Origin of the sequence: Azospirillum sp. BE72 (assembly GCF_031455875.1) — a bacterium.
Taxonomy (GTDB): Bacteria; Pseudomonadota; Alphaproteobacteria; order Azospirillales; family Azospirillaceae; genus Azospirillum.
The window spans coordinates 1-46,215 of the sequence record NZ_JAVDTO010000027.1 but is presented as its reverse complement, the minus strand read 5'-3'; the positions used below and the strand labels follow the sequence as shown (position 1 = coordinate 46,215).

The window sequence follows — 46,215 nt, the reverse complement described above, 5'->3', positions numbered from 1 at the left end:
CCGAAGCCACGACTGACAGGACCGCCTGAAGCGATCTCCTGAAACGTCGATACTGTTACAGTTTCTCTGCTCAAAAGATGCACAGACGATCCTCATTGTGCCGATCCCCATCAGGAACCCAACACCACAAGGCCGCAACGGCTACCAACTGCCGCCGCCTGCGCATCCCTTCTCACAACACGGTATTAACTTGTCAAAGAACCCGCCCGATGCAGAAACCGCAGGCTCCACCGAACCTCTGGGGTTCAGGTGATGAGCGCCGGTTTGTCGGGCTTCCCCATCGCGTGTCGGTCGCTGCCGTTTCGGCGGCGCCGGCGTCGTTCGCGTCGGGAGGCGTCTTATATGCGGCCCACCCCAAACCGCGCAAGCACTTTTTTCAGCCCCATGACGATTTTCTGACCATACGGCGTCAGCGGCGCCATTCGACCGGTCCGCGGCAAATGTTGAAACGTCTGACCTTCTGACCATAGAGTTGTTCGAAACCAGCAGCGAGCGGACATGCCGGTCGAGTTCGAGAGCGTCGTCACCGTCAGCGCGGCCAAGCAGATCGCCGACAGCCTGCGTGCCGCCATCATGGACGGGCGGCTGAAGGTGGACGAGCGGCTGCCGACGGAAGAAGAGTTGGCGCAGCGCTTCAAGGTCTCGCGCCCGACCGTGCGGGAAGCCCTGAAACGTCTGGCGGCCCAGCACCTGATCCGCTCCCGCCGCGGCCCGACCGGCGGAAATTTCGTCGCCAGCCCGGCACCGGAGGACGCGGCGCGGTCGCTGGCCAACGCCACCACCCTGATGGTGGCGGTCGGCGACATCGGGCTGGACGATATGGCGACGGCCCGTTTGGAACTGGAAGGTGTCTGCTGCCGGCTGGCGGCCGCGCGGGACGATGCGGAATTGGGTGCTCCGCTGGCAACGATGCGGAATGAGTTGGCGCGTCAGGGCGAGGCGGCGCTGACCGACGAGGAGTTCTGCGCCTCGGACGTGCGGTTTCACCGCGCGCTGGTGGATGCCGCCGGCAACGCCCTGCTGTCCTACCTGATGCATGCCGTGGTCGAGGCGCTGCAGCCGGTCAGCAACATGGTCATCTATCGGGTGCGCGAGCGCGAGGCCATCGTCGGATTCCACGCCCGCCTGTTGCAAGCCCTGGAGACGCGGGACGCCGAGGCCGCGATGGCGGCGCTCGGCGATCTGGTCGACTACACCCGCGACCGCTACCGCGAAGCGCTGGAAAAGCGGGCCGAGCGCGCCGGCTGAAGAACGATCAGCCGACGCATTCAACCGATGGCGCGCAAGTGGCGGACCGGCCGGCCGGGAGACGCCGCCTCCGCCGCCGCGACGATGCCGTGGGCGTCGATGCCGTGATGGCGGTAGAGATCGGCGACGGTGCCGGTCTGGCCGAAATGCTCCACCCCCAGGGCCCGCGTGCGGTGACCGGCGACGGAGCCGAGCCAGCCCAGCGTCGTCGGATGGCCGTCCACCACGGTAACCAGGGCGCAATGGGGTGGCACCCCTTCCAGCAGCCGCTCGATATGGCCGCGGGCATGGGTCAAGCCGCGCTCACGCGCCCGCTGGGCGGCGCTCCAGCCGGCATTCAGCCGGTCGGCCGAGGTCACCGCCAGCAGGCCGACATCGCGCCGGTCCTCCCCCAGCATGCCGACCGCGGCGATGGCCTCGGGCGCGACGGCGCCGGTGTAGGCGATCACCACCTGGGCGTTCGGCCCCGGCTTGCGCAGCCAATAGGCGCCATCGACGATGTCGCGGGCGAGATCCTCGTCCATCGTCCGGGTCGGCTGTTCCAGCGCGCGGGAGGACAGGCGCAGATAGACCGAGCCGCCGGTCTCGTCGCGCAGCCAGTTGCGCTCGCTGGGTGTCCCCTCCCCGTCCCGCTGCATGTAGTCGAAGGCCCAGCGCATCACCACCGCCAGTTCGTCGGCGAAGGCGGGCTCGAAATAGGCCAAGCCATCCTGCGCCATGCCGACCAGCGGGGTGGCGATGGACTGGTGCGCCCCGCCCTCCGGAGCCAGCGTGACGCCGGACGGGGTCGCCACCAGCATGAAGCGGGCATCCTGGTAGCAGGCGTAGTTGAGCTGGTCGGCGCCGCGCATGATGAAGGGGTCGTAGACGGTGCCGATGGGCAGCAGCCGCTCCCCGAACAGACTGTGCGACAGGCCCAGCGCCGACAGCAGGATGAACAGGTTGGACTCCGCGATGCCCAGTTCCAGATGCTGCCCCTTCGGCGAGAAGTCCCAGCTGTAGGTGGAGGGGATGCGTTCCTTCTTGAACAGGTCGGCCATCTCGCTCTTGGCGAACAGGCCGCGCCGGTTCACCCAGGCGCCGAGATTGGTGGACACGGTGACGTCGGGCGCGGTGGTGACGATGCGTTCGGCCAGCGCCGAGGGCTCGCGCCCGATCTCGTTCAGGATCAGGCCGAAGGCGGCCTGGGTCGACAGGCTCTTCTGCGTCGGGGTCTGCAAGACGGCCGGCACGGTGACGGCCGGCGCCTCGTAGCGGCGGCGGCCCTTCTGTGCGAAGGGGACACGGCGCAGGAAGTCTTCCAGCGCGGTGTCCGGCAGGGAGAGTCCCTCGAAGCGGTCCCATTCATGGCCGGGGCGGACCTTGTTGGCGGTGCGGAAGCCGTCCATCTGCTCGCGCGTCAGCAGGCCGGAATGGTTGTCCTTGTGGCCGGCCAGCGGCAGACCGAAACCCTTGACGGTGTAGGCGATGAAGCAGACCGGCCGGTCATGGCTCCGCGCCTCGGCGAAGGCCTCCAGCAGCGACGGAAGGTCATGGCCGCCGAGATTGCCCATCAGACGGGCCAGTTCCTCGTCGCTGCGGCGCTCGATCAGGCGGGAGACGTCGCCCTGGTCACCGAGATCGTCCATCAGGCGGCGGCGCCACGCGGCACCGCCCTGGTAGGTCAGGGCCGAATAGAGCTGGTTGGGACAGCTGTCGATCCAATGGCGCAGGCGCTCGCCGCCCGGCTCCTTGAACGCCTCCTGCATCAGGGTGCCGTATTTCAGGATCACCACGTCCCAGCCGAAGGCGCGGAAGATGTTCTCCAGCCGCTCCCACAGCCCTTCGCGGATCACCGCATCCAGGCTCTGCCGGTTGTAGTCGACGATCCACCAGGTGTTGCGCAGGCCGTGCTTCCAGCCCTCCTGCAGGGCCTCAAAGATGTTGCCCTCGTCCATCTCGGCATCGCCGACCAGCGAGACCATGCGGCCTTCCGGCAGGCCGGCGGCCCAGCCCTTGGCCTTCAGGTAATCCTGGACCAGCGAGGCGAAGAGGGTCTGCGCCACCCCCAGCCCGACCGAGCCGGTGGAGAAATCGACGTCGTCCACGTCCTTGGTGCGGGACGGATAGGACTGGGCGCCCTTGTAGCCGCGGAAAGTCTCCAGCTTCTCGCGCGTCTGGTTGCCCAGCAGATACTGGATGGCGTGGAAGATCGGGCTGGCATGGGGCTTGACCGCCACCCGGTCCTCCGGCCGCAGGGCCGAGAAGTAGAGCGCCGTCATGATGGTGGACAGCGACGCGCTGGAGGCCTGATGGCCGCCGATCTTCAGCCCGTCCAGGTTGGGGCGGATATGGTTGGCGTTGTGGATGGTCCAGGAGGCGAGCCAGAGGACCTTGCGCTCCAGCTCTGCCAGGCAGGCGAGATCGGCGGAGGACGGCTGGATCGCGGTCATGGGGATGCTCCCGGATGGAGGTTATGATTGGACCAGCCTATCATTTGCGATCCGGCAGATGCTTGCGAAGTGGCGTCGATCAAGGTTCCATTTTAGCATTGGATGCCAATTTAGCGTGGGGAACGGCATTTGATGCCAAAACAATTTCTCGATCGCATAGACCGGAAGATCCTGGCCGCCCTTCAGGAGGATGGCCGCCTGCCCAACACCGAACTTGCGGAGCGGGTCGGCCTGTCGCCCTCGCCCTGCCTCAGACGGGTCAAGGCGCTGGAGGAGGCCGGGGTAATCGCCCGCTACGTGGCGCTGGTCGATCCCGCATCCGTCAACCTCCCGGTCAACATCTTCGTGAATGTCAGCTTGGAACGGCAGGTGGAGGCGCGGCTCGACGGCTTCGAGGCGGCGGTGATGGCGCGGCCGGAGGTGCTGGAATGCTATCTGATGACGGGCGACGCCGATTACCTGCTGCGGGTGGTGGTGCCGGACCTCGCCAGTTACGAGCGGTTCCTGAAGGAGCATCTGACCCGCATCCCCGGCGTCGCCAGCATCCGCTCCAGCTTCGCGCTGAAGCAGGTGCGCTACCGTACCGCGCTGCCGCTGGAGCATCTTGGAGGATAGGCGTCATCCGCCGACGACGGCCGGCTTGCCGCGACGGCCCAGCATCGGCACCAGCAGAGCGGCGAGCAGGCACAGGGCGCCGGCGGTGGCGAAGGCCGGCAGGTAGCTCTGCAGGGCGGTGCGCGACAGGCCGGCGCCGAAGGCCGCCGCGGCGGCGCCCAACTGGTGGCCGGCGAAAATCCAGCCGAAGACGAGATTGGCACGCTCCCGGCCGAAGCGTTCCGCCGTCAGACGAACGGTCGGCGGCACGGTGGCGATCCAGTCCAGCCCATAGAAGACGGCGAAGACGGACAGGCCGTAGAGGGTGAAGTCCGAATAGAGCAGATAGAGCAGCGACAGGCCGCGCAGCCCATAATACCAGAACAGCAGCCAACGGTTGTCATACCGGTCGGAGAGCCAGCCGGACCCGACCGTGCCGATGAAATCGAAGATCCCCATCAGGGCCAGAAGCCCGGCCGCCTGCACCTCCGGCACGCTGAAATCGACGCAGAGCGGGATCAGATGGGTCTGGATCAGGCCGTTGGTGCTGGCGCCGCAGATGAAGAAGGTTGCGAACAGGATCCAGAAGGTCCGGGTCGCCGCCGCATCCCTGAGCGCTCCCAGCGCCGCCGGCAGGATGGCTCCGGGTGCGGCGGGCGGCGGCGTGCCCGCGGTCTCGCCGACGGCGGAGAGGCCGACGTCGGCGGGCCGGTCGCGCATCAGGGCCAGCATCGCCAGGGCGGCCACGGCGATCAGGCCGCACAGCAGCAGGATGGCGGTGCGCCAGCCATGGGCTTCCGTCAGCATCGACAGCAGCGGCATGAAGACCAATTGCCCGGTGGCGGAACTGGCGGTCAGGAGTCCGATCACCAGCCCCCGCCGGGAGACGAACCAGCGCGTGGCGATGGTGGCACCCAGCACCATGGCGGTCAGTCCGGTGCCGAAGCCGACGACGAAGCCCCAGAGCACAATCAGCTGCCAGACATCGCGCATCGCCAGCGAAACGAGGAGCCCGCCGCCCACCAGGGTCAGGGAGGACAACACCATGCGCCGGACGCCGAACCGGTTGATCATCGCAGCGGCGAAGGGTCCCATCAGTCCGAACAGCAGCAGGCGGATCGCCATGGCGGTGGAGATGTCCGCGGTGTCCCAGCCGAATTCCCGCTGAAGCGGCAGGAGGAGGACGCCGGGGGCGCCGACCGCGCCCGCCGACACCAGCATGGACAGGAAGGTGACGGCGACCACGACCCATCCATAATGGATGTCGCGGCGCGCCAGGGCGGCGGCGAGGGGGGCGGACAGCATCGGCCGGTATCTCCGGTAACCGGTTGGGCCTGTGGGCGCTTATCGGGCGGTGACGCCGCCGTCGATGTTGATCGACTGGCCGGTGACGAAGCCGGCGGCGTCGGAACAAAGCCAGAGCACGGCCGCGGCGACTTCTTCCGGACGGCCGACGCGGCCGACGGGATGAAGCGGGCCCAGCGCCGCCTCGACCCGCTCGGCCCCGCCGAAGGAGGTCTGGGTCATCGGCGTCTGGATGATCGCCGGGCAGATGGCGTTGACGCGGATTCCCAGTGCCGCGACTTCGATGGCGGCGGTGCGGGTCAACCCCTCGACGGCCGCCTTGCTTGCCGAATAGGCGGCGTTGCCGGCCATGCCGATCTGGCCCAGCACCGACCCGGTATTGACGATCGCGCCGTGGCCCTGGCGGCGCATGATCGTCAGCTCATGCTTCAGGCAGAGCCAGACACCCTTCACGTTGACGGTCAGGACGCGGTCGAACACCGCCTCCTCCATCTCCGTAACCGGGCCGACCTCATGGATGCCGGCGTTGTTGAAGGCGGCGTCGAGACGGCCATGGTCGCGCTCGATCCTCTCGAACAGGGATGCCACCTGCGCCGCATCGGCGACATCGGCCGCCACGAATTGTCCGATCCCGCCGGCACGGTCGATCAGTTCCACCGTTTCCAGCCCCTCCGCCTCGCGCCGGCCGGTGACGACGACGGTCGCACCCGCTCCACCGAAGGCAAGCGCCGCCGCCCGTCCGATACCGGACGTGCCGCCGGTGACCAGCGCGACCCGCCCGCTCATGTCCGTCGAAATGCTCATGACCCTCTCCTGTCGTTCGGATGGCCGGCGCGGCCAGTGCGGCATCGGCCCCGTTATGATGATGGTCATCATGAATAAGTTTTTTAATGACGTCCATCATGAAAAAGGGTGGCCGAGGCGGAGCGCGGGGAGCAGCAGCCATGCAGAAGCCGAATGATGCGGATGCCGCCGGTCGACCTACATCAGCGCAGGATCAGGCATGACTTTCCGGAAGGCGCGCGACGGCAGCCCGGCCATCGGCGGGCATGTGGTGGCGCCGACACATGCCCTGGCGCATCGGCAGGCATACATAAGGACACCCTTGACCACCGCCGTGCAACGGATCATGAAAGCGCCGTCCGCTCGTTCATGTATACCCATGTATCCGGCGCCGGCAGGTCTTATTCTTTCTTTTGGTTGGGGCGAATGTTGCTTGCGCAGCGCTTGGAAAGCCCAAGACTTGCCATCTCCCGCTGGCATGGGTGCCGCCATACGGATGGCAAGCATTCGTTAACCATAAAGCGCCACACCATGCGAGCGGCCCATCGCCGCGTTCAGCCGACCGCCGGGACCAGCCGATGAACGGGTCCCTCCGGCGCCACCGCGCTGATTCCCTTTGGAAGGCTGACACAGCGTGACTCTGCTGACTGCGCGGGCCGACGGCCCGACCAACGTTTCCCCGGCCGGTCAATCGACGACGTCCGCTTCCCGGCCCGCCATTCCAACGGTGCCGACGCTGAGCGGAACCATCGACCCGTCCCTGCTGCGGGACGAGTTGCTGTCCGACATCCCGCAGGCGACCGCCGCGGCGCATCCGGACCGCACGGCCATCGTCTATGAAGGCCGGCGCGTCAGCTATGCCGAGCTGGAGGCACGCGCCAACCGGGTCGCCCACGGCCTGCGGGCGCGCGGGATCGGCCCCGGCTGCTTCGTCGGGCTGTGGATGGCGCGGTCGCTGGACCTGCATGTGGCGCTGCTGGGCATCCTGAAGGCGGGCGCCGCCTATCTGCCCTTCGATGCCGACGCCCCTGCCGAGCGCGTGGCCGTCAGCTTGGCCGATTGCGCCGCCCCGGCGATCCTGATCGATCTGGTGACCGGCACGAAGGCGGCGACGCTGGCCGACACCGGCGCCGACGTCCAGGTCCTGCGCATCGGCGACGTGCTGGGCGACGACGACCGCCCGCTCGACCTGCGCGCCGACGGGGTGACGCCGGACAGCCCGGCCTACGCCATCTACACCTCGGGCTCGACCGGCAAGCCCAAGGGCATCGTCATCAGCCACCGCAACATCTGCCATTACCTGCGCGCCGCCAACAGCGTCTACGGCATCACCGCCGACGATGTGGCGTTCCAGGGCGCGTCGGTGGCCTTCGACCTGTCGCTGGAGGAGATTTTCGTCCCCTATCTGGCCGGCGCCACCCTGTGGGTCGCCAGCCGGCAGGTGCTGGACGAGGTCGACCGGCTGGCCGACGTGCTGACCGAGTCCGGCGTCACCGTTCTGGATACGGTGCCGACCCTGCTGGCGATGCTGCCGAAGGACGTGCCGTCCCTTCGCATCGTCATCCTGGGCGGCGAGGCCTGCCCGCCGGCGGTCGCCTCGCGCTGGTGCCGTCCGGGGCGGCGCCTGTTCAACAGCTACGGCCCGACCGAGGCGACCGTGGTCGCCACCGTGGCCGAGGTTCTGCCCGATGCCCCCGTCACCATCGGGCGCCCGATCCCCAACTACACCTGCTATGTGGTGGACGAGGCGCTGCAGCCGGTGGCAGCCGGCGCCCAGGGCGAACTGCTGATCGGCGGTCCCGGCGTGGCGCAGGGCTATCTCGGCCGGCCGGAACTGACGGCGGAGAAGTTCATCACCAACCCCTTCCGCGCCGACGGTAACGACCCGCTGCTCTACCGCTCGGGCGACGCGGTCAGTCTGGACGCCGATGGCAACCTGCGCTTCCATGGCCGCATCGACGATCAGGTCAAGATCCGCGGCTTCCGGCTGGAGCTGGGCGAGATCGAGGCGAAGCTGACCGACCTGCCGGGCATCGCTCAGGCCACGGTGGTGTTGCGCACCGACAACGGGCTGGACCGTCTGGTCGCCTTCCTGGTCGCGCAGCCCGGCGCCTCCCTCGACAAGATCGCTCTCCGCGACGCGCTGCGCGCCCAGCTTCCCGCCTACATGGTGCCCGCGCATTACGAACAGGTGGCGGAGCTGCCGCGCCTGACCTCCGGCAAGGCCGACCGCAAGACCCTGCAGGCGATGGCGCTGACCGAGGATGCCGGTTCGGCCGAGCAGGAGGAGCCGCGCAGCCCGACCGAGGCCGCCCTGCTGGAGGCCGCCCGCCGCGTCTTCCCCGGCCAGTCGATCCCGCTGGAGGCCGATTTCTTCCTCGACCTCGGCGGCCATTCGCTGCTGGCGGCGCGCTTCGTCTCGGCGGTGCGCGAGACGGCCGGGCTGGCCAGCCTGACCCTGCAGGACGTTTATGGCGCCCGCACCTTGCGGGCGATGGCCGAACGGCAGGACGCCAAGGCGCCGGCCGGGCGCGGGACCAAGCCGGCCGACCTGTCCTTCGAACCGCCGCCGCTGCGCCGCCGCCTGCTGTGCGGTCTGGCCCAGGCCGCGGCGCTGCCGGTCATCCTGGCGCTGATGACGGTGCAGTGGCTGGGTGTGTTCGTCAGCTACATGCTGCTGTCGGGCGAGGACGCCGGACTGCTGGGCGAGGTCACGACGCTGTTCGGCGTCTATGTCGTCATCAACATCGCCACCGTCGCCATCGCCATCGCGGCGAAATGGCTGATCATCGGCCGGACCAAGCCGGGCCGCTACCCGCTGTGGGGCGTCTATTACTACCGCTGGTGGCTGGCGCAACGCTTCATCGCGCTGGTCCACCTGAAGTGGTTCCAGGGATCGCCGGTGATGCGGCTGCTCCTGCGCGCGCTCGGCGCCCGGATCGGGGCCGACGCGATGATCGGCGAGTTCGAATCCGGCGCCATCGATCTGGTCAGCATCGGCCGCGGCGCCTGCACCGGCGGCAAGGTCAAGCTGGCGAATGCCGAGGTGATCGGCAACGAGCTGGTGATCGGCACCATCGAGATCGGCGACGACGCCTATATCGGCACCTCCTGCGTGATCGGGCATGACGCCGTCGTCGCCCCCGGCACCGAGCTGGCCGACCTGACCGCGCTCGCCGCCGGCACCCGCACCGGCGCCTATGAATCCTGGGACGGCTCGCCCGCCCGCAAGGTGGGCATGGTCGACCGCGCCGCCCTGCCGCAGGCACCGCGCGCCGGCGCCGTCAAACGGGCCGTCCAGGGGCTGGTCTATCTGGTGGCGCTGGTCGGACTGCCGCCGGTGGCGCTGATCCCGATCTTCCCGGCCTTCTACCTGTTCGACCGGCTCGACGCCTGGATGGGCGGGCTGTTCAAGGTCAACTATCTGATCTATGTCCCCGCCATCGCCTGGCCGACCGCCATGTTCCTGGTGGCGATCACCGTCCTGCTGATCGCCGCCGCACGATGGATCGTGCTGCCGAAGGTGGAAGCGGGATCCTATTCGGTCCACAGCTGGTTCTACGTCCGCAAATGGATCGTGGCGCTGGCGACCGAGGTGATGCTGGAAACCCTCAGCTCGCTCTACGCCACCGTCTACATGCGGGCCTGGTACCGCCTGATGGGGGCGAAGATCGGCCGCGACGCCGAGATCTCGACCAACCTCGCCGGACGCTACGATCTGGTGGAGATCGGCGAGAAGTGCTTCATCGCCGACGAGGTGGTGCTGGGCGACGAGGACATCCGCCGCGGCTGGATGCATCTGCAGCCGGTGAAGACCGAGGCCCGCGTGTTCGTCGGCAACGACGCCGTGGTTCCGCCGGGCGCCTCCATCCCCACCGGCACGCTGATCGGCATCAAGTCCAAGCCGCCGGCCAATGCCGAGATGCAGGCCGGCGACACCTGGTTCGGCAGCCCGCCGATCAGGCTGCCGGTGCGCCAGAAGTTCGACAACGTGTCGGCCAACTGGACCTTCGAGCCGTCGCGCGCCCGCCGTCTCGGCCGCGCCGTGTTCGAGGCCTTCAGCCTGTCGATGCCGACGATGCTGTTCATCACCTTCGGCACCTTCGCGGTGGAGTTCTTCGCCCCCGCCATCCTCGACGGGCGCTGGGGCACTTTCCTTTGGCAGTTCCTGGCGGTCAGCGTCGCCATTCCCTCGGCGATGGTGCTGGTGGTGGCGCTGGTGAAATGGCTGCTGATGGGCCGCTACGCCCCCACCATGAAGCCGATGTGGTCCTGGTGGGCCATGCGGACGGAGGCGGTGGCCGTGCTCTACTGGGGTCTGGCCGGCAAGGTGCTGCTCGACCATCTGCGCGGCACGCCGATGTTGCCCTGGGTGCTGCGCATCTTCGGCACGAAGTTCGGCAAGGGCGTCTACATGGACACCACCGACATCACGGAGTTCGACTGCGTGTCGGTCGGCGACCACTGCGCCATCAACGCCCTGTCGGCCCTGCAGACCCATCTGTACGAGGACCGCGTGATGAAGGTCGGCCGGGTGAGCGTCGGGAAGGGCGTCACCATCGGGGCCGGCGCCACCGTGCTGTACGACACCCATGTCGGCGACTTCGCGCGCCTGGGTCCGCTGACCCTGGTGATGAAGGGCGAGGAAATCCCCGCCCATGGCGACTGGGTCGGCGCCCCGGCCGAGCCGGCCGTCCACGGCCATGAGGCGGTCGAAGGGCATGTGAAGGCGGCGGCATAAGCAGCAGGCGGCGGCAACAGGAAGAATAGGCTGGTATTACCATTGCGGTGTACCGGCCTTTTCTTTTGGTTCTCTTGCCGCCGACGACAAACCGCCGCGCACAGTTACTCCCGCCGATGGTTGTCTCCGCGCGGAAGCGGTGTATAAGGGGGGCCGAGCGCGGCCTGCCCCCTTCGCGCGCCCGGCCGGGCGCGGTTTCGCGGAGGCCGTTGGATCGTCACGAAGGAACGCCCCAATGCCCGACGACATCGCCTCAGCCCGCGGCCTGTTTCCGCTCGCCAAGGACGACACGACCTACCGCAAGCTGACCTCGGACCATGTCTCGGTCGTCGAGTTCGACGGCGAGCAGATCCTGAAGGTCGAGCCGGAAGGTCTGCGCCTGCTGGCCGAGGCTGCCTTCTCCGACATCAACCATCTGCTGCGTCCGGGCCATCTGGCCCAACTCGCCAAGATCCTGGACGATCCGGAGGCGTCGGCCAACGACCGCTTCGTGGCGCTCGACCTGCTGAAGAACGCCAACATCGCCGCCGCCGGCACTCTGCCGATGTGCCAGGACACCGGCACCGCCATCATCATGGGCAAGAAGGGCCGCCGCGTCTGGACCAAGGGCGGCGACGAGACCGCCCTGTCGGAAGGTGCCCGCGACGCCTATCTGAAGCGCAACCTGCGCTATAGCCAGCTGGCGCCGATCTCCATGTATGAGGAGAAGAACACCCGCAACAACCTGCCGGCGCAGATCGACATCTATTCCGAGGGCGAGGACTACTACAAGTTCCTGTTCATGGCCAAGGGCGGCGGGTCGGCCAACAAGACCTTCCTGCACCAGGCCACGCCGTCGGTGCTGGCACCCGACCGGCTGCTGAAGTTCCTGGAAGACAAGATCCGCTATCTCGGCACCTCGGCCTGCCCGCCCTACCACCTCGCCATCGTCATCGGCGGCCTGTCGGCGGAGCAGAACCTGAAGACGGTGAAGCTGGCCTCGGCCCGCTATCTCGACAACCTGCCGACCGAGGGTGGCGAGGACGCGCACGCCTTCCGCGATCTGGCGATGGAGGCCGAGGTCCACAAGCTGACCCAGAACATGGGCATCGGCGCCCAGTTCGGCGGCAAGTATTTCTGCCACGACGTCCGCGTCATCCGCCTCCCGCGCCACGGCGCCTCCATGCCGATCGGCATCGGCGTGTCCTGCTCGGCCGACCGTCAAGCGGTGGGCAAGATCACCAAGGACGGCATCTTCCTGGAGCAGTTGGAGACCGATCCGGCCCAGTATCTGCCGGAGATCGGTGACGAGCATCTGTCGGGCGAGGTCGTGAAGATCGACCTGAACCAGCCGATGGAACAGATCCGCGCCACGCTGAGCCAGTATCCGATCCGCACCCGCCTGTCGCTGAACGGCCCGCTGATCGTCGCCCGCGATCTGGCCCACGCCAAGCTGCGCGCCCGCCTGGACGCCGGCGAGCCGCTGCCGGATTACTTCAAGAACCACCCGATCTATTACGCCGGCCCGGCCAAGACGCCGGAAGGCTACGCCTCGGGCTCCTTCGGACCGACGACGGCGGGCCGCATGGACAGCTTCGTCGACCAGTTCCAGGCGGCGGGCGGCTCCATGGTCATGCTGGCCAAGGGCAACCGCAGTCCGGAGGTGACGGCGGCCTGCAAGCAGCATGGCGGCTTCTATCTCGGCTCCATCGGCGGCGCCGCCGCCCGTCTGGCCCAGGATTGCATCAAGAAGGTGGAGTGCGTCGAGTATCCCGAACTCGGCATGGAAGCCATCTGGCGCATCGAGGTGGAGGATTTCCCGGCCTTCATCATCGTCGACGACAAGGGCAACGACTTCTTCAAGGAGTTGAAGCTCGCCTGATCCGGGCTGACAGGACGTGAAGGGGCGCGGCGCCTTGCGAGAGGCCCCGCGCCCTTTTTCCTGCCCGCTTGCCGGACGGCACCCGGGGCGCCTATCTTCAGTGCATCGGGATCGGGGGAGGGCTTTCCAATGGACGGTGTCTATGACCGCCGCGCACCGAAGCGGGACGTCACCCTGTCGCTGGACGAGGACATCCTGCAACGCGCGCAATCCCTCCCCGGCGATCTGTCCGAGCGGGTGGAGAAGCTGCTGGCCGACGAGGTGGCGAAAGCCGACCGTGAACGTCGCCTGGACGCGGTGATCGAAGCCTGGAACCAGTTCGACGAGAAGCATGGTTCCTTTGCCGACCAATATGTCGATGACATTTTATGAGCCAGTTCGACGTCCACAGGAACATCGGGGCTGGTCGCCAGACGACTCCGTTCGTGGTTGTCATTCAATCGCGAAGGTTCGACAGATCACGCAGCCGCGTCATCATCCCCATGGTCGACAAGCGTGCGAACCCTCCCATCGATCCGCAACTGAATCCGTCTTTTGAAATCGATGGACGCTCGGTGGTTCTTCATCCACTACAGACCGTGACGGTCCGCACCGAACGGCTCGGCGAGAAAGTCTGCTCCCTCGCCGACGACAGCGACCGCATCATCGCCGCCATCGACCTCCTGATTTCCCGCGCCTGGGGATGAGTTGCCCGTGACACCCGCCCAAATCCAAGACCGCATCCTGTACCGCGACGGTCTGATGCTGATCCTCGACAAGCCCGCCGGGTTGCCGGTCCATGCCGGCCCCGCCGGCGGGCCGAACCTGGAACGGCATTTCGATGCGCTGCGCTTCGGCTTCCCCAAGCCGCCGTCCCTCGCCCACCGGCTGGACCGCGACACCTCGGGCTGCCTGATCCTCGGCCGCCATGCCAAGGCGCTGCGCAAGATCGGCATCCTGTTCCAGAACGGCAAGGTCGACAAAACCTATTGGGCGGTGGTCGCCGGCACCCCGCCGCAGGAGTCCGGACGGATCGAGCTGCCGCTCGCCAAGGTCTCCAACAAGACCGGCGGCTGGCGCATCGTCGGCTCGCCCGACGGGCAGACCGCGGTGACCGACTATGTCGTGCGCGGACAGGCGGACGGGCTGACTTGGCTGGAGCTGACGCCGCACACCGGCCGCACCCACCAGATCCGCGTCCATTGCGCCTCCATCGGCTGTCCGCTGATCGGCGACCCACAATATGGTGGGCCGGAGGGCAAGCCCCTGCACCTGCACTCCCGCGCCATCTCGCTGCCGCTCTACCCGAAGCGCGATCCGGTGGGCGCGGTGGCGCCGGTCCCGCCGCACATGCGGGCGGCGCTGGAGGCTTGCGGCTTCACCGAGGCTTCATAGCGCCAGCGTCACCGTCGGCCATTGCCGCGATGCGGCAGATGCCCCAATGATGCTGTCCTATGACCGCAATGGGCGTCACGGCCGAGGGGAAATGGGCATGATACCGACCGGCACCACCACGGCCCGCTGGATGACCGTGCGTTATGCGCTGGCGCTGACGCTGATCGCCCTGGGCACGCTCGCCGGCTTCGTCATGACCGAAGGGGTGATCGGCCAGCACGAACGCATGCTGGAGGTCGTCAACGTCTCCGGCCGCCAGCGCATGCTGTCGCAGCGGACGGCCCTTCTGGTCGAGCAGTTGAAGACCGCCGCCGATCCGGCGGTCCGCACCGACCTCGCCCGTCAGTTGGCCGAGACCACGGACATGTTCGAAGCGGCCCACCGCCGGCTGAGCGGCCGGGCCGGACCGGAGGAAGGCCCGCCCATGGGGCCGCCGCCCAACGATCTGTTCCATGGCGGCGCCGATCCGCTGGACCCGCTGGTGACCGGGCACATCGCCGCCCTGCGCCGGGTGATCGCCGCCGCATCCGCCGGCCAGCCTCCCGATCCGGCCGAAGCCGACCGCATCACCTCCCAGGCCCTCGGCCCGCTGCTGGATCGGCTGGAGGAAATGGTCGCCCTCTACCAGGAGGAGGGCGAGGAGGGATTCCAGACCCTGCACCGGCTGGGGCTGGCCGCCCTGCTGATCACCCTGCTGATCCTGGCGGTGGAGGCGCTGGCGATCTTCCGGCCGATGACCCGGCAGGTGCGCCGCCAGTTCACCGAAATCCTGCGCATGGCCGAGACGATCGAGCGGGCCAACGCCACGCTGGAACAGCAGGTGCGCGAGCGCACGGCCGAACTGCACGCCGCCAAGTCCGCGGCCGAGCAGGCCCACCGCGCCAAATCCCGCTTCCTCGCCCATGCCAGCCACGACCTGCAGCAGCCCCTCCAGGCCATCGGCATGTTCACGGGCATGCTGGAACGCCAGCCGCAGAGCGCCAAGGCGGCGGCCCTGCTGACCGACCTGAAGGCGGCGCAGCGGTCGATGCGCGACCTGCTGAACGCGATCCTCGACATCTCGAAGCTGGAATCCGGCGCGGTGACGCCGAGGCTGGCCGACCTGCCGCTCTCCCCGCTGCTCGACCAGCTGGAGGCGGAGTTCGCCGGGCTGGCGGAGGACAAGGGACTGCGGCTGCGCGCCGTCCCGACCAATGCCGTGGTGCGCAGCGACCCGGCGCTGCTGGAGCGCATCGTCCGCAACCTGATCGGCAACGCCATCCGCTACACCGAGACCGGCGGCGTGCTGGTCGGCTGCCGCACCCGCGGCGACCGGCTGTGGATCGAAGTCTACGACACCGGACGCGGCATCGCCGAACCCGACCGCCGGCGCATCTTCGAGGAGTTCGTCCAGCTCGACCGTCCTGACCGCGACCGCAGCGAAGGCATCGGCCTGGGGCTCGCCATCGTCGAACGGCTCGCCCGCCTGCTGGACCATCCGGTGAGCGTGCGCTCGGTGGAAGGACGCGGCACGGTTTTCGCGGTCGGGGTGCCGCTGGCCGGCTGACATTGTAGCTCTGTCAGCAACGATCTGATGTGAACTCCCTAGATTGTTCCCCGCGCCGTCCGGTGCCAAATTCCCCTCCAGACAAGGGCACACACCCCAACGAGCACGGAGGGTTCCATCATGATCACCATTCGCCATCGCGACGAGCGTGGGGTCGCAAACATGGGTTGGCTGAACAGCAACCACAGCTTCTCGTTCGGCCATTACTTCGATCCCGGCCATATGGGCTTCCGCGCCCTGCGGGTCATCAACGAGGACCGCGTGATCCCCGGCGCCGGCTTCCCCACCCATGGGCACGCCAACATGGAGATCGTCTCCTACGTGCTGAACGGCGCGCTGGAGCACAAGGACTCCATCGGCACCGGGTCGGTGATCCGTCCGGGCGAGGTCCAGGTGATGAGCGCCGGCCGCGGCATCCGCCACAGCGAGTACAACGCGTCCGACACAGAGCCGGTGCATTTCCTGCAGATCTGGATCCTGCCGGAAGCCAACAACCTGGCCCCCGGCTACCAGCAGGCGGATTTCCCGGCCGAGCAGAAGCAGGGCAAGCTGAAGCTGGTGGGCTCCCGTGACGGGCGTGACGGCAGCGTCACCATCCACCAGGATGTCGACCTCTACGCCGCGTTGCTGGATGGCGAGGAAAGCGCCACCCTGACCCTGCGCCCCGGCCGCCATGCCTGGGTCCAGGTCGCCCGCGGCCGGGTCCATCTGAACGGCACCCTGCTGAAGGCCGGCGACGGCGCCGCGCTGACGGAGGAGGAGGCGGTGACGCTGGACCGGGCCGACGATGCCGAGGTGCTGGTCTTCGACCTCGCCTGACGCGTCACAGCACCTGCTTGGGCACCGACAGCAGTTCCTTCCTGATGCGGTTCAGGCTGGGGCGGTTGTCGGTGCCGAAGGCGATGGGGCGGCACAGGTGCATGGCGGTCAGCCCGACCCGCGCGGTCAGCAGGCCGTTGATCACCCCCTGCCCCATCCGGGTGGAGATCGCGGCGGCAAGCGAGCCGCCCAGCGCCTCCACCGCCACATGATGGGCGCTCTCGGTCACCCCGGCGACGGCGATGTTGGCGAGCATCCGGCGCAGCAGCCGCAGCGAGCCGACATAGCCGGGCCGGGCGCCGTAGAGCGAGGCGATCTCCCGCACCAGCTTCAGGTTCCGCCACAGCACCACCGCGAAATCCAGCAGCGCCGCCGGGCTCAGCGCGGTGGCGACGGCGGTGTCGCGCGAGGCGAGCAGCACCCGCTGATAGGCGGCACGGTCGAGCGGGGCCAGAACCTCGCGGTCCAGCAGCCGCACCACCTCATGTTCGTCATGGGCATCGGTCACATGGTCGCGCACGCGGGCCAGCGCCGGGGCCAGTTCCCGCCGGTCGGCATAGAGCGCCACCAGCGACCCGGCAAAGCGGTCGGCCCGCCCCCCAGGCGCCTCCACCTCCAGCCGCCCAGCTTCGGCCCGAAGTTCCTCGATCCGCCGCAGGCGGCGCAGCGACAGCAGCTCATTCACCAGCATCGCCACGGCGGCGATGCCCGCGGTCGCGGCCAGCAGCGCCACCAGCACGCCCAGCGCGATGCTGGTGGCGAAGGCGCGGTTCAGCAGGTCGGCGGTGTCGAACCCCAGCGCCACCACCACCAGCGCCGCCAACGCCCCGAACAGCCAGCGACCGAGCCGGCGCGTCGTCCGCACCGGTGCGGCCGGGGCCGGCAGCAGCTCCGCCGGGTCGCCCGATCCGGTCAGCAGCGCCGTCTCCTCCTCTGCCGAGACCGGGGCGGCGCGGTCCAGTTCCAGCTCCATCGGCGGAACCCAGCCCTTCGCGGCCTTGCGGGTGTCGCTGTCGCGCTCCGTCACAGCAGGTAATCCCCCAGCAGGAATTGCAGGGCCTGATCGACGCGGATGTGCGGCAGGCCGCGCGGGTCGCGGCCGAGGTCGTCGGGCGGACGGAAGGCCAGGAAATTGTAGGGCCGGTCGCGGCCGGGCGGAAAGGCCTCTGCATCCTCCGGGATCTCGCCCGGGAACAGCACGGTCGGACGGTCGCGCCCGACAGGCACGCCACGCACGCAGCGCAGCTGCCGGCCCTCATGCTCCGTCACCACGCTGTCGGTGCATTTCAGCGCGGCGATGGCCATTGTCTCGACCTGGGCGCCTTCGAACCGGATGGCGTTGCGGGCGTCGCCGACCAGCCGGTCGAGCAGCGCGCGCAGCTGGGCATGCTGATGGGCGGCGATGTGGTCGGCCTTGGTCGCGGCGAACAGCACCCGGTCGATCTTGGTCCCCAGCAGCCAGTCGAGCCAGCCCGACGAGCCATGGCGGAAAGGCTCCAGGCTCAGTTCCAGCGCCCGCTTCATGTCGGCCATCCCGGCCGGCCCGGCGTTCAGCGCCCCCAGCACGTCGATCAGCACGATCTGCCGGTCGAGCTTGGCGAAATGCTCGGAGAAGAAACGGCGGACCACGTTGGTCTTGTAGGCCTCGTACCGCTCCTCCATCAGCGCCCACAGGCTGCCGCGCCCCCGCGCCCCGCCGGCCTGGGGTGGGGGCAGCGGGCAGAAGGTCAGCAGCGGAGCATCCTTCATGTCGCCCGGCTCGACGAAGCGGCCGGGCTGGATCAGGCTGAGCAGCGTGTCGGCGCGACGGCAGGCATGGAGATAGTCGGTGTAGAGCGCCGCCCCGCGCCGGGCCGTCTCCTCCTCCGCCGATGCCAAGGGATCGATGGTGGCGAGCCAGCCGCGCCAGGACGCGGACAGCTCGTCGCGCGGCGGCCGGGCGGCAAGCTCCAGGGTGAGCGCGCTCCACTCCGCGAAGCTCTGGCGCAGCAGCGGCAGGTCGAGCAGCCATTCGCCGGGATAATCGACGAGGTCGAGGTTCAGCGTCGCCACCGGCTGCACCGCCCGCTTCAGCGCCGAATCCGGGCGATAGCGCAATGAGACGCGCATCTGGCCGATGCCGCGCGTCGGCTCCGGCCAATGGGGATCGGGACCGGTCAGCGCCGCCAGATGGCCTTCGAAGTCGAAACGCGGCACGTCCGGATCGGGCTGCGGCCGCAGCCGCGCCGCCTGGAAGCGCCCGGACGACATGACGTCCAGGAAGGGAAGCCGCCCGGCCTTCAGCAGATTGTCGACGAGCGCGGTGACGAAGACGGTCTTGCCCGCCCGCCGCAGCCCGGTGACGCCGACGCGCACCGTCGATTCCAAAAGAAGCCGGTTGCCGGCAGCGTACAGGCTGTTCAGGTCGGGAATACGCACGGGCGGTCGTTCACGTCTGGCCGAGGACCGGTCCTATATGGGGTGGGCCGCCCAAGATGCGAAGGGGATGCAAAGGGGCCATCCCCCCGGATACGAAAGGGCCGCACCCCCTTCCGGAAGCGCGGCCCTTCGTTGCCGAAGAGTCCCTCACGCACAACCACGAGCGCGGGCCACCTTCGATGCGGTGGGGCGGCCGATGGCGTCGCTGATGAACGCACCGGCGGCGATCAGCTTGTCCAGGTCCACCCCGGTCTCGATGCCGAGGCCGTTCAGCATGTACAGCACATCCTCGCTCGCCACGTTGCCGCTGGCCCCCTTGGCATAGGGGCAGCCGCCCAAGCCCGCGACGGAGCTGTCGACCACCGCCACCCCCATCTGCAACGCCGCCAGAATGTTGGCCAGCGCCTGCCCATAGGTGTCGTGGAAATGGACGGCGATCTTGTCCACCGGCACCCGCTCCGCCACCGCGGCGATCATCAGCTGCGCCTTGGTCGGCGTGCCGGTGCCGATGGTATCGCCCAGCGAGATCTCGTAGCAGCCCATGGCGAACAGCCGCTCCGCAACGTCCGCCACCGCCTTGGGCGCGATCTCCCCCTCATAGGGGCAGCCGAGCACGCAGCTGACATAACCCCGCACCGGCACGCCCGCCGCCTTGGCCTGCTCCATGACGGGAGCGAAGCGGTCCAGGCTCTCGGCGATGGAGCAGTTGATGTTCTTCCGGCTGAAGCTTTCCGACGCCGCGCCGAACACCGCAACCTCGTCGGCCTTGGCCGCAAGCGCGCCCTCCAGCCCCTTCAAGTTGGGGGTGAGGGCGGCATAGCGCACGCCGGGCTTGCGGGCGATGCCGGCCAGCACATCGGCGCTGTCGCCCATCTGCGGCACCCATTTGGGCGAGACGAAGCTGGCCGCCTCCACCACGCTCAACCCGGCGTCGGACAGGCGGTTGACCAACTCCACCTTCACCGCCGTCGGCACCATGGATTTTTCGTTCTGGAGGCCGTCGCGCGGGCCGACCTCCACCATGCGGACGAATTTCGGCAGCAGCATCGGTCAGCCCTCCGCGATGTCGAGAACCAGCAGGTCGACGCCTTCCGACACCTGATCGCCCGCCGCGAAATTCACGGCGCTGACGGTGCCCGCCGCCGGGGCCTTGATGGTGTGCTCCATCTTCATGGCTTCCAGCAGCATCAGCGGTGCGCCGGCTTCCACGCTCTGGCCCGGCTCGACCAGCACGCGGACCACGGTGCCCGGCATCGGCGCGGTCAGGCGGCCGGAGCCGCCCTCCTGCTCCGCCGCGCGGGCGCTGGGATCGTCCAGCGTCAGGCGGGACACCGCGCCGTCGATCAGCACGGTGATGTCGAGCCCCTGCTGCACCACGGTGGCGCGGGTGCGCATGCCGTTCAGCGTCGCGGTCAGCAGGCCATCGGCGAGGCTGACACCGGTGACCGGCATCGGCTTGCCGCCATCCACCGCGACTTCGTAACCGTCAGCGCGGAAATGCAAGGTCACTTCCCGCGCCGTGTCGCCATCCATCAGGCGCAGGTCGTAATGGTTCTCCTCGTTCAGCCGCCAGCCATTGGCGAGCAGCCAGGGCGAATAGCGATCCGACCGGGCGCGCAGCGCCGCCTGGGCCTCCTCCCGGCGCTTCAGCAGCACCGACAGGGACGCGGCGGCCAGCGCCCTGTCCGACACCGGGGCCGGCGGCGGCAGCAGGTCGGCGCGGTGGCGCTCGATGAAGCCGGTGTCGATCTCCACCGCCTTGAAGGCCGGATGGCCGGCGATGGCGCCGAGGAAGGCGACATTGGTGGTGACGCCGACGACCTCGTATTCGGCCAGCGCCACCCGCAGGCGGCGCAGCGCGCTGTCGCGGTCCTCGTCCCAGACGATCAGCTTGGCGATCATCGGGTCGTAATACATCGTCACCGAATCGCCTTCGCGCACACCGGTGTCGACGCGGACATGGTCGTTCTCGGCCGGCGGGCGCAGCCGCACCAGCTTGCCGATGGCCGGCAGGAAGTCGCGCTGCGGGTCCTCGGCGTACAGCCGCGCCTCGAAGGCATGCCCCCGTCGGGTCAGCTGGTCCTGGCGCAGCGGCAGTTCGGCGCCGGCGGCGACGCGCAGCTGCCACTCGACCAGATCGAGCCCGGTGATCTTCTCCGTCACCGGATGTTCCACCTGCAGGCGGGTGTTCATCTCGATGAAATAGAAGCCGCCATCCTCATAGAGGAACTCGACGGTGCCGGCGCCGACATAGTTCACCGCCTTGGCGGCGGCGACCGCGGCCTCGCCCATGCGGCGGCGGAGGTCGTCGGGAAGGTTGGGGGCCGGCGCCTCCTCGATCACCTTCTGGTGGCGGCGCTGCACCGAGCAGTCACGCTCGAACAGATAAACACCGTTGCCGTGGGTGTCGCAGAAGACCTGGATTTCGACATGGCGCGGCCGGCCGAGATATTTCTCCAGCAGCAGGCTGTCGTCGCCGAAGGCGGCCTTGGCCTCGCGCTGGGCGCCGGCCACCGCGTCCGTCAGCTCATTGGCGGCGTGCACCACGCGCATGCCCTTGCCGCCGCCGCCGGCCGACGCCTTGACCAGCACCGGATAGCCGATGCGCCCGGCCTCCGCCGACAGGGTGGCGAAGTCCTGGTCGGTGCCGTGATAGCCCGGCACCAGCGGCACGTCGGCGTTCGCCATCAGCCGCTTGGACTCGGCCTTGGAGCCCATGACGCGGATGGCGTCGATCGGCGGGCCGATGAAGACGACACCGGCCTCCGCGCAGGCCGCGGCGAAGCCGGCATTCTCCGACAGGAAGCCATAGCCGGGATGGATGGCCTGGGCGCCCGTGCGCTTCGCCACGTCGAGGATGACGTCGCCGCGCAGATAGCTTTCGCCGACCGGGGCCGGGCCGATGCAGACGGCCTCGTCGGCCATCTGGACATGCATCGCCTTGGCGTCGGCCTCCGAATGGACGGCGACGGTCTTGATGCCCAGGCGGCGGGCGGTGCGGATGACCCGGCAGGCGATTTCGCCGCGGTTGGCGATCAGGATCTTGTCGAACATGTGGATCAGCTCCGCCAGGACGGGGTGCGTTTGTCGAGGAAGGCGCCGACGCCCTCCTTGCCTTCGGCGCTGGCGCGCTGGCGGGCGATGCGCTCCGCCGTGTCGCGCACCACGTCGTCGGTCAGCGGCCGGCGGGCGACGGCGCGGATCAGCTCCTTGGCGGCGGTGACCGCCGTGGGGGCGCTGTCCATCAGGTTCTTCACCGTCTTCGCCACCGCCTCCTCCAGCCCGTCGGCACTGGTCAGCTCATGCAGCAGGCCGATGCGATGGGCCTCCGTCGCGCTGAACCGCTCGCCGGTCAGGAAATAGCGGCGGCAGGCGCGCTCACCGATGGCGGCGATGACATAGGGGCTGATGGCGGCGGGAATGATGCCCAGCCGCACCTCCGACAGGGCGAAGGTCGCGGTCTCCACCCCGATGGCGATGTCGCAGGCCGAGACGAGGCCCACGCCGCCGCCGAAGGCCGGACCCTGCACCACGGCGACCGTGGGCTTCGGGCATTCGTCCAGCGTGCGCATCATGGTGGCGAGCCCCATGGCGTCGGCCAGATTCTCCTGGTGGGAGTAGCCGGCCATCTTCTTCATCCAGGACAAATCCGCCCCGGCCGAGAAGCTCTTGCCCACCCCGCGCAGCAGGACGACGCGCACCGCCGGATCCTCGCCCACCTGCCGGAAGGCGGCGGTGAGGTCGGCGATGACCTGCTCGTTGAAGGCGTTGTGGACGTCGCCGCGGTTCATGGTGACGGTGGCGACGCCGGTGTCGGCAACCTCGACCAGAATATCGTTCGGCAAAATGTCGCTCATGGTCGCCTCCATCACATCCGGAAGACGCCGAAGGGCGTCTTCGGCACCGGCGCGTTCAGCGAGGCCGACAGGCCGAGGCCCAGCACCATGCGGGTGTCGGCCGGGTCGATGATGCCGTCGTCCCACAGCCGGGCACTGGCGTAATAGGCGTGGCTCTCGCGCTCGAACTGGGCGCGGATCGGCGCCTTCAGCGCCTCGTCGTCCTCGGCAGACCAAGGCTTGCCCTGGGCTTCCATGGCGTCGCGCTTGACCTGGGCCAGCACGCCGGCCGCCTGCTCGCCGCCCATGACGGAGATGCGGGCGTTCGGCCACATCCACATGAAGCGCGGGCTGTAGGCACGGCCGCACATGCCGTAATTGCCGGCGCCATAGCTGCCGCCGATGATGACGGTGAATTTCGGCACCTTGGCGCAGGCGACCGCCGTGACCAGCTTGGCGCCGTCCTTGGCGATGCCGCCGGCCTCGTATTTCCGCCCCACCATGAAGCCGGTGATGTTCTGCAGGAACACCAGCGGGATGCGGCGCTGGCAGCACAGCTCGACGAAATGGGCGCCCTTCAGAGCGGATTCGCTGAACAGGATGCCGTTGTTGGCGATGATGCCGACCGGATAGCCGAAGATATGGGCGAAGCCCGTCACCAGCGTCGTGCCGTAGAGCGGCTTGAACTCGTCGAAGCGCGATCCGTCGACCACCCGCGCGATCACCTCGCGCACGTCGAAGGGCTTGCGGGCGTCGCTGGGGATGACGCCGTAAAGCTCGCGCGGGTCGAAGGCCGGCTCCTCCGGCTCGCGCAGGTCGAGGTCGATGTGCTTGGCGCGGTTCAGGTTCGACACCACGCGGCGCGCCATCGCCAGGGCATGGGCGTCGTTCATCGCGTAATGGTCGGTCACGCCCGACGTGCGGGAATGCACGTCGGCGCCGCCCAGATCCTCCGCCGACACCACCTCGCCGGTCGCGGCCTTCACCAGCGGCGGGCCGCCCAGGAAGATGGTGCCCTGGTTGCGGACGATGATCGCCTCGTCCGACATCGCCGGGACATAGGCGCCGCCGGCGGTGCAGCTTCCCATCACCACGGCGATCTGCGGGATGCCCTCGGCCGACATGTTGGCCTGGTTGTAGAAGATGCGGCCGAAATGGTCGCGGTCGGGGAAGACCTCGTCCTGGTTCGGCAGGTTGGCGCCGCCCGAATCCACCAGATAGATGCAGGGCAGGTTGTTCTGCTGGGCGATCTCCTGCGCCCGCAGGTGCTTCTTGACCGTCAGCGGGTAATAGGTGCCGCCCTTCACCGTCGCGTCATTGGCGACGATCATGCACTCCTGCCCGGCGACGCTGCCGATGCCGGCGATGATGCCGGCCGACGGAATGTCCTCGGCATAGACGCCGTCGGCGGCCAGCTGCGACAGCTCCAGAAACGGCGAGCCGACGTCGAGCAGCTGGCGGATGCGCTCGCGCGGCAGCAGCTTGCCGCGGGCGAGGTGCTTATCGCGGGCCTTGGCGCCGCCGCCCTGCTGGATGGCGGCGACCTTCCGGCGCAGATCGTCGACCAGGGCCTGCATGGCGTCGGCGTTGGCCTGGAACTCGGCGGAGCGCGCGTTCAGGGCGCTCTTCAGGACGGTCATGCCGTCTTCCTCCCGGTTTGGCGGTCTTGGTTATTGGGTGAGAGCGCGGCTGATGACCAACCGCTGGATGTCGCTGGTGCCCTCGTAGATCTGGCAGACCCGGACGTCGCGATAGATGCGCTCCACCGGGAAATCGTTGAGATAGCCATAGCCGCCATGGATCTGGATGGCGTCGGAACAGACCTTCTCCGCGATCTCGGAGGCGAACAGCTTCGCCATCGCCGCCTCCTTCATGCAGGGCACCCCGGCGTCGCGCAGGCTCGCGGCATGCAGCACCATCTGGCGCGCCGCCTCCACCCGGGTCGCCATGTCGGCGAGGCGGAAGGCGATGGCCTGATGCTGGATGATCGGCACGCCCATGCTCTGGCGTTCCTGGGCATAGCGGATGGCATGGTCGAGCGCGGCGCGCGCCATGCCGACCGACTGCGAGGCGATGCCGATGCGCCCGCCCTCAAGGTTCGCCAGCGCCACCCTATAGCCGGCGCCTTCGGCCCCGAGCATCAGGTCGGCGGGAACCCGGCAGTCCTCGAAGACGATCTGGCAGGTGTCGGAGCAGTGCTGGCCCAGCTTCTCCTCCGTCCGTGCCACCTGATAGCCCGGCGTGTCCGTCGGCACGATGAAGGCGCTGAGGCCCTTCTTGCCGGCGGCCGGATCCGTCACCGCGAAGACGATGGCGACATCGGCCTGCGAGCCCGAGGTGATGAACTGCTTGGTGCCGTTCAGCACCCAATGGTCGCCGTCGCGCCGGGCGCGGGTCTTGATCGCCGAGGCGTCGGACCCCGCCTGCGGTTCGGTCAGGCAGAAGGCGCCCAGCATCTCGCCGCGCGCCATCGGCTTGAGGAAACGGTCCTTCTGGGCGTCGGTGCCGAACTTCAGGATCGGCATGCAGCCGACCGAGTTGTGGACGCTCATGATGGTGGACACCGCACCGTCACCGGCGGCGATCTCCTCGATGGCGAGCGCGTAGGCGACATGGTCGGTGGCGGCGCCGCCGAACTCCTCCGGCACCAGCATGCCCATCAGGCCGAGTTCGCCCATCTCGGCCAGCTCGGCCTTGGGGAAAGCGCCGCTGCGGTCGCGCTCGGCGGCGGTCGGGGCGAGCCGGTCCTGCGCGAAGGCGCGGGCCATGTCGCGGACCATGGTCTGTTCTTCGGTCAGGTGCATGGGGCGTTTCCTCGGGCGATGGTTCTTAGTTTGGTGTCGTGCTGTGCCCCCTCCCCATCCCTCCCCCGCCTTCGGCGGGAGAGGGCGTAGGAGCTTTGCGGGAGTACAGCGGAGTTCCCTCTCCCTCGAAGAGGGGGAGGGTTAGGGAGGGGGCAAGCGCCTGCCCTTACACCCGCTCCACCGCAATCGCCGTAGCCTCGCCGCCACCGATGCACAAGCTGGCCACGCCCCGCTTCAGGTCGTACTTCTCCAGCGCCGCCAGCAGCGTCACAAGGATCCGCGCCCCCGACGCGCCGATCGGATGGCCGAGCGCGCAGGCGCCGCCATGGACGTTCACCTTGTCGTGCGGCAGGTCCAGATCGCGCATCGCCGCCATGGTGACGACCGCAAAGGCCTCGTTGATCTCGAACAGGTCGACGTCGCGGGCGGACCAGCCCACCTTGTCGAACAGCTTCTGCATCGCGCCGACCGGGGCGGTGGTGAACAGCGCCGGCTGCTGGGCGTGGTTGGAATGGCCCTTGATCTCGGCGATCACGCGCAGGCCGCGCTTGTCCGCCTCGCTGCGGGTGGTGACGATCAGCGCCGCACCGCCGTCGGAGATCGACGAGGCGTTGGCCGCCGTCACAGTGCCGTCCTTGGCGAAGGCGGGCTTCAGCGTCGGGATCTTCTTCGGATCGCCCTTGCCCGGCTGCTCGTCGGTGTCGACCAGCGTGTCGCCCTTGCGGCCCTTGACCAGCACGGGCGCGATCTCCGCCTTGAAGGAGCCGTCCTCCACCGCCTTGCGGGCGCGGTTCAGGCTTTCGATGGCGTAGTTGTCCTGCGCCTCGCGGGTGAAGTTGTAGCTGCTGGCGCATTCCTCGGCGAAGGTGCCCATCAGGCGACCCTTCTCGTAGGCATCCTCCAGCCCGTCGAAGAACATATGGTCCAGCACCTTGCCGTGACCCATGCGGTAGCCGGCACGGGCGCGGTCCAGCAGGTAGGGGGCGTTCGACATGCTCTCCATGCCGCCGGCCACCACGACCTTGGCCGAGCCGGCCTTGATCACGTCATGGGCGAACATCACCGCCCGCATGCCCGAGCCGCAGACCTTGGAGATGGTGGTGCAGCCGACACCCTTCGGCAACCCGGCGCCCAGCGCCGCCTGACGCGCCGGGGCCTGGCCCAGCCCGGCCGACAGCACGTTGCCCATGAACACCTCGTCCACCGCGTCCGCGGCGAGGCCCGAGCGCTCCAGCGCCGCCTGGATGGCGACGGCGCCCAGCTGCGGGCCGGTCAGGCCCATGAGGTCGCCCTGGAAGCCGCCCATCGGCGTGCGGACGGCGGCGGCGATGACGATGCTGTCGGTCATGGTGGTCGGTCCCTTTCCCTCGATGCTCTCTATGCTTTGCCGAACCGCTTTACGCAGTCTCCCAGCCTTCAGGCCGTTTCTTTGAACAGTTCGCGCCCGATCAGCATGCGGCGAATCTCGCTGGTGCCGGCGCCGATCTCGTAGAGCTTGGCGTCGCGCAGCAGGCGGCCGGTCGGGTACTCATTGATGTAGCCGTTGCCCCCCAAGGTTTGAATGGCCTCCAGCGCCATCCAGGTCGCCTTTTCGGCGGAGAACAGGATGGCGGCGGCGGCGTCCTTGCGGGTGGTCTCGCCACGGTCGCAGGCCTTGCACACGGCGTACACATAGGCCTTGGCGGCGTTCATGATCGTGTACATGTCGGCCAGCTTGCCCTGCATCAGCTGGAACTCGCCGATGGACTGGCCGAACTGCTTGCGGTCGTGGACATAGGGGATCACCACGTCCATGCAGGCCTGCATGATGCCGAGCGGACCGCCCGACAGCACCGCGCGCTCGTAATCCAGACCCGACATCAGCACGTTCACGCCGCGCCCGACGCCGCCCAGGATGTTCTCCTCCGGCACCTCGCAGTCCTCGAACACCAGCTCGCCGGTGTTGGAGCCGCGCATGCCCAGCTTGTCCAGCTTCTGCGCCACCGAGAAGCCCTTGAAGCCCTTCTCCACCAGGAAGGCGGTGATGCCGCGCGGGCCGGCGTTGATGTCGGTCTTGGCGTAGATCACCAGCGTGTCGGCGTCGGGGCCGTTGGTGATCCACATCTTGGTGCCGTTCAGGACGTAGCGGTCGCCCTTCTTCTCCGCCCGCAGCTTCATCGACACCACGTCGGACCCGGCGTTCGGCTCCGACATCGCCAGCGCGCCGATATGCTCGCCGGAGATCAGCTTGGGCAGATAGCGCCGCTTCTGCTCCTCGTTGCCGTTCTTGCGGATCTGGTTGACGCAGAGGTTCGAATGGGCGCCGTAGCTGAGCCCCACCGAGGCCGAGGCGCGCGACACCTCCTCCATCGCCACGACATGCTCCAGATAGCCCATGCCGGCGCCGCCGTATTCCTCCTCGACCGTCACGCCGAGGATGCCGAGGTCGCCCATCTTGCGCCACAGCTCGTTCGGGAACTCGTTGCTGTGGTCGATCTCGGCGGCGCGGGGGGCGATCTCGTTGGCTGCGAAGCTGCGCACCGAATCGCGCAGCATGTCGGCCGACTCGCCCAGGTCGAAATTCAGGCTCGGGTACTGGTTGGACAGCATGGCGTATCGCTCCCCTGGGAAATCATCCGTTCTTTTACCATACGTTACCGTATGGCGAGGCGGGTGGCAAGGGGCAAGCTGAGGCCCGTGAAACCCGCCTTTCCTCAAGGGATTAAGGCGGTCCAGCCGCTGCGGATACGCTGCCGCATCGTGGAAAGAGTCTTAAAAAGGCAGTCATTTCAACGCTGCCATGCGTGCCGTCCGGCTGGGTGCGGCATGGTCGCGCTTTCATATTGCTGCGGTGCGGGGCTAATTTCTGGATACCGTATACCTGAGGACGCTGCGAAGGAGCCTTGTGACGATGATCCGCGTACCGCGCCCGAACATGGACGGCTTCACCATCGCCCTGGTGGCGACCGTCGGTCTGGCGACCGTGCTGCCGGTGCATGGCCAGATCGCCCAGGGGGTGCATTATCTGGCGGAGGCGGCCATCGCGCTGCTGTTCTTCCTGCACGGCGCCCGTCTGCCGCGGGAGGAGGTGGTGGCGGGCATGTCGCACTGGCGCCTGCACCTGCTGATCTTCAGCCTGACCTTCGTCGCCTTCCCGCTGATCGGCTGGGCGGTGGTGGCGACGCTGCCGCACAGCCTGCTGCCGCCGGCCCTGGCGATCGGGGTGCAGTTCCTTTGCCTGCTGCCGTCCACCGTCCAGTCCTCCATCGCCTTCACCTCGATGGCGCGGGGCAACGTCGCGGCGGCGGTGTGCAGTTCCACCCTGTCCAACATCTCCGGCATCCTGATGACGCCACTGCTGGTGGCGCTTTTCCTGAACGTGCAGGGGGGCGCACTGTCGCTCGACACGCTGCAGACCATCGCGGCGCAGCTTCTGCTGCCCTTCGTAGCCGGACAGCTGCTGCGGCGCTGGGTCGGTGCCTGGGCGGCGCGGCACAAGGCGATGCTGAAATTCACCGACCGCGGATCGATCCTGCTGGTGGTCTACATCGCCTTCAGCGAGGCGGTGGTGAACGGCCTGTGGCATCAGGTGCCCCCGGCGGCGCTGGGCATGGTGGTGCTGATCGACTGCGCCATCCTGGCGTTCTTCCTGGTCGGCACGACGCTGCTCAGCCGCCGCCTGGGCTTCTCCCGCGCCGACGAGGCGGTGATCGTCTTCTGCGGATCGAAGAAGTCGCTGGTCAGCGGCGTGCCGATGGCCGGCGTGCTGTTCGCCCCGGCCACCGCCGGCCTGGTTCTGCTGCCGGTGATGGTGTTCCACCAGATCCAGCTGATGGTCGGCGCCGTCCTGGCCCGCCGTTACGCCGAGGAAGAGGAAGCACGCGACGCCCTGCCGGCGACGTCGTAAGAAAGCGCCCTCTCCCGCCCCGGGAGAGGGAGGGGACCCGCCGAAGGCGGGGAGGGTGAGGGGTGATCCGGACATGGATCCCTTGATCCTTGCTTTACCCCTCACCCTTCCCAAGCTTCGCTTGGGCCCCTTCCCTCTCCCGGGGCGGGAGAGGGAACACCCCCTACTCCGCGAACTCTCCCGTAGCCGCCATGATTGCGGTGCGAAGCCGGTCGGCCTTGGCGGGGCCGGCGACCATTTCCAGCAGGCGCAGGGCGTAGAACAGGTTGATCTCCGCCGTCTCCGCGTCGTCCGGGTCGCCGGCGGCCTTGGGATACTGCGCCAGCAGGGCGTGCGCCCGCTCCAGCAGGCCCTTTTCCATCGACGCCATGGCATCTTTCAGCGGCTGGTGCAGGCCGAGCGCGTCGGCCAGTCCCTCGCACCGGCGCAAGGCGCGGGCATGGTCCTCCGCCACGGTCTGGGCGTCGTCGTCCACGGCAACCGGCCGGCCATTGGCGGCGGGAGCCGCCACCGCGGTCAGGATGCCCTGGGGCGCGGTGTCGAGAACGCTGCCGGTCACCATTGTCCGCACCGCCGCCTTCACCGCGTCCAGCCGCTCGCGATAGACCGGCTCGGCCAGGAAATCCATGACGGCGGAGGTGGTGTTGACGCTGGCGACCAGCCGTTCGGCGATGGCGATGGCCTCCTCCGGAGCGATGGCGACGGCAGCTCCGCCGGCCCCGTCGCCCTTGCCATAGACGTTCCCGTCCAGGCGGACGCTCCGCTCCTCCAGGTTGGTGACGACCAGCCCGCTCAGTTGGGCGAAGATCACCGGCTGCTCCCGCCGCGCCTTGCCGAGGTCGATGTCGTTCAGCACGGCCAGCAGGTCGGCCGGGTTCGCCATGCGGGAGGCGGCGACCAGCAGCAGGTGATTGACCAGCGTCGGCGACTGGCGCGCCGCCGCCTGGGCCGCCTGCTCGATGGCCTGGACATGGTGGTCGTCCAGCGCCGGCAGCGGCTTGGGCGCCAGCGCGTCCTTCAGCGCCTCCACCGTCAGGCCGATGTCCAGGAAGGCGGCAACGTCCAGAACCTGCCGCCGCAGCTCCTCGTCGCCGTGCAGCAGCCGCCAGACCAGCTGGCGCGATCCGTCCTGCTCCACCGCCGACCGGATCGCCTGGGCGGCCATCGGCCACAGCCGGCGCCCGATGTTGCGCAGCGCGTTGAGGTTGCCGGGTGCCGTCTCCTGCACCTGCCGGTCGAGCTGGTCGATCAGGGCGGTGTCGCCGCACTCCGTCACCAGCCGCCAGACCGGTTCGATCACCCGCCGCTCGATGCGGCCCAGCGGCACGTCGGCGCCGCTGAAGCTTTCCAGCACATCCTCGAACGGCATGCACAGGACGCGCTTGATCGTCGGCCGGCGGCCCGGCCGCACCTGAACCAGCCGCGGGCGGATGGCGGCGAAGGTCTGGCGCACGTCGGGATGGTCGCGCACCCGCTCCAGCAGGCGGACGACCTCGATGAACTTGTCCTCGGGGATGTCGAACAGCCGGCTCTCCAGCCCCGGCAGGCGGTCGACCTCCCCCGTTCCGTCCGCCTTCTGCGTCATGGCGAGCGCGCTTTCACCGCCTCGATCCGGCGGATGGCGTCCATGTCCATCTGGCCCGTGCGCCAATCCTCCAGCATGCGGACGGAGCGGCGCTGGGCCTGCCTCACCTGCTTGGCATCCTCCACGAAGTCGCGGCTGGATTCCTTCCTCGGCAGCAGCGGCAGGATGCGGAACAGGTCGTTGACGGTCGCGGCCTGCTGGTGGTGGTCCTCGGTCTGCGCCACCTCCCAGGCCCCGGTGATGTGGCTCCAGCCGTCGAGCAGCCACGCCATCCGCGCCGCCTGGGCGCGCACGCGGACGATCTCGCTGTCCCAGTCGCGCATCAGCGGACCGATCGCCTCGATGCGGCGATGGAAGTCGCCCAGAACCTTGTCGCCGATGGCGATGGTGTGCTGCGCCACCTCCGCGCAGAAGGCGGCGACCGGGGCGGCCTCGCTCGGCACCTCGCGCGCCCAGTCGGTCAGGCTGTCGCGGAAGCCCTTCAGGTCGGTCAGCCCGCGCGTCAGCCGGCCGGGCTTGGGCGAGCGCGCCAGTCCGACCGGGGCGGCGACCGCGGCGACGTCGGCCAGCCGGGAATAGAGCAGGGTCGCGTCCATCCGCAGGCTTTCCGCCGCGCGGGTCATCAGCTGGCGGGTCAGCCGCTGCCCTTCGTCGGTGTCGATGCCGGCCTTCAGCATGTCCGGCGATTCCAGCCCGACCGCCTTCAGGATCGACAGGATCAGCAGGTAGTGGGTGAGGGTGCTCTGCTCCTCATCCTCTTCCAGCGCGAGGCGGGCGGCCTGCGCCGCCTTCGGCCCGGCCAGCCCGCGCCGCGCCGCCTTCAGCGTCGCCCGGCGGATCTCATGGGGGGAACAGGCGTCCTCCTTCACGATCAGGTCATGGAGATAGCGGTCGTGCATGGTCATCGACACCATGTCGGGCACCGATTTCCAGGCGACCACATAGATGCCCATGCCCTGCGACAGGCTGGGAATCAGCACCTCCAGCTTGGACCGTTCGCCGCGGCGCACGCGGGTCTGCGACAGCAGCGGCGTGGTGAAGGCCACCGCGGCCCCCCGTTCCTCGAAGGTCGACGGCGCGTACTCGATCGCACCCTTCAACATGATTGCCGTTCCGGATTCGCCTGATCGATCTGTTACGGCCGCGCCGCCCTTCAGGCCAGGACCGGTGCGCGCCATACCCACCCATTACTACATGGTCGCAACACAAGCGGCGGCGAGCAATTTGTACCGATTTGTAGCACGCTGCGACGGCCTGCCGCAGTTGGGAACGAACCGTATGCAAAGCCGAACCTTGACCGCGAACGGTTATCCTTCGCCGAAGCCTTGATGCAGTGCGGCGGAAGACGGGCCGCCCTTCGAAATGGAGTGCGACATCTTTCAAGGGTCAGCAGAAACTTTCGAACAGGCGACGCCCCTTGCGCTTTGCGCGGCGACGCGACAGTTTGGGCGCAGGTTCAGACCGTAACACTTCAGACCGCCGGACTTCAGGCCGCCAATCAGGGGAGAGACAGAGGGTGAGCAACATCGGCATCGTGCTCGGACGGTTCCACCGCAAAGAGGGGGAGGAGATGCTGGACGAGGCGCGCGCGGTCGCCGCCCGCCGGGGTCTCGGCATCGTCGCGGAGGTTTGGGTCCCCGGTTCGATGGAAAAGCCGCTGGCGATCAAGCGCCTGCTGATGCGCGACGACGTGGCCGGCGCGGTGGCGCTGGGCATCATCGAGCGGGGCGAGACCGAGCATGGCAACGTCATGGGCCATGCGGTGATCCGCAGCCTGATCGACCTGCAGCTTCAGTTCATGAAGCCGGTCGGCGTCGGCATCCTCGGGCCGGGCATCAACCCGTCGCAGATCCCGCCGCGCGTCCGCCCCTACGCCGCCGCCGCGGTGAACGCCTGCGCCGACCTGATCGAACAGGGCTGACGCATTTGCGTTTCGGCGGGGCTCCACCGATGCACAACACGCATCGCCCCGCCGAACGGCAGGCCGCCCCCGGTCGTCGGGGCGCCCGCACCTAACGCGACCGCCGCGACGCTCCCAAAGCACTTCCAAGAACGACCAGCCCCAGCCCAAGCAGCGCCAGCAGTGCGCCGGGTGTAGCGATCAGCACCGTCAGGGTGCTCTCCGGCGCGTCCAGCCCCATGAACACCACCGCCAGCAATGCCCACGCCCCGCCGCAGAGCATGGCGAGCCATCCGAGAATACTCACGATCCCTCCCGCGGAGCCTCCGCAAGACAGCATGCCGAGCTCTTCAGCTTAGGGCCGTGCCGCGGTCGAACAAAGTCCGGGCCGGAACCCGAGCCGCGACATTTGCGCCTTTCCTCCGGATGGCGAGGAAGGGCGCAAACCCGGTCAATGCAACCCCAGCAGTTCGCTGAGCGCGTGGCTGAGCTGGCGCGGGGTCACCGGCTTGTGGATGATGCCCAGCCCAAGGGAGGAGGCGTCGCGTTCGCACTCGGGGCCGGTCTCGCCGGTCAGGATCAGGCCCGGAACCGGCGGGCCGCCCGCCTCCTCGAACAGCGCGCGGATGCCGGCGATGGCCTCCGTCCCGAAGCGGCCTTCGCGCAGGCGGTAGTCGGCGACGACCAGATCGGGACGGCGGCCGCTGCGGCGCAGCGCCTCCACCGCCTTTTCGGCGGAACCGGCGACCAGCACCTCATAGCCCCATTCGCGGAAGATCGTCTCCAGCCCCAGCAGCACGATGGCGTCGTCGTCCACCACCACGGCGAAGCGGCCGTGGCCGGTCGTCGTCGCCTCCGCCGGGCCGAGCGGACGCTCGATGGCCCGGCCGAGCGGCAGGGCGATGACGAAGCTGGTCCCCTGCCCCGGCTTCGACTGGACGTCGACGGGATGGTTCAGCAGCTGCGACAGCCGCCGCACGATGGCAAGGCCGAGGCCAAGGCCGCGGTTGCGGTCGCGTTCCGGATTGCCGACCTGATGGAACTCCTCCCAGATGCGTTCCAGATGGTCGGGCGGGATGCCGATGCCGGTGTCGCGCACCTCGATCACCAGGCGGTCGCCGGCCTGCCGGCATTCGATGTCGATCCGGCCGCTCTCGGTATAGCGCAGCGCGTTCTCCACCAGATTGCGCACCATGCGGGTCAGCAGCGTGCGGTCGGTGCGGGCGGAGGCGTTGCAGGACAGGACATGAAGCTCCAGCCCCTTGGCCGCGGCGACCGGCCGGTAGGAGGCGGCGATGTGGTCGAACAGGGGGACCATGGGCACGGTCTCGATGTTCGGCTGCACCACCCCGGCGTCGAGCCGCGACATGTCCAGCAGGCTGTCCAGCAACTCCTTCAGCGCGTCCAGCCCGCGGCCGAGATGCTTCAGCGCGTTGGCCCCCTGGCTGCCCTGCACATGGGGCTTCAGCACGTCGACGAACAGCAGCAGCGCCTGCAGCGGCTGGCGCAGGTCGTGGCTGGCGGCGGCCAGGAACTTGCCCTTGGCGTGGTCGGCCGCCTCCGCCGACTCCTTCGCCTGCATCAGCGCCTGCTGCGCCTGCCGGCGGGCGGTGATGTCGCGGAAATAGACCGAAAGCCCGTCCGGGCTGGGATACATGCTGATCTCGACCCAGTCGCCGAGGATGGGAGACTTGACCTCGACGGTCATCTCCCGCCCTTCGCGCACCGCCTGCTTCTGCGCCTCGAACGCCTCGCTGCCCAGTACCTTGGGGAAGGCGTCCCAGAAGCGCCGGCCCAGCAGGGTGTCGCGCGACCGGCCCCACAGCTGTTCCGCCTTGCGGTTGATGTAGGTGAAGCGCCAGTCGTGATCGACGGCATAGAAGGCGTCGCTGATGCTCTCCAGGATCAAGACCGCCCGCTCGTGCGAGGCGCGCGCCTCCTCCTCCGCGCGCTTGCGCATGGTGATGTCGCGGGAGAAGCAGCCCACCCCCTCCGCCGTCGGCAGGATACGGATTTCCAGCCACAGCGTGGTGTCCTCGCCGTCCAGGCGTTTCTCCATGCTGGTCGGCACCCGCTCCGTCATGGTCTTGCGGCACAGCGCCTCCAGATCGGAGCCGGCGAGCTGGGGCCAGATCTCCCACAGGCGGCGGCCCCGGATCGCCGACAAGGGCTGATGGTCGAGTTGCTCGGCCCGCCGGTTCTGGTAGATCACCCGGTAATCGCGGTCGAGCGCCACCAGCGCCTCGTCGATGCTGTCGAGGATGTCGCTGGCACGCTTGCGCGCGTCGGCGATGGCCTCCTCCATCCGCCGCTCGTCGGAGCGGTCGTGCAGGATCCACAGGAACCCCTCCTCGTCGCCCTGCAGCGGCAGGATGGTCAGCGCCCCCCAGACCGCGGAGCCGTCGCGGCGGCGGAAGGCGCGCTCCTCCTGGATGCGCCCTTCGGCCAGCGCCCGCAGCCTCAGCGCGTCGGGCACTCCGGCCACGGCATCCTCCGGCGGGAAAAGGAAGTCGACCGGCCGGCCCTGCGCCTCCTCCTCCGTCCAGCCCAGGATGCGGACGGAACCGGGATTCCAGCTGGTCACCCTGCCGTCCGGCGCTAAAGTCAGGATGGCGTGGCCGACGGCGCTGTCCAGGATGGCGCGCAGCCGCCTTTCACTGTCTGCATGGGCGGCGCGGCTGTGCTCCAGGGCATCGAAGGCGGTGCGCAGATCCTCGTTGAGCGCGGTAACCGTCAGCAGGTCGTCGCAGCCGGTGCAGGCGGTGGCGAGCGTGGCCCGCAGCCGCGCATTCTCCTGCTCCAGCTCTTCCACCCGCGCCGCCAGCTGCGCATCGGGAGCGGTACCCGGTTGGACAGTCGGCTGAGTGTTCGGGGAAGCGTTCGGTTGGGCATCCGGACCCGCCCCGCCCCCCATCCGGCTGGTCGCGGGCTCATCCGGGAGAGACTGCGGCTTGGTCATAGGCGCTCAAGAAAAACGAAAGTCTCAGTAGACGAGAGTGCGCAAGACCGAAAGCCCCTGTAAACCCTCCAAAGGAAATAGGACTGATGATTGAAGAAGCGATCAATTTTATCTTTATCAATACCGCATATTTGTAATCGCCCTGACCATTGCACGCACGCCGGGATCAGGTACTTTGTCACGCCGCAAAACCAACCCTAGCGTGCGAACCAACGGCGGAGACAGAGGTTGGACTGCGAAGCGGTCGCAGTCGCCCGGTCCCTGGACGGTGACGGACGGCAGGATCGACCGGCCGAGCCCGGCGGCGACGAGGTTCTTGATCGCCTCGACATTGCCGAGTTCCATCGCCGGGCGCGGCTGCACTCCGCCGGCCATGAACCAGCCGTCGATCACCGCCCGCATGGTTCCGCCGCGCTCGTAGAGGATCAGCGCCCCGTCCGCCAGTGCCGCCGGGGCGATGCCGTCCGGCGCCGGCCCATCCCCGATCCGCGGCCCGACGCAAACGAGGTCCTCGCTGCACACCGGTTCGATGGACAGGCCGGCGCGGACGGCCGGCAGCGTGACCAGCGCGAGGTCCAGCGTTCCGGCCTCCACCGCGTCCAGGATGTCGGGCGTGTTGCCGGTGACCACGATGATCTCCAGCCCCGGTTGGGCGGCGCGCAGTGCGGTCAGGATCGGCGGCAGCCGGTAGATGCAGGCGGTGGCGCCGGTGCCGATGCGCACGCGTCCCGCCTGCCCGGCCCGGTGGCGTCCCATGGCGGCGGATGCCGCGTCCACCTCGTCGCGCATGCGGCGGATGAAGGGCAGCAGGTCGCGGCCGGCCGCCGTCGGCAATGCGCGCTTTCCCACCCGCTCCACCAGCCGCACGCCGAAGCGTTCCTCCAGATTGCGGATCTGCATGCTGACGGCCGGCTGGGTCAGGCCGAGCCGGCTTGCCGCCTCGGTGAAGCCGCCATGCTCGACGACGGTGGCGAAGGTGATGAGCTGGTCGAGGTTCAGGCCGCGCATACCCCCAGCTTTCCTTATGATTCGGATCAAATCAATAAATTTGCCTTTTCCACGGCGGTCCGCGACGGTGGGGCCATGACGACCGCAGCCATTCCCTCCTCCGCCCCCTCCTCCACATGGCTCGTGCTGCTGTGCGCCAGCCGCTTCGCCACGTCGCTGTCCTTCATGGTCTATGCCGGCGCGCTCGTGCCGGCGATGCAGGCCTGGGGCATGTCGGCGGGAGAGGCCGGATCGATCCAGACCGCCTTCAACATCGGCTATGCCCTGTCGCTGGTGGGATCCTCCTGGTTCGCCGACAGCCTGGGCGCCAAGCGCGTGTTCCTGTGGGCGAGCTGGGCCACGGCCCTGACCGGCCTCGCCTTCGCCTTCTTCGCCCGCTCGGCGGAAAGCGGCCTGCTGCTGTTCGCGCTGATGGGGCTGACGCAGGGCGGAACCTACGCCCCCTCCATCATGCTGGTGGCGCAGGGCGTGCCGACGGCGCGGCGGGGTGCGGCGGTCGGCTGGCTGCTGGCGGCGGGGTCGCTCGGCTACTTCGCCTCCATTGCACTTGCAGCATGGCTGGCGGAGCGGTTCGGCTACGAGGCCGCCTTCATCGCCTGCGGGATGGGACCGCTGCTGGCGGCGCTGCTCGCCACGCCGGGACTGCGCGGGCGCGTCAATCTGGTCGCCGGCGGCGGCGCACGGCGGCTGCGCGGCGCCTTCCGCTTCCTGGCCGACCGCCGGTCCTTTCTGCTGACCGCCGGCTACACCACCCATTGCTGGGAACTGCTGGGCATGTGGGCCTGGCTTCCCGCCTTCCTCACCGCCAGCCTCAGCGGCTCGGGAGACGGCGGAGCCGGCGTTCGCGGCCTGTGGATCGCCGCGGCCATCCATCTCTCGGGCTTCCTGTCGTCGCTGCTGATGGGCCGGGCGTCGGATCGGCTGGGCCGGCGGGCCGTTCTGGTGGCGATGGGGCTGCTGGGTGCGGCCTGTTCCTTCACCATCGGCTGGATGGACGGGATGCCGCTCGTCCTGGTGCTGGCGGTTGCCGCCCTCTACGGCTTCTCGGCGCTGGGCGATTCCCCCGTCCTGTCCACGGCGATGACGGAATCGGTCGAGCCGGGCAGCCTGGGGGCGGCGCTGGCCGTGCGCTCCATCCTCGGCTTCGGCGCCGGCGGCGCCGCACCGCTGGCGGTCGGGCTGGTGCTGGATCAGGCCGGCGGCATGGGCGGCCCGATGGGAGGCTCTCCCTGGGGCTGGGGTTTCGCGCTTCTCGGCGTCGGCGGCGGGTTGGCGACCGTCTGCGCCCTTCTCCTTCCCGCCGACCGTCCTCACCGGAGTTGAAACATATGCCTGCCATCACCGTGCGGGCGTCCACCGACGCCGACATCCCCGCCATCGCCGCAATCTACGCCCGCCATGTCCTGCACGGCACCGCATCGTTCGAGGAGGTTCCGCCGGACGAGGCCGAAATGGCCCGCCGCCGCGCCGACATCCTGGCCCGCGGCCTGCCCTATCTGGTGGCGGAGTGCGAGGGGCGGCTTGCCGGCTACGCCTATGCCGGGCTCTACCGCACGCGCAGCGCCTACCGCTTCACGCTGGAGAGCTCCGTCTACGTCGCCGACGGCATGGGCCGGCGCGGCATCGGCCGGGCGCTGATGGAGCCGCTGATCGAGATCTGCGAGGCGGCAGGATACCGTCGGATGATCGCGGTGATCGGCGACAGCGCCAACCACGGCTCCATCGGCCTGCATGCCGCCTGCGGCTTCCGTCCGGTCGGGGTGCTGCCGGCGGTCGGCTTCAAGTTCGGCCGCTGGCTGGACAGCGTTCTGATGGAACGCCCGCTGGGCGAGGGGAGCGACGGGCTGCCGGTCGGCTGACCCGGCTCAATCCGCCCCGATCAATCCGCCCCCAGCAGCTCGTCCCGGCGTGGGCTGGGCGCCTTCGCCATCGGCACCGTCCGCGGCAGCTCCACCGCGGGCAGGCGCCAATCGACCGGCGGGGCCGAGCCCGGCGTCGGCCGATGCTGGTCCAGCACCGCCAACAGTGTCAGCAGCGCCAGGGCCAGCGCCGCCGCCAGCAGCCGGCGGTCCACCCCGGCCAGCGGGCCTTTCCCGCCGCCGGGTCCGGTGTCGTCGCGATCCGGCAGGGCCATGCTGCGTCCTCCCCTTCCCATCGGGCCTCTTTCGACAGGCCTCATGTGCCGGGATCAGCTTGAACCATGCGGCCGATCGTCACAACAGGCGCCGCTCACGGAAAACATGCCGCGGTCTCGCGTTGCATCGAGGAGCCCTGCGACGGCCGCTCCACCCAGGCGATCCGCAGGATGTTGGTGTTGCCCGGAACACCGAAGGGCACGCCGGCGGTGATGACGACGCGCTGGCCTTCCTGGGCAAGCCCGCTGGCATGGGCATAGCGGACGGCCTTCTGCACCATCTCGGAGAAGCTGCCGATGTCGCGCGTGTGGAGGCTGTGCACGCCATAGGCAAGCTGCAGCCGGCGCGCCGTGGCCATGCTCGACGTCAGGCAAAGGACCGGCACGTCCGGCCGTTCCCGGCTGGCGCGCAAGGTCGTCGAGCCGGAGGTGGTGTAGGTCACGATCGCCGCCGCATGGATCGTCCTGGCAACCTGGCCGGCCGCCGCGGTGATCGCGTCGGCGGAGGTTTCCTGCAGGCTCGGGTGCTGGGATTCGACGATCTTGCGGTAAAGCGGGTCGGCTTCGACGCGCTGCGCGATGCGGTCCATGATCGACACCGCTTCCACCGGATACTCGCCCGACGCCGTTTCGGCCGACAGCATGACGGCGTCGGCGCCGTCATAGACCGCCGTCGCGACGTCCGACGCCTCGGCCCGCGTCGGCGCAGGGGCGGACACCATCGATTCCAGCATCTGGGTGGCGACGATCACCGGCTTGCCGGCCAGACGGGCCTCGCGCACGATCCGCTTCTGAAGCGCCGGGACATCCTCCGGCGGCAGTTCGACGCCGAGGTCGCCGCGCGCGACCATCACGCCGTCCGACAGTTCGACGATCAGTTCGAGATGCTCGATCGCCTGCGGCTTCTCCATCTTCGACAGCAGCGCGGCACGTCCGCCGATCAGCCGGCGCGCTTCCGCCACGTCCTCCGGCCGCTGCACGAAGCTGAGCGCGACCCAGTCAACGTGCTGCTCCAGCGCGAAGCTCAGATCCAGGCGGTCCTTCTGGGTCAGCGCCGACAGCGGCAGCACCACGCCCGGCACGTTCACGCCCTTGCGGTCCGACAGGCGGGTGCCGCTGACCACCACCGTATCGGCATGGTCCGACCCGCAGGCGGTGACGCTGAGCCGGACCCGTCCGTCATCCAGCAGCAGTTCAGCCCCCGGCCGGAGGGCCGCGAAGATCTCGGGATGCGGCATGCCCACGCGCGTCCCGTCCCCCGGTTCGGGCGACAGGTCCAGCCGCAGCGCCTGCCCCGGGCTGAGGGTGATCGACCCGTCGCGGAAGGTGGCGAGCCGCAGCTTCGGCCCCTGCAAATCGGCCATGATCGCGATGGGACGGCCGAATTCCTGCTCCATCTCGCGGATCACCCGCAGCCGCTCGCCATGGTCCGCGTGGCTGCCGTGGCTGAAATTCAGGCGAAAGACGTCGACCCCGGTGACGAACAGCTCGCGGATGCGCTCCGGCGTCGAACTGGACGGTCCGAGTGTCGCCACGATCTTGGTCTTGCGCTGACGCGGCGGAAGGCCTGATGGGCTGCTGCGGAGAAGGGCCATGGGCTGGTTACTCCTGAAGATGAGGCGCGGCGGAATGCGGCACGGCGTGTGGGCTGCGGCATCGCCGGGACGGCGGAGCACCGGCGCCGCCCGGAACCGGGGCTGGCGCAGCGGGCAGAGGATTGGGGACCGCGCTCCCGGCCAGCGGCGGATCGCATCCGATCCCGGCCACGCCGGTTTATGACAGCGCTGTCATCCGGCACCGTATCGCCGTGCCCATGGCTTGAGAAGGATTTTCTTGATCGCTTCCTGCGACAAGTCGCCCATCCTCTCGTTCATCTTGCCGAAGGGGCTTGGACCGGACCCTCCGGAACTTGGCAAACGGCGCCCGACAGCCCTATGTTGTCCTGAACTGTTGAACCGGCTTACCGAAGGTACATACGTGTCGGATTCTCTCCCCACCCATACCAAACGGAAGCCGGGCAAGAAGGCGCCCCAGCCGGATCAAAAAAAAGCCGCGCCCCGTACTTCCAGCCGCTCTTCCGGCAGCGTCACGCTGGAAGAAGTGGCGCGGATGGCCGGGGTGGCGCCGATCACCGTTTCACGGGCGATCAACCGGCCGGAACTGGTGACCAAGGACACGCTGGAGCATGTGCGGGAGGTGATCGCCCGCAGCGGCTATGTGCCGAACCTGCTGGCCGGCGGCCTCGCCTCCAAGCGCAGCCGGCTGGTCGCGGCGATCGTCCCGACCATCGGCAACTCGATCTTCGCCGAGGCGGTCGAATGCCTGACCGACCGGCTGGGCGAGGCCGGCTACAAGGTGCTGCTGGGCCTGTCGGGCTATCCGGCCTCGCGGGAGGACGAGCTGCTCGCCACGGTGCTGAGCCGCCGCCCCGACGCGGTGTTCCTCACCGGCATCACCCATTCGCCGCAAAGCCGGCAGCGGCTTCTGGCGGCGAAGATTCCAGTCGTGGAGACCTGGGATCTCACGCCCACGCCCATCGACATGCTCGTCGGCTTCTCGCATGAGAAGCTCGGGCGCGCGGTGGCCGCCTATCTGATCGGCAAGGGATACCGCCGCCTCGGGCTGGTCTGGGCGAGCGACGAACGCGCCGCCGTTCGCCGCCGGGGCTTCGAGGAGGCCGCGGCCGAGCGTGGCGTCACCGACATCCAGGTCGCGATCCTGCCGGCGCCCGGCAACCTGAAGCTTGGACGCGAAGGGCTGGCGAAGCTGCTGGACGGGCCGCAGCCTCCGGATGCCGTCTTCTGCAGCTCCGATGCGCTTGCGCAAGGCGTCCTGACGGAAGCCCAGGCCCGTGGCCTGTCGGTGCCGGGCGATCTCGCGATCATGGGCTTCGGCGACCTGGAATTCGCCCCCTACACCTATCCCGCCCTCTCCACCGTGCGGATCGACCGGCAGGCGATCGGCCGGCTGTCGGCCGAAGCGATGCTCGCCCGGTTCGAAGACAAGCCCGTCGAAAAGATCGTCGACATCGGCTTCGAGATCGTCGAGCGGGAAAGCACCTGAGCCCGGCCTGTCCGCTGGCCAGGGAAAGGGAAGGTCCGGTAAAGGACCCGATCAGGTAAAGGGAAGGTCGATGCCGAACACCGGAACATTCCGGACCCACTCCGCATGGCCGGCTTCGCCCTCGCCTGGGTCGATTCCGTGCAACACGGCGAGCTCCACCGCCGCGGCGAGTATCGCCATGATCATGAACTTCAAGGCGAAGCGATGAAATTCCGCCGGCTGTTCTGACATTTTACGCTCCTGATCGCGATGCGCAGGCATCGGGTGAAAGGGCGGCGGGGCCGTCCCCGTCGATGCCCATCATTGTTGACAGCGCTGTCACTGCGCACAACAGCCGGTGCCGCATGACTGGTTTTCCGATGCCGCAGTGCAGCGCAGCGCTATTATGGATTTCGACCCAACGGTTCCTTGCCGCTCGCAGCCCTATAATTTGGCAATGACTTGTCGGTCGCAGAGCAGAAGCGCAGCAGCGGTCGTGACCATTCCCTCTCCCCGGAAGTATAGCCTGACCTTGGCAAACGATGCGGCGCCCTGCCGCAGGTCGTGAGAAGAGCTTTTTGTTTTCAGGGCCTTAGACGGATCACGTTCTTTTTTCCCTGACAGCGTTGTCATAGATGCCGTGGAAGAGACGAATTTTTCCCTTGGATCTGCTGAATGGCAGCGCTATCAATTCGTCACTGATAGCGCTGCGAAACCAAGGGACCGCCCACTGGCAGGACCCGCAGAAGCGCCAAACCGTGACCTTCCGCAAGGCACACGCCAAAGCCCCCAAAAAGCAAGAATCGGGCTGGAGCCGGGCGGTATCATAGGGAGCAATGTCCATGTCCGCTGAAGCCTCCATACCAACCGACACGGTGGTTGACGGAATGGCCACACCGCCAACAGCAGCGAAGGCAGCCGCCGCCCAGGCGAAGCCGACGCATGTGCGCTATCTGATCGTGCTCATGCTGTTCATCCTGACCGCCGTGAACTATGCCGACCGCGCCACGCTGTCGATCGCCGGTCCCGCCGCCTCCAAGCAGCTCGGCCTCGACGCCGTTGCCATGGGGTACGTGTTCTCCGCCTTCGGCTGGGCCTATGTGCTGGCCCAGCTTCCCGGCGGCTGGCTGCTCGACCGGTTCGGTTCCAAGACCATCTATTTCTTCAGCCTGATCACCTGGTCGTTCTTCACCCTGATGCAGGGCTTCGTCGGCTTCCTCGGCGCCGGCACGGCGATCCTCACGCTGTTCGCCCTGCGCTTCATGGTCGGCCTGACCGAAGCGCCGTCCTTCCCGGCGAACTCGCGCATCGTCTCCGCCTGGTTCCCGACGGCGGAACGCGGCACCGCCTCGGCCGTCTTCAATTCGGCGCAGTATTTCGCCACCGTCATCTTTGCCCCGCTGATGGCGTGGATCACCGCGACCTATGGTTGGCAGTACGTCTTCTACGTCATGGGCGTGCTGGGCATCGTGCTCGGCTTCGTCTGGATGAAGGTTCTGTACAGCCCGAAGGACCACCCGCTCATCAACAAGGCCGAACTCGACCACATCGAGCAGGGCGGCGGTCTGGTCGACATGGACAACGCCAAGAAGGCCAAGGCCGGCGGCGGTCCGAAGCTCGGTTACCTGAAGCAGCTGCTGTCCAACCGCATGCTGCTGGGCATCTACATCGGCCAATACGCCATCACCACGCTGACCTACTTCTTCCTGACCTGGTTCCCGGTCTACCTCGTCCAGGGCCGCGGCATGACCATCCTGAAGGCCGGCCTGATCGCCTCGGTCCCCGCCATCGCCGGCTTCATCGGCGGCGTGCTGGGCGGCGTGATCTCCGACTGGCTGATCAAGAAGGGCTACTCGCTGTCCGTCGCCCGCAAGACGCCGATCGTGCTCGGCATGCTGATGTCGATGAGCATGATCGCCTGCAACTACGTCGATGCCGAATGGCTGGTCGTCGCCATCATGGCGCTCGCCTTCTTCGGCAAGGGCATCGGCGCGCTGGGCTGGGCCGTCGTGGCCGACACCTCGCCGAAGGAGATCGGCGGCCTGTCGGGTGCCCTGTTCAACACCTTCGGCAACACCGCCGGCATCACCACCCCGATCGTCATCGGTTATCTGGTCGCCGCGTCCGGTTCCTTCGACGGCGCGCTGATCTTCGTCGCCGCCAACGCCGCGGTCGCCATCCTCAGCTACCTGTTCATCGTCGGCGAGATCAAGCGCGTGGAACTCAAGACGCTCTGACCCGCCCGCGCCAAGCCCTGAACCGCCCCCCTCATCACACGATCATCCGAATGCGGAGCGCGGCACCGATTGCCGCGCCCCTTCCCTGGAGTTCCCGCCATGGCCACCCAATCCTCCCCCAAAGTCACCGAAATGCTGGTCGTGCCGGTCGCCGGCCATGACTCGATGCTGCTGAACCTGTCGGGCGCCCACGCCCCCTTCTTCACCCGCAACGTGGTCATCCTGAAGGACAGCGCCGGCCACACCGGCGTCGGCGAGGTCCCCGGCGGCGAGAAGATCCGCCAGACCCTGGAGGACGCCCGCGCCCTGGTGGTCGGCCAGCCGATCGGCGCCTTCAACAACATCCTGAACGCCGCCCGCAAGGCCTTCGCCGACCGCGATTCCGGCGGCCGCGGCCTGCAGACCTTCGACCTGCGCATCGCCATCCATGCCGTCACCGCGCTGGAAGCGGCCCTGCTCGACCTGCTGGGCCAGTTCCTGGAGGTTCCGGTCGCCGCCCTGCTCGGCGAGGGCCAGCAGCGCGACGCGGTCGAGATGCTGGGCTACCTGTTCTATGTCGGCGACCGCACCAGGACCGACCTGCCCTATCGCAGCGAACCCGATGCCAAGAACGACTGGTTCCGCCTGCGCCATGAAGAGGCCCTGACCGCCGAGGCGGTGGTCCGGCTGGCGGAGGCCGCCCATGACCGCTACGGCTTCAACGACTTCAAGCTGAAGGGCGGTGTCCTGGCCGGCGAGGAGGAAATCGAGGCGGTGACCGCGCTCGCCAAGCGCTTCCCCCAGGCGCGCATCACGCTCGACCCCAACGGCGCCTGGTCGCTGGAGGAGGCGATCCGCCTGTGCAAGGGCAAGGGCGACGTGCTGGCCTATGCCGAGGACCCCTGCGGCGCCGAGAAGGGATATTCGGGCCGCGAGGTGATGGCGGAGTTCCGCCGCGCCACCGGGCTGCCGACGGCGACCAACATGATCGCCACCGACTGGCGCCAGATGGGCCACGCGATTCAGCTGCAGTCGGTCGACATCCCGCTGGCCGATCCGCATTTCTGGACCATGCAGGGCTCCGTCCGCGTCGCCCAGATGTGCCATGAATGGGGCCTGACCTGGGGCTCGCACTCCAACAACCACTTCGACATCTCGCTGGCGATGTTCACCCACGTCGCCGCCGCGGCGCCGGGCAAGATCACCGCGATCGACACCCACTGGATCTGGCAGGACGGCCAGCGCCTGACCAAGGAGCCGTTCCAGATCAAGGGCGGTCTGGTCGCCGTGCCGCAGAAGCCGGGCCTGGGCGTCGAGATCGACATGGACCAGCTGGCGAAGGCGCATGAGCTCTACAAGGAACACGGCCTGGGCGCCCGCGACGACGCCATCGCCATGCAATACCTGATCTCCGGCTGGACCTTCGACAACAAGCGCCCCTGCCTGGTTCGCTGAACCCCGCCCCGCGACGACACGGTTACTTTGGAAGGAAAAGAGATGAGCAAGATCGGCTTTATCGGATTGGGGATCATGGGGGCGCCGATGGCGGGCCACCTGCAGGCGGCGGGCCACGCGCTGTTCGTCCACACCGTCGGCCCGGTGCCCGGCACGCTGACCGCCGGCGGCGCCGTCGTCTGCGGCTCCGGCAAGGAGGTGGCGGAACAGGCCGGGATCGTCTTCATCATGGTCCCCGACACCCCCGACGTGGAGAAGGTCCTGTTCAG

38 protein-coding genes are annotated in these 46,215 nt (G+C 68.4%); 18 read left to right on the top strand and 20 right to left on the bottom strand.

Annotation, left to right across the window (positions count from 1 at the left end):
• Positions 1–209 precede the first annotated feature (209 nt).
• Positions 210–464, top strand: a complete 255-nt coding sequence (locus J2Y49_RS30990) for a hypothetical protein (RefSeq protein ID WP_310119529.1) — start codon at positions 210–212, stop codon at positions 462–464.
• A 34-nt stretch (positions 465–498) separates the two neighbouring features.
• A complete protein-coding gene (locus J2Y49_RS30985; protein ID WP_310119527.1) occupies positions 499–1,248 on the top strand; it encodes a GntR family transcriptional regulator in 750 nt (249 codons plus the stop codon).
• A gap of 20 nt (positions 1,249–1,268) precedes the next feature.
• On the opposite strand, the gene J2Y49_RS30980 is transcribed toward J2Y49_RS30985, so the two are convergent.
• Positions 1,269–3,680 carry a transketolase gene (locus J2Y49_RS30980; RefSeq protein ID WP_310119525.1) on the bottom strand — a complete coding sequence of 804 codons (2,412 nt, stop codon included), beginning with the start codon at positions 3,678–3,680 and terminating at the stop codon, positions 1,269–1,271.
• 132 nt (positions 3,681–3,812) lie between these two features.
• Between J2Y49_RS30980 and J2Y49_RS30975 the strand changes: the two genes are divergently transcribed.
• Positions 3,813–4,295, top strand: a complete 483-nt coding sequence (locus tag J2Y49_RS30975; protein WP_310119523.1) for an Lrp/AsnC family transcriptional regulator — start codon at positions 3,813–3,815, stop codon at positions 4,293–4,295.
• 3 nt (positions 4,296–4,298) lie between these two features.
• On the opposite strand, the gene J2Y49_RS30970 is transcribed toward J2Y49_RS30975, so the two are convergent.
• Positions 4,299–5,579: an MFS transporter gene (locus tag J2Y49_RS30970; protein ID WP_310119521.1), complete on the bottom strand. Its 1,281-nt coding sequence runs from the start codon at positions 5,577–5,579 to the stop codon at positions 4,299–4,301.
• A 39-nt stretch (positions 5,580–5,618) separates the two neighbouring features.
• Positions 5,619–6,383, bottom strand: coding sequence for an SDR family oxidoreductase (locus J2Y49_RS30965; protein WP_310119519.1), 765 nt, complete (start codon positions 6,381–6,383; stop codon positions 5,619–5,621).
• Positions 6,384–6,996: 613 nt separating this feature from the next.
• Between J2Y49_RS30965 and J2Y49_RS30960 the strand changes: the two genes are divergently transcribed.
• The 7 genes from J2Y49_RS30960 (at position 6,997) to J2Y49_RS30930 (ending at position 16,703) form a co-directional block, all read left to right on the top strand.
• The gene (locus J2Y49_RS30960) at positions 6,997–11,103 is read left to right on the top strand and encodes a Pls/PosA family non-ribosomal peptide synthetase (protein ID WP_310119518.1); all 4,107 of its coding nucleotides are present in this window, start codon (positions 6,997–6,999) and stop codon (positions 11,101–11,103) included.
• 235 nt (positions 11,104–11,338) lie between these two features.
• Positions 11,339–12,964, top strand: a complete 1,626-nt coding sequence (locus J2Y49_RS30955; RefSeq protein ID WP_310119516.1) for a fumarate hydratase — start codon at positions 11,339–11,341, stop codon at positions 12,962–12,964.
• Positions 12,965–13,093: 129 nt separating this feature from the next.
• Positions 13,094–13,336: a type II toxin-antitoxin system CcdA family antitoxin gene (locus J2Y49_RS30950; RefSeq protein WP_310119514.1), complete on the top strand. Its 243-nt coding sequence runs from the start codon at positions 13,094–13,096 to the stop codon at positions 13,334–13,336.
• Positions 13,333–13,650, top strand: a complete 318-nt coding sequence (locus J2Y49_RS30945; RefSeq protein ID WP_310119512.1) for a CcdB family protein — start codon at positions 13,333–13,335, stop codon at positions 13,648–13,650. The genes J2Y49_RS30950 and J2Y49_RS30945 overlap by 4 nt, the downstream gene beginning before the upstream one ends.
• 7 nt (positions 13,651–13,657) lie before the next feature.
• Complete coding sequence (locus J2Y49_RS30940; protein ID WP_310119510.1) at positions 13,658–14,338, top strand: RNA pseudouridine synthase; 681 nt, start codon at positions 13,658–13,660, stop codon at positions 14,336–14,338.
• A gap of 97 nt (positions 14,339–14,435) precedes the next feature.
• Positions 14,436–15,884, top strand: a complete 1,449-nt coding sequence (locus tag J2Y49_RS30935) for an ATP-binding protein (RefSeq protein WP_310119508.1) — start codon at positions 14,436–14,438, stop codon at positions 15,882–15,884.
• Positions 15,885–16,004: 120 nt separating this feature from the next.
• A complete protein-coding gene (locus J2Y49_RS30930) occupies positions 16,005–16,703 on the top strand; it encodes a pirin family protein (protein WP_310119506.1) in 699 nt (232 codons plus the stop codon).
• 4 nt (positions 16,704–16,707) lie between these two features.
• Here the strand turns inward: J2Y49_RS30930 and J2Y49_RS30925 are convergent, their stop codons facing one another.
• The 9 genes from J2Y49_RS30925 to J2Y49_RS30885 form a co-directional block, all read right to left on the bottom strand.
• Entirely contained in the window at positions 16,708–17,730 is a 1,023-nt protein-coding gene (locus J2Y49_RS30925; protein ID WP_310119504.1) for a TIGR01620 family protein, read from the bottom strand.
• Entirely contained in the window at positions 17,727–19,121 is a 1,395-nt protein-coding gene (locus J2Y49_RS30920; RefSeq protein ID WP_310119502.1) for a YcjX family protein, read from the bottom strand. The genes J2Y49_RS30925 and J2Y49_RS30920 overlap by 4 nt, the downstream gene beginning before the upstream one ends.
• A gap of 147 nt (positions 19,122–19,268) precedes the next feature.
• A complete protein-coding gene (locus J2Y49_RS30915; RefSeq protein ID WP_310119501.1) occupies positions 19,269–20,168 on the bottom strand; it encodes a hydroxymethylglutaryl-CoA lyase in 900 nt (299 codons plus the stop codon).
• A 3-nt stretch (positions 20,169–20,171) separates the two neighbouring features.
• Positions 20,172–22,175 (bottom strand): acetyl/propionyl/methylcrotonyl-CoA carboxylase subunit alpha, encoded by a 2,004-nt coding sequence (locus J2Y49_RS30910; RefSeq protein ID WP_310119500.1) that lies wholly within the window; start codon positions 22,173–22,175, stop codon positions 20,172–20,174.
• Between the two features lie 5 nt (positions 22,176–22,180).
• Entirely contained in the window at positions 22,181–22,978 is a 798-nt protein-coding gene (locus J2Y49_RS30905; RefSeq protein WP_310119498.1) for an enoyl-CoA hydratase/isomerase family protein, read from the bottom strand.
• Positions 22,979–22,989: 11 nt separating this feature from the next.
• Positions 22,990–24,597, bottom strand: coding sequence for a carboxyl transferase domain-containing protein (locus J2Y49_RS30900; RefSeq protein WP_310119496.1), 1,608 nt, complete (start codon positions 24,595–24,597; stop codon positions 22,990–22,992).
• A gap of 30 nt (positions 24,598–24,627) precedes the next feature.
• Entirely contained in the window at positions 24,628–25,761 is a 1,134-nt protein-coding gene (locus J2Y49_RS30895) for an acyl-CoA dehydrogenase (protein WP_310119495.1), read from the bottom strand.
• Between the two features lie 166 nt (positions 25,762–25,927).
• Positions 25,928–27,109 (bottom strand): acetyl-CoA C-acyltransferase, encoded by a 1,182-nt coding sequence (locus tag J2Y49_RS30890; protein WP_310119493.1) that lies wholly within the window; start codon positions 27,107–27,109, stop codon positions 25,928–25,930.
• Between the two features lie 68 nt (positions 27,110–27,177).
• Positions 27,178–28,350, bottom strand: a complete 1,173-nt coding sequence (locus tag J2Y49_RS30885; protein ID WP_136704033.1) for an isovaleryl-CoA dehydrogenase — start codon at positions 28,348–28,350, stop codon at positions 27,178–27,180.
• Between the two features lie 301 nt (positions 28,351–28,651).
• Here J2Y49_RS30885 and J2Y49_RS30880 point away from each other — a divergent pair, with 301 nt between their 5' ends.
• The gene (locus J2Y49_RS30880) at positions 28,652–29,647 is read left to right on the top strand and encodes a bile acid:sodium symporter family protein (protein WP_310119491.1); all 996 of its coding nucleotides are present in this window, start codon (positions 28,652–28,654) and stop codon (positions 29,645–29,647) included.
• A gap of 163 nt (positions 29,648–29,810) precedes the next feature.
• Here the strand turns inward: J2Y49_RS30880 and J2Y49_RS30875 are convergent, their stop codons facing one another.
• The gene (locus tag J2Y49_RS30875; RefSeq protein ID WP_310119490.1) at positions 29,811–31,232 is read right to left on the bottom strand and encodes a hypothetical protein; all 1,422 of its coding nucleotides are present in this window, start codon (positions 31,230–31,232) and stop codon (positions 29,811–29,813) included.
• A complete protein-coding gene (locus J2Y49_RS30870; protein WP_310119489.1) occupies positions 31,229–32,335 on the bottom strand; it encodes a hypothetical protein in 1,107 nt (368 codons plus the stop codon). The genes J2Y49_RS30875 and J2Y49_RS30870 overlap by 4 nt, the downstream gene beginning before the upstream one ends.
• A 413-nt stretch (positions 32,336–32,748) precedes the next feature.
• Between J2Y49_RS30870 and J2Y49_RS30865 the strand changes: the two genes are divergently transcribed.
• Positions 32,749–33,153 (top strand): 6,7-dimethyl-8-ribityllumazine synthase, encoded by a 405-nt coding sequence (locus tag J2Y49_RS30865; protein ID WP_310119486.1) that lies wholly within the window; start codon positions 32,749–32,751, stop codon positions 33,151–33,153.
• 91 nt (positions 33,154–33,244) lie between these two features.
• On the opposite strand, the gene J2Y49_RS30860 is transcribed toward J2Y49_RS30865, so the two are convergent.
• The 3 genes from J2Y49_RS30860 to J2Y49_RS30850 form a co-directional block, all read right to left on the bottom strand.
• Positions 33,245–33,439 carry a hypothetical protein gene (locus J2Y49_RS30860; protein ID WP_310119485.1) on the bottom strand — a complete coding sequence of 65 codons (195 nt, stop codon included), beginning with the start codon at positions 33,437–33,439 and terminating at the stop codon, positions 33,245–33,247.
• A 144-nt stretch (positions 33,440–33,583) separates the two neighbouring features.
• A complete protein-coding gene (locus J2Y49_RS30855) occupies positions 33,584–36,091 on the bottom strand; it encodes a PAS domain-containing protein (protein WP_310119483.1) in 2,508 nt (835 codons plus the stop codon).
• Positions 36,092–36,208: 117 nt separating this feature from the next.
• A complete protein-coding gene (locus tag J2Y49_RS30850; protein WP_310119482.1) occupies positions 36,209–37,099 on the bottom strand; it encodes a LysR family transcriptional regulator in 891 nt (296 codons plus the stop codon).
• A 75-nt stretch (positions 37,100–37,174) separates the two neighbouring features.
• Between J2Y49_RS30850 and J2Y49_RS30845 the strand changes: the two genes are divergently transcribed.
• Entirely contained in the window at positions 37,175–38,422 is a 1,248-nt protein-coding gene (locus tag J2Y49_RS30845; protein WP_310119481.1) for an MFS transporter, read from the top strand.
• A 5-nt stretch (positions 38,423–38,427) separates the two neighbouring features.
• Positions 38,428–38,958 (top strand): N-acetyltransferase family protein, encoded by a 531-nt coding sequence (locus J2Y49_RS30840; protein WP_310119480.1) that lies wholly within the window; start codon positions 38,428–38,430, stop codon positions 38,956–38,958.
• A gap of 20 nt (positions 38,959–38,978) precedes the next feature.
• Here J2Y49_RS30840 and J2Y49_RS30835 read toward each other — a convergent pair whose 3' ends face one another.
• The gene (locus tag J2Y49_RS30835) at positions 38,979–39,233 is read right to left on the bottom strand and encodes a hypothetical protein (RefSeq protein WP_310119478.1); all 255 of its coding nucleotides are present in this window, start codon (positions 39,231–39,233) and stop codon (positions 38,979–38,981) included.
• Between the two features lie 95 nt (positions 39,234–39,328).
• Positions 39,329–40,828 (bottom strand): pyruvate kinase, encoded by a 1,500-nt coding sequence (gene pyk, locus J2Y49_RS30830; RefSeq protein WP_310119477.1) that lies wholly within the window; start codon positions 40,826–40,828, stop codon positions 39,329–39,331.
• Between the two features lie 382 nt (positions 40,829–41,210).
• Between pyk and J2Y49_RS30825 the strand changes: the two genes are divergently transcribed.
• Positions 41,211–42,296 (top strand): LacI family DNA-binding transcriptional regulator, encoded by a 1,086-nt coding sequence (locus J2Y49_RS30825; RefSeq protein WP_310119476.1) that lies wholly within the window; start codon positions 41,211–41,213, stop codon positions 42,294–42,296.
• 51 nt (positions 42,297–42,347) lie between these two features.
• Here the strand turns inward: J2Y49_RS30825 and J2Y49_RS30820 are convergent, their stop codons facing one another.
• The gene (locus tag J2Y49_RS30820; RefSeq protein WP_310119474.1) at positions 42,348–42,527 is read right to left on the bottom strand and encodes a hypothetical protein; all 180 of its coding nucleotides are present in this window, start codon (positions 42,525–42,527) and stop codon (positions 42,348–42,350) included.
• Between the two features lie 635 nt (positions 42,528–43,162).
• Between J2Y49_RS30820 and J2Y49_RS30815 the strand changes: the two genes are divergently transcribed.
• The 3 genes from J2Y49_RS30815 to J2Y49_RS30805 all read left to right on the top strand — a co-directional run.
• Complete coding sequence (locus tag J2Y49_RS30815) at positions 43,163–44,512, top strand: MFS transporter (protein ID WP_409017940.1); 1,350 nt, start codon at positions 43,163–43,165, stop codon at positions 44,510–44,512.
• Positions 44,513–44,611: 99 nt separating this feature from the next.
• Positions 44,612–45,946: a glucarate dehydratase gene (gene gudD / locus J2Y49_RS30810; RefSeq protein WP_310119471.1), complete on the top strand. Its 1,335-nt coding sequence runs from the start codon at positions 44,612–44,614 to the stop codon at positions 45,944–45,946.
• Between the two features lie 42 nt (positions 45,947–45,988).
• A partial coding sequence (locus J2Y49_RS30805; protein ID WP_310119469.1) for an NAD(P)-binding domain-containing protein occupies positions 45,989–46,215 on the top strand: 227 nt, incomplete at its 3' end.

Excerpts from the sequence above, each read along its gene's own strand:
- J2Y49_RS30895 (WP_310119495.1), bottom strand. The coding sequence starts at position 25,761 with ATGCACCTGACCGAAGAACAGACCATGGTCCGCGACATGGCCCGCGCC.
- J2Y49_RS30980 (WP_310119525.1), bottom strand. The coding sequence starts at position 3,680 with ATGACCGCGATCCAGCCGTCCTCCGCCGATCTCGCCTGCCTGGCAGAG.
- J2Y49_RS30945 (WP_310119512.1), top strand. The coding sequence starts at position 13,333 with ATGAGCCAGTTCGACGTCCACAGGAACATCGGGGCTGGTCGCCAGACG.
- J2Y49_RS30930 (WP_310119506.1), top strand. The coding sequence starts at position 16,005 with ATGATCACCATTCGCCATCGCGACGAGCGTGGGGTCGCAAACATGGGT.
- J2Y49_RS30875 (WP_310119490.1), bottom strand. The coding sequence starts at position 31,232 with ATGACGCAGAAGGCGGACGGAACGGGGGAGGTCGACCGCCTGCCGGGG.
- J2Y49_RS30855 (WP_310119483.1), bottom strand. The coding sequence starts at position 36,091 with ATGACCAAGCCGCAGTCTCTCCCGGATGAGCCCGCGACCAGCCGGATG.
- J2Y49_RS30880 (WP_310119491.1), top strand. The coding sequence starts at position 28,652 with ATGATCCGCGTACCGCGCCCGAACATGGACGGCTTCACCATCGCCCTG.
- J2Y49_RS30990 (WP_310119529.1), top strand. The coding sequence starts at position 210 with ATGCAGAAACCGCAGGCTCCACCGAACCTCTGGGGTTCAGGTGATGAG.
- J2Y49_RS30965 (WP_310119519.1), bottom strand. The coding sequence starts at position 6,383 with ATGAGCATTTCGACGGACATGAGCGGGCGGGTCGCGCTGGTCACCGGC.
- J2Y49_RS30975 (WP_310119523.1), top strand. The coding sequence starts at position 3,813 with ATGCCAAAACAATTTCTCGATCGCATAGACCGGAAGATCCTGGCCGCC.
- J2Y49_RS30950 (WP_310119514.1), top strand. The coding sequence starts at position 13,094 with ATGGACGGTGTCTATGACCGCCGCGCACCGAAGCGGGACGTCACCCTG.
- J2Y49_RS30915 (WP_310119501.1), bottom strand. The coding sequence starts at position 20,168 with ATGCTGCTGCCGAAATTCGTCCGCATGGTGGAGGTCGGCCCGCGCGAC.
- J2Y49_RS30890 (WP_310119493.1), bottom strand. The coding sequence starts at position 27,109 with ATGACCGACAGCATCGTCATCGCCGCCGCCGTCCGCACGCCGATGGGC.
- J2Y49_RS30900 (WP_310119496.1), bottom strand. The coding sequence starts at position 24,597 with ATGACCGTCCTGAAGAGCGCCCTGAACGCGCGCTCCGCCGAGTTCCAG.
- pyk (WP_310119477.1), bottom strand. The coding sequence starts at position 40,828 with ATGGCCCTTCTCCGCAGCAGCCCATCAGGCCTTCCGCCGCGTCAGCGC.
- J2Y49_RS30835 (WP_310119478.1), bottom strand. The coding sequence starts at position 39,233 with ATGGCCCTGCCGGATCGCGACGACACCGGACCCGGCGGCGGGAAAGGC.
- J2Y49_RS30970 (WP_310119521.1), bottom strand. The coding sequence starts at position 5,579 with ATGCTGTCCGCCCCCCTCGCCGCCGCCCTGGCGCGCCGCGACATCCAT.
- J2Y49_RS30905 (WP_310119498.1), bottom strand. The coding sequence starts at position 22,978 with ATGAGCGACATTTTGCCGAACGATATTCTGGTCGAGGTTGCCGACACC.
- J2Y49_RS30815 (WP_409017940.1), top strand. The coding sequence starts at position 43,163 with ATGGCCACACCGCCAACAGCAGCGAAGGCAGCCGCCGCCCAGGCGAAG.
- J2Y49_RS30985 (WP_310119527.1), top strand. The coding sequence starts at position 499 with ATGCCGGTCGAGTTCGAGAGCGTCGTCACCGTCAGCGCGGCCAAGCAG.
- gudD (WP_310119471.1), top strand. The coding sequence starts at position 44,612 with ATGGCCACCCAATCCTCCCCCAAAGTCACCGAAATGCTGGTCGTGCCG.
- J2Y49_RS30955 (WP_310119516.1), top strand. The coding sequence starts at position 11,339 with ATGCCCGACGACATCGCCTCAGCCCGCGGCCTGTTTCCGCTCGCCAAG.
- J2Y49_RS30910 (WP_310119500.1), bottom strand. The coding sequence starts at position 22,175 with ATGTTCGACAAGATCCTGATCGCCAACCGCGGCGAAATCGCCTGCCGG.
- J2Y49_RS30820 (WP_310119474.1), bottom strand. The coding sequence starts at position 42,527 with ATGTCAGAACAGCCGGCGGAATTTCATCGCTTCGCCTTGAAGTTCATG.
- J2Y49_RS30850 (WP_310119482.1), bottom strand. The coding sequence starts at position 37,099 with ATGCGCGGCCTGAACCTCGACCAGCTCATCACCTTCGCCACCGTCGTC.
- J2Y49_RS30885 (WP_136704033.1), bottom strand. The coding sequence starts at position 28,350 with ATGCTGTCCAACCAGTACCCGAGCCTGAATTTCGACCTGGGCGAGTCG.
- J2Y49_RS30870 (WP_310119489.1), bottom strand. The coding sequence starts at position 32,335 with ATGTTGAAGGGTGCGATCGAGTACGCGCCGTCGACCTTCGAGGAACGG.
- J2Y49_RS30840 (WP_310119480.1), top strand. The coding sequence starts at position 38,428 with ATGCCTGCCATCACCGTGCGGGCGTCCACCGACGCCGACATCCCCGCC.
- J2Y49_RS30845 (WP_310119481.1), top strand. The coding sequence starts at position 37,175 with ATGACGACCGCAGCCATTCCCTCCTCCGCCCCCTCCTCCACATGGCTC.
- J2Y49_RS30935 (WP_310119508.1), top strand. The coding sequence starts at position 14,436 with ATGATACCGACCGGCACCACCACGGCCCGCTGGATGACCGTGCGTTAT.